The sequence below is a fragment of the Candidatus Kapaibacterium thiocyanatum genome, assembly GCA_001899175.1.
In the GTDB taxonomy this organism is placed as follows: Bacteria; Bacteroidota; Ignavibacteria; order Kapaibacteriales; family Kapaibacteriaceae; genus Kapaibacterium; species Kapaibacterium thiocyanatum.
Genome location: MKVH01000014.1, coordinates 1 through 57,671, shown reverse-complemented (window position 1 = coordinate 57,671; position 57,671 = coordinate 1). Strand labels below are relative to the sequence as shown.

34 protein-coding genes and 1 pseudogene (1 of these 35 running past the window's edge) are annotated in these 57,671 nt (G+C 57.9%); 13 read left to right on the top strand and 22 right to left on the bottom strand.

Annotation, left to right across the window (positions count from 1 at the left end; all coding sequences use genetic code 11):
• Positions 1–918 carry the 5' portion of an oxidoreductase gene (locus tag BGO89_03570; protein ID OJX58852.1) on the bottom strand. The gene continues 54 nt to the left of window position 1, outside the view, so only the first 918 of its 972 coding nucleotides appear in the window; the start codon lies at positions 916–918; its stop codon lies beyond the left edge, outside the window.
• A gap of 102 nt (positions 919–1,020) precedes the next feature.
• On the opposite strand from BGO89_03570, the gene BGO89_03565 reads away from it, so the two are divergent.
• From BGO89_03565 to BGO89_03555, 3 genes are read left to right on the top strand one after another with little or no spacing between them, the layout of a single operon-like run.
• On the top strand, positions 1,021–1,422 hold the full coding sequence (locus tag BGO89_03565) for a hypothetical protein (protein OJX58851.1): 402 nt from the start codon (positions 1,021–1,023) through the stop codon (positions 1,420–1,422).
• A 56-nt stretch (positions 1,423–1,478) separates the two neighbouring features.
• Positions 1,479–4,031 carry a leucine--tRNA ligase gene (locus tag BGO89_03560; GenBank protein ID OJX58850.1) on the top strand — a complete coding sequence of 851 codons (2,553 nt, stop codon included), beginning with the start codon at positions 1,479–1,481 and terminating at the stop codon, positions 4,029–4,031.
• Positions 4,031–5,221 (top strand): hypothetical protein, encoded by a 1,191-nt coding sequence (locus BGO89_03555; protein OJX58849.1) that lies wholly within the window; start codon positions 4,031–4,033, stop codon positions 5,219–5,221. Before BGO89_03560 ends, BGO89_03555 begins: the two co-directional genes overlap by 1 nt.
• On the opposite strand, the gene BGO89_03550 is transcribed toward BGO89_03555, so the two are convergent.
• The gene (locus BGO89_03550; GenBank protein OJX58848.1) at positions 5,161–6,393 is read right to left on the bottom strand and encodes a hypothetical protein; all 1,233 of its coding nucleotides are present in this window, start codon (positions 6,391–6,393) and stop codon (positions 5,161–5,163) included. The two genes, BGO89_03555 and BGO89_03550, sit on opposite strands and share 61 nt — an antisense overlap.
• 241 nt (positions 6,394–6,634) lie before the next feature.
• On the opposite strand from BGO89_03550, the gene BGO89_03545 reads away from it, so the two are divergent.
• From BGO89_03545 to BGO89_03510, 8 genes are all read left to right on the top strand, one after another.
• Positions 6,635–7,948 (top strand): hypothetical protein, encoded by a 1,314-nt coding sequence (locus BGO89_03545; GenBank protein OJX58847.1) that lies wholly within the window; start codon positions 6,635–6,637, stop codon positions 7,946–7,948.
• 134 nt (positions 7,949–8,082) lie between these two features.
• On the top strand, positions 8,083–8,658 hold the full coding sequence (locus tag BGO89_03540; protein ID OJX58846.1) for a hypothetical protein: 576 nt from the start codon (positions 8,083–8,085) through the stop codon (positions 8,656–8,658).
• 2 nt (positions 8,659–8,660) lie between these two features.
• Positions 8,661–9,581 carry a methionyl-tRNA formyltransferase gene (locus tag BGO89_03535; protein OJX58845.1) on the top strand — a complete coding sequence of 307 codons (921 nt, stop codon included), beginning with the start codon at positions 8,661–8,663 and terminating at the stop codon, positions 9,579–9,581.
• The gene (locus BGO89_03530) at positions 9,578–10,357 is read left to right on the top strand and encodes a hypothetical protein (GenBank protein OJX58844.1); all 780 of its coding nucleotides are present in this window, start codon (positions 9,578–9,580) and stop codon (positions 10,355–10,357) included. The genes BGO89_03535 and BGO89_03530 overlap by 4 nt, the downstream gene beginning before the upstream one ends.
• Entirely contained in the window at positions 10,350–10,622 is a 273-nt protein-coding gene (locus BGO89_03525; GenBank protein OJX58843.1) for a hypothetical protein, read from the top strand. Before BGO89_03530 ends, BGO89_03525 begins: the two co-directional genes overlap by 8 nt.
• 54 nt (positions 10,623–10,676) lie before the next feature.
• On the top strand, positions 10,677–11,378 hold the full coding sequence (locus BGO89_03520) for an isoprenoid biosynthesis protein ElbB (GenBank protein ID OJX58842.1): 702 nt from the start codon (positions 10,677–10,679) through the stop codon (positions 11,376–11,378).
• Positions 11,371–11,832, top strand: a complete 462-nt coding sequence (locus BGO89_03515; protein ID OJX58841.1) for a hypothetical protein — start codon at positions 11,371–11,373, stop codon at positions 11,830–11,832. The genes BGO89_03520 and BGO89_03515 overlap by 8 nt, the downstream gene beginning before the upstream one ends.
• Positions 11,829–12,824, top strand: a complete 996-nt coding sequence (locus BGO89_03510) for a dihydroorotase (protein ID OJX58840.1) — start codon at positions 11,829–11,831, stop codon at positions 12,822–12,824. Before BGO89_03515 ends, BGO89_03510 begins: the two co-directional genes overlap by 4 nt.
• 6 nt (positions 12,825–12,830) lie before the next feature.
• Here the strand turns inward: BGO89_03510 and BGO89_03505 are convergent, their stop codons facing one another.
• Genes BGO89_03505 through BGO89_03485 form a run of 5 tightly spaced genes read right to left on the bottom strand, consistent with a single transcriptional unit; the run spans position 12,831 to position 17,151 of the window.
• Positions 12,831–13,460 (bottom strand): hypothetical protein, encoded by a 630-nt coding sequence (locus tag BGO89_03505; GenBank protein OJX58839.1) that lies wholly within the window; start codon positions 13,458–13,460, stop codon positions 12,831–12,833.
• The gene (locus tag BGO89_03500; protein ID OJX58838.1) at positions 13,457–14,428 is read right to left on the bottom strand and encodes a hypothetical protein; all 972 of its coding nucleotides are present in this window, start codon (positions 14,426–14,428) and stop codon (positions 13,457–13,459) included. Before BGO89_03500 ends, BGO89_03505 begins: the two co-directional genes overlap by 4 nt.
• 24 nt (positions 14,429–14,452) lie before the next feature.
• Positions 14,453–14,887 carry a hypothetical protein gene (locus BGO89_03495; protein ID OJX58837.1) on the bottom strand — a complete coding sequence of 145 codons (435 nt, stop codon included), beginning with the start codon at positions 14,885–14,887 and terminating at the stop codon, positions 14,453–14,455.
• A gap of 9 nt (positions 14,888–14,896) precedes the next feature.
• A complete protein-coding gene (locus BGO89_03490; protein OJX58836.1) occupies positions 14,897–15,910 on the bottom strand; it encodes a hypothetical protein in 1,014 nt (337 codons plus the stop codon).
• The gene (locus BGO89_03485) at positions 15,907–17,151 is read right to left on the bottom strand and encodes a hypothetical protein (protein OJX58835.1); all 1,245 of its coding nucleotides are present in this window, start codon (positions 17,149–17,151) and stop codon (positions 15,907–15,909) included. Before BGO89_03485 ends, BGO89_03490 begins: the two co-directional genes overlap by 4 nt.
• A gap of 71 nt (positions 17,152–17,222) precedes the next feature.
• On the opposite strand from BGO89_03485, the gene BGO89_03480 reads away from it, so the two are divergent.
• Positions 17,223–18,485: a hypothetical protein gene (locus BGO89_03480; protein ID OJX58834.1), complete on the top strand. Its 1,263-nt coding sequence runs from the start codon at positions 17,223–17,225 to the stop codon at positions 18,483–18,485.
• A gap of 6 nt (positions 18,486–18,491) precedes the next feature.
• Positions 18,492–21,905: a hypothetical protein gene (locus BGO89_03475; GenBank protein ID OJX58833.1), complete on the top strand. Its 3,414-nt coding sequence runs from the start codon at positions 18,492–18,494 to the stop codon at positions 21,903–21,905.
• Here BGO89_03475 and BGO89_03470 read toward each other — a convergent pair.
• The 15 genes and pseudogenes from BGO89_03470 to BGO89_03400 form a co-directional block, all read right to left on the bottom strand.
• A complete protein-coding gene (locus tag BGO89_03470) occupies positions 21,885–23,054 on the bottom strand; it encodes a hypothetical protein (GenBank protein OJX58832.1) in 1,170 nt (389 codons plus the stop codon). The genes BGO89_03475 and BGO89_03470 overlap by 21 nt on opposite strands.
• Positions 23,051–28,084: a hypothetical protein gene (locus tag BGO89_03465; protein OJX58831.1), complete on the bottom strand. Its 5,034-nt coding sequence runs from the start codon at positions 28,082–28,084 to the stop codon at positions 23,051–23,053. The genes BGO89_03470 and BGO89_03465 overlap by 4 nt, the downstream gene beginning before the upstream one ends.
• Positions 28,085–28,186: 102 nt before the next feature.
• Positions 28,187–29,602 carry an amino acid transporter gene (locus BGO89_03460; protein OJX58830.1) on the bottom strand — a complete coding sequence of 472 codons (1,416 nt, stop codon included), beginning with the start codon at positions 29,600–29,602 and terminating at the stop codon, positions 28,187–28,189.
• Complete coding sequence (locus BGO89_03455; protein OJX58829.1) at positions 29,602–31,059, bottom strand: amino acid transporter; 1,458 nt, start codon at positions 31,057–31,059, stop codon at positions 29,602–29,604. Before BGO89_03455 ends, BGO89_03460 begins: the two co-directional genes overlap by 1 nt.
• 116 nt (positions 31,060–31,175) lie before the next feature.
• Positions 31,176–31,589, bottom strand: coding sequence for a hypothetical protein (locus tag BGO89_03450; GenBank protein ID OJX58828.1), 414 nt, complete (start codon positions 31,587–31,589; stop codon positions 31,176–31,178).
• Between the two features lie 45 nt (positions 31,590–31,634).
• Entirely contained in the window at positions 31,635–32,081 is a 447-nt protein-coding gene (locus BGO89_03445; protein ID OJX58827.1) for a hypothetical protein, read from the bottom strand.
• Complete coding sequence (locus BGO89_03440) at positions 32,081–39,706, bottom strand: hypothetical protein (GenBank protein OJX58826.1); 7,626 nt, start codon at positions 39,704–39,706, stop codon at positions 32,081–32,083. The genes BGO89_03445 and BGO89_03440 overlap by 1 nt, the downstream gene beginning before the upstream one ends.
• A gap of 112 nt (positions 39,707–39,818) precedes the next feature.
• Positions 39,819–40,703, bottom strand: coding sequence for a hypothetical protein (locus BGO89_03435; protein OJX58825.1), 885 nt, complete (start codon positions 40,701–40,703; stop codon positions 39,819–39,821).
• The gene (locus BGO89_03430) at positions 40,700–47,188 is read right to left on the bottom strand and encodes a hypothetical protein (protein OJX58824.1); all 6,489 of its coding nucleotides are present in this window, start codon (positions 47,186–47,188) and stop codon (positions 40,700–40,702) included. The genes BGO89_03435 and BGO89_03430 overlap by 4 nt, the downstream gene beginning before the upstream one ends.
• 149 nt (positions 47,189–47,337) lie before the next feature.
• Complete coding sequence (locus tag BGO89_03425; GenBank protein ID OJX58823.1) at positions 47,338–47,958, bottom strand: hypothetical protein; 621 nt, start codon at positions 47,956–47,958, stop codon at positions 47,338–47,340.
• A 139-nt stretch (positions 47,959–48,097) separates the two neighbouring features.
• Positions 48,098–50,299: a hypothetical protein gene (locus tag BGO89_03420; protein ID OJX58822.1), complete on the bottom strand. Its 2,202-nt coding sequence runs from the start codon at positions 50,297–50,299 to the stop codon at positions 48,098–48,100.
• Positions 50,300–51,751: 1,452 nt separating this feature from the next.
• Complete coding sequence (locus tag BGO89_03415) at positions 51,752–52,876, bottom strand: hypothetical protein (GenBank protein ID OJX58821.1); 1,125 nt, start codon at positions 52,874–52,876, stop codon at positions 51,752–51,754.
• 5 nt (positions 52,877–52,881) lie between these two features.
• A complete protein-coding gene (locus tag BGO89_03410) occupies positions 52,882–53,118 on the bottom strand; it encodes a hypothetical protein (GenBank protein ID OJX58820.1) in 237 nt (78 codons plus the stop codon).
• 393 nt (positions 53,119–53,511) lie between these two features.
• A complete protein-coding gene (locus tag BGO89_03405; GenBank protein OJX58819.1) occupies positions 53,512–56,283 on the bottom strand; it encodes a hypothetical protein in 2,772 nt (923 codons plus the stop codon).
• 464 nt (positions 56,284–56,747) lie between these two features.
• A pseudogene (locus tag BGO89_03400) lies at positions 56,748–57,671 on the bottom strand (hypothetical protein).

Genomic DNA, 57,671 nt, shown 5'->3' with positions numbered 1-57,671 from the left:
CAGACGCTTCAACGTCACTTCGTCGAGCACGATATCGGCGGCCCTGACGTTCGCCTCGAGCTGGGCCATCGTGCGAGGTCCGATGATGGGCGACGTGATCCCTTCACGTGAAAGGACCCAGGCCAGTGCGACGTCGGCATAGTCGAGTCCGAGTTCCCTGCACAGTGCTTCATAGGCTTCGACGCTCGGGCGCAGCTTCTCGGCCGCTGCGAGGAGGGTGGGCCGGGCACGGCGCACATGATCGTCGCTGGAGAAGATGCCACAAAGCATGCCGCCTGCCAACGGGCTCCATGGCAGGATGGCCAGACCGTAGGCGCGTGCCGCAGGAATCACTTCCAGTTCGACCGCCCTGTTGCGCAACGAATAGACGCTCTGCTCGCTCACGAGACCGAGGAAATGACGCTTCGATGCGATCTCGTTCGCCTGGGCGATATGCCATCCGGCGAAGTTGCTCGATCCGACGTAGGTGACCTTGCCTTCCTGGACGAGCTGCTCCATGGCCTGCCATATCTCTTCCCATGGCGCCATGCGATCCACGTGGTGCATTTGATAAAGATCGATGTGATCCGTCTTCATGCGCCGCAGCGACGCCTCGCATGCACGCTTGATGTGATAGGCCGACAGGCCGCGGTCATTGGGCACGTCGCTCATAAGACCGTAGACCTTCGTAGCGAGGACGATGCGATCACGACGCCCATCACCCTGGGCGAGCCAGCGGCCGATGATCTCTTCCGTTGCTCCCTTTCCCTTCTCGCCACCGTAGACGTCGGCGGTATCGAAGAAGTTGATGCCGAACTCGAGGGCCCGGTCCATGATGGTGAAGGATTCGCGCTCCGGCGTGGTCGGACCGAAGTTCATGGTGCCGAGGCAAAGTCGGCTTACGCTGAGGGCTGTACGCCCGAGACGGGTGTAGTTCATATTCGCAAGATATGACAACAGGCCGCCTGCGGAACTATGCCCCTTCGCCGTATGTTGTAACGGTATCATCGTCTATTCATCATTCATACACAGGGAGGTGTCATGTCCGAATCAAGCTCGTCGTCGCCCGGCCGGATCGTATGGCAGGATCTTACCGTTCCCCACGCCGAAGAAGTACGCGATTTCTACAAGGACGTCATCGGCTGGACGGCCAGCGACCATGACATGGAGACCTACGCCGACTACAACATGCATCGCCCCGATACGAACGAGATCGTGACCGGTGTGTGCCATGCCCGGGGGATGAATGCCGACATCCCGGCCCAATGGATCATCTACGTCACCGTGACAGACATGACCGAAAGCGTCCGCAAGGTCAATGCGCGTGGAGGGGCCGTCGTCAACGGACCTCGCCGTATCGGCGACATGCTGATCGCCGTCATCAGGGATCCCGCCGGCGCAGTTCTCGGTCTGATTCAGGAAAATGTACCCTCCGGAACATAAATTGCGGGTCCGGCGGCATCCCAACATCATTCGACACCAGCATCAAGAATCAGAGCATGTCCTTCTATCCGTTTTCCGACATCGAACGCAAGTGGCAACAGAACTGGATCGACACGAACGTCTATCGGGTATCCGACGATACGTCGCGTCCGAAGTACTACGTGCTCGACATGTTCCCCTACCCATCCGGCGCAGGCCTCCATATCGGCCATCCGGAAGGATATACGGCCACGGACATCGTGTCGCGGTTCAAGCGCATGTGCGGATACAACGTCCTGCATCCGATGGGATTCGATGCCTTCGGCCTGCCTACCGAGCGCTATTCGATGACGACGGGTATCCACCCGTCCGTCGCTACCGAACAGAACGTCGGCAACTTCAAACGCCAGTTGAATCTGGTCGGCTTCGACTACGACTGGAGCCGCGAAGTGAACACCACGCTACCGTCCTACTATCGCTGGACGCAGTGGATGTTCCTCATGATCTACAATTCATGGTACGACGAGTCAGCCGGGCGCGCACGACATATCGATGAACTGCCGATACCGGCCGACATCGTAGATCCTCTCGAGATCGAACTCTACAAGGACGGCAAGAGGCTGGCCTTCATCGCGTCGATTCCCGTGAACTGGTGCGAGGAACTCGGAACGGTACTCGCGAACGAGGAAGTCGATGAATGGAAGGAGAAGGGCTATACCGTCGAACGGCGTCCGATGCGTCAATGGATGCTGCGGATCACGGCCTACGCTGAGCGTCTGCTGCAGGACCTCGACGGGCTGGAATGGCCGTCGTCCACCATGGACATGCAGCGTAACTGGATCGGCCGCAGCGAAGGCGCCGACGTATGCTTCGGCGTCGATGGAACGGATCATACCATCACGGTCTTCACTACGCGTCCGGATACGATCTTCGGAGCCACCTACCTCGTACTGGCTCCGGAACATCCACTCATTGAATATATCGTCAGTGAGAATCGTCGCGGTGAAGTGCTCGGCTATCGCGAAGCCGCTTCGTTCAAGAGCGACCTCGAACGTACGGAACTGAACAAGAACAAGACCGGCGTCTTCACCGGTGCCTATGCCGTCAATCCGGCCAGTGGCCAGCTCATCCCAATCTGGATCGCCGACTACGTCCTGGCACATTACGGAACGGGAGCCATCATGGCCGTTCCGGGGCATGACGGGCGTGATCACGAGTTCGCACGCGCCTTCGGCCTTCAGATCGTCCAGGTTGTGACCCCTGCCGACGGCACGGTGATCGACGTTGCCGAAGCTCCGTTCTCCGATGCCGGGATCGGCGTGAATTCGATGAATACCGACGTCTCGCTGAACGGCCTCGATACGGCTGCCGCGAAGGCAGCCCTCATCGCATGGGTCGAGGCCCAAGGCATCGGCGCACGACGGATCCAGTACAAGCTTCGCGACTGGTTGTTTTCGCGTCAACGCTACTGGGGTGAGCCGATTCCCATCATGTTCTTCGAAGATGGAAGCCGCCGCGCACTCGATGCGGACGAGCTCCCGCTCATCCTGCCCGACGTGAAGAACTTCAAACCTGCTGGCACGGGCGAGTCTCCGCTGGCGACCGTACCGGAATGGATCGACTTCGTGGACGCGAAGACGGGCAAGCGTGCACGCTTCGAAACGAATACGATGCCGCAATGGGCTGGATCGTGCTGGTACTACCTCCGGTACTGCGACCCGCACAACGATGCCACCTTCTGCGCTACCGACAAGGAGCGCTACTGGATGGGCGCAACCGGCGTGGACCTCTATATCGGGGGCAGCGAACACGCAGTGCTACACCTGCTCTATGCCCGCTTCTGGCATAAGGTCCTCTTCGACTACGGCTACGTCTCGACGCCGGAGCCGTTCAAACGGGTCTTCCATCAGGGCCTCATCATGGGTGAGGACGGACGGAAGATGTCCAAGTCACTCGGCAACGTCGTCAATCCCGACGATATCGTCGCCGAATACGGAGCCGATGCACTCCGCCTCTACGAAATGTTCCTCGGACCGCTCGAAGCGTCCAAGCCGTGGAATACGAAGGGTGTGGAAGGGATTTCACGGTTCCTCAACCGCGCATGGCGACTGATCGTGACGGAGGAAGGAACCCTCCATCCGTCGGTACAGGACGTGCCGTGCAACAAACAGCAGGACTTCGTGCTGCATTCAACGATCAGGAAGACAAGGCAGGACATCGATACCCTCAGCTTCAATACCGCCATCGCCCAGTTCATGATCTTCGTGAACGAGTTCACGGCCGTGGACATACGTCCACGCATCGCCATGGAACAGTTCGTTCTCTGCCTCGCTCCCTTCGCACCGCACATCACGGAAGAACTCTGGCAGAAACTCGGTCATGCGACGTCGGTCCATCTCGCATCCTTCCCCATCGTCGACGAAGCCAAACTCGTCCAGAGTGAAGTCGAGATCGTCCTGCAGGTCAATTCGAAGGTTCGCGGCAAGGCCGTCATCGACGCCGATGCCGATGAGGCGGCAATGGAACAGGCTGCACTGGCTGACGAGAACGTGCAACGCATGATCGATGGCAAGACGATCGTGAAGCGCATCATCGTGAAGGGCAAACTCGTCAACCTCATCGTTGCCTGATGACCATGAAGAACGTCATCGTCCCGATCGTCGCCCTATGCATGCTCGCCACCATGCATGCGGCAGGTTGCACATCCTCTCCGGAACCATCGGAGCGGCCGTACTTCGTCCTCATGCAGACGGGGAAGCTCCCGGTCGTCATCAACGAGGCATCCGGACTGATCGCGTCCAGGATGCAGGACGGTGTTCTGTGGGCGCTGAACGATTCGGGCGACGAGGCGCGGATCTTCGCGATCGACGACAAGGGGAACCTGCTGTCCGAAGTGAAGATCGACAATGCCACGAATCGCGACTGGGAAGACATCGCCATAGGTCCGGGGCCGAACGAAGGACGTTCCTATCTCTATATCGGCGAAATCGGCGATAACGAGGCCAAGGCCCCGACGATCGTCGTCTATCGTCTGGAAGAACCGAAGATCGCGGCCTCGAAGATGTCGGCAACGGCCGATAAACTCGAGTTCGCCTATCCCGATGGTGCCCGCGATGCGGAGACGTTGCTGTCCGATCCCACGACGGGCGATCTCTACGTCATCAGCAAACGCGAACGCAGGAACCGTATCTATCGTGCGGCCTATCCGCAGCGGACGGGCGTGGTCGACACGCTCGAGTTCGTTGGTGAACTCCCCTTCTATCTCGCCGTCGCAGGAGATGTCTCCCCCGATGGACGGGAAGTGCTGGTCAAGAACTACATCAACGTCTTCCATTGGAAACGCGACGTCGAGCGGGGCGAATCGTTCCGGTCGATGTTCGCCCGTCAACCCGACACCCTCGAATACATGCCCGAAACGCAGGGTGAAAGCATCACCTGGTCCGCGGACGGCAGCGGATACTATACCGTCAGCGAGCAGACGGATTCCACGTGGACACCGCGCATCTACTTCTATTCACGCGTAGGCTCGAAGGCCGACGTCGAGCAACTCCGCGACGTACGGCGCCCATCGATGTCCGTGACGATGGACGCCGACACCGCGAACTACTTCCGCATCCGCTATACCATCCCCGAGCAGCAGCACATCATGCTCTACGTCACCAATCCCTTCGGATGGCGCGTGATCGAGATCGAGAACGATGCGGCGGAATCGGGTCTTGTCGAACGTACGCTCGACATGCGGAACAAGCCTGCCGGTAACTACGTGATGCGACTGTTCACCTCCACGTTCGAGGTCAGCGTACCGTTCGACGTACGCTGACTGCGTCCCCACAGCCACACGGCGACAAGGGACGACATTCCGAACACGAGCGCGGAAACGTAGAGCGCCACACTCATCGATACGTTGTCGTTCACCCATCCCACGACGGGACCGACGATCATGAAGATCACGCGCATCCCCAGCTGTCGGACGGACAGCACGGTCGCGCGTCGCTCACTCGCCACACGGACGTTGATGGCCGATGCGAAGACGGGGTTGCCGACACCACGCGCGAAGTAGAAGCCGACGACGACGGGCAGGACGATCCACGTGGACCACGTACCGAGTACCGCATAGCCGATCGCGACGGCGATGGCGAGCAGGACGACCGTCGACCGGTCACCGAAACGCTCCTGCAGCGTATGGGCGCGCAGGGCGAACACACCGACCAGTCCATTCAGCGAGGCCCAGATGACGCCGAACCAGGCCACGGGTACTCCCACGTTCAACATGTAGGGCTGGAGCAGCCAGACCATCGTCAACGTCGAGGCTCCCATGATGGACCCTGCGATGATGATCCATCGCAGCTCGGCATTCTTCACCATGGCATCGTGTACCGTGGCCAGCACGTCCCGCATGCTCGCGGCCCTTCCCTCCGTACGATGGACGATGGGTTCGACGAGCATCCAGGATGCAGGCAGAAGCACGATGGTCACGATGGCCTGTGCATGGAACGGTGTGATCAGGGAAATACCCGCCAGCAGGCCACCGAGTACACCGGCCACGGCTTCTGCGAAATTCCCCGCCGAAAGCTGGGCCCCCTCTTCACGCACGCTGCGCTCCGTCGTACCGAGTTCGAGCAACGTATCGTAGAGCAATGCCGAATCCGTTCCCGAATGGAAACTGAATCCTATGCCGAGCAGGAGCTCGGCCACGAAGAAGCCGCCGAACGACGATGCGACGGTATAGTAGGCCCACCCCGCGACCACGAAGATACTTCCGATCATGAGCGTCTTCCGTCGTCCGAGAACGTCGGAGAAATAGCCGGACGGTACTTCGACCACGACGATGATGGCGGCGAAAATGGCCTGCAGCAGCATGACGTCCTGGATCGACATCCCCGCCGACTTGTAGAAAATGACGATGATCGGAATGGTGAGTGTGAATGAACGCACGATCTGCAGGATCCGCAGCAACGTGATGTTCCTTTTCAAGCGTACCCTTCGTTCCATGATCCCTCCTGAAAAAACAACGAGGCGATTCCCCTGGTTCGGAGAATCGCCTCGGTCTGCACGTAACTAGTCTGTTCTTCTATCCGTATCCGGCAATTCTCCTATGTATCGGTTCCACGTCGAACACGACGACGCACGACACCGGGTTGACGGCGTCCAGCTTGGAGATACACGGAAGATGATGCACGGTATATTGCATGTTCTTCAGGAAGTAAAAATCATGCCAGTTCCATCCACCACTATGGAGACGTTCATGCCCCGGATGCTACGTTCGTTTATCATCGGAATTTCCTGCGTCGTCGGCGCCGGTTCGGCGTTCGCCCTGGAACCGGCATCCGGAGGGGACCCCCTGAGCAGACGTATGGATCAGCTCTGCACGTCCTTCACGCCGATGCCCGGTGGTCTCGACACCATGTTCACGAACGAATTCGTCAAGGCAGTCCCGATCCCACGACTCCTGGCCGGTATCCAGCAGCTTCAGACGATGGCAGGAACGTGCACGGGATGGGCATTGACGAAGCGCGAAGGTGAATGGGCAGCTTCGACGGCCATGCAGACGTCGGGCGGATACACTGTCCCCGTCGACATCCGTATCGAATCGCAACCGCCTCACCGCATTTCCGGCCTCATGCTGCGTCCGCCGTCGAAGAACGTCGCCACGATGGACAGCCTCCTGGCCGATCTCAAGACCTTCCCCGGTACGACGTCACTCCATGCCGTCAATCTGACGAAGGGAACGACCGTCGCCTCCTACAATCCCGATGCGGCACTGCCGATCGGCAGTACCTTCAAGCTCTACATTCTGGGCGAGCTCGTGCGGAGCATCGATGCAGGGCAGCATCGATGGGACGAAGTCATCGCTCTCGATTCGAACAGGTTCTCGTTACCGTCAGGCATCCTGCAGAAGTGGCCACATGGCTCACCCGTCACGCTCCACACGCTCGCATCGCTGATGATCAGCATTTCCGACAACACGGCAACGGATCATCTCCTTCTCCATCTCGGACGCGACAAGGTGGAAGCCATCCAGGCGGTCATGGGGCACAGGCAATCCGTACTCAACAGTCCGTTCATGACGACGCGTGACATGTTCCTCATCAAGTTCACCGAAGACGCTTCCCGTGCCCAACGATACGCTTCCCTCGATGCGAAACAACGCATGGACATGCTCGGCAAGGAAATAGCTCCCCTTCCCCTGTCCGACGTAGCCATGGCCGACAAGGTGGTGATACCGGACAAGGTCGAATGGTTCGCCACCACGCCCGATCTCACGAAGGCCATGAACTGGCTCCGCATGCAGGCCGACAAGCCGAAGCTCTCTCCCGTTCTCGGAGTCCTCGGCATCAACAAGGGAGTCACGGTTGACGAACGTCGCTGGAGCTATGCAGGCTACAAGGGCGGCTCCGAGCCCGGCGTCATCAATATGACCTACCTCCTTCGCGCGACCGACGGGGACTGGTATTCGATCTCCTGTTCGTGGATGAATACGAAGGAACCCGTGGACGACGCCAGATTCGCCGGTATCGTACAGAAGGCCCTGGAACTCCTGAAGTAGGAGATACCTTCGTACCACGGAACGGATCCATGACGCCGCCCTGTCCGAACGGATACGGCGGCGCCGTCGTGTCCACGTGCGGCCGGAGCATATTACATACCCGCCATGGCTCGCTTCGGTCATATCTTTGTCCCATGCTCTGCCTCCAATGTGAAAGCAATCCGGGATGGGTGGCCGTGGCCAATGCCCATCATGCACAGATACTGATCGACCATGCCCATTGCGAGAAGAAGGCTGCAGCCTTTGCCCTGGCCATGATCAACAGGTATCCGGACCGCATGCGTCTCGTGAAGGACATGATCGATCTCGCCAAGGAAGAGATCGAACACTTCGACCTCGTCGTTCGTGAACTCGAACAACGGAGTATCACACTGACACCCGATACGGGAAATGCCTACGCCAAGGCCTTGCACGAACACATCCGTACGGCGGAACCATACAGGCTGCTCGACTCTCTCATCGTCGGCGCCTTCATCGAAGCCCGTTCGTGCGAGCGGTTCTCCCTGCTCGCGGAGCATGCCGACACGGACGTGCTGCGAACCTTGTACAGATCGTTGCTGGCATCGGAAGCCGGACACTACAGAGCCTATACCGACATCGCCCGCGAGTACTTCCCGCATGACGTCGTCAAGCAGCGCCTGACGGAGTTCGGCGCCATCGAGGCGTCCATCGTCGGCAACCTCACGAATCAACCAACGATGCACGGCTGACCATGTCCTCGATCATCTTCATGGGAACGCCTGAATTCGCCGTACCCGCACTGCAGGCCCTGCATACCGGATTCGGTGTCCGCGCAGTCGTCACCATTCCCGACAAGGCACGAGGACGCGGACTCAACGTACAGCCGTCCGAGGTCAAGCGGGCAGCCCTGGATCTCGGCATCGACACGATTCTTCAGCCCGCGTCGCTGAAGGACCCCGCCTTCGCCGAGACACTGGCCGCCCTCGAACCCGATATCCTGTGCGTGATCGCATTCCGTATCCTTCCCCGCACCATCTATACGATGGCCCGCCTCGGCGCCTTCAACGTCCATGCCTCCCTTCTGCCCCGTTACCGTGGTGCGGCACCGATCAATCATGCCATCATCAACGGCGACCGGGAATCGGGTGTTACCAGCTTTTTACTCAACGACGTCGTGGATACCGGCAACATCCTCCTGCAGGAACGCTGCGACGTTCCCGACGGCATGACGGCAGGCGAGCTCTATGCCCGTCTGATGCCGCTGGCCGCGGACTGTGCCGTACAGACCGTGCGGATGCTCCTGGACGGCACGACGGCTCCCATCCTGCAACTGGAATCGCTGGCCTCGCCAGCGCCGAAGGTATTCCGCGAGACGAGCCGGATCGACTGGACGAAACAACGGCACGATGTGCGTAACTTCATCCATGGCCTTTCGCCCGTACCATGCGCATGGACGCACTGGAACGGCGAAGTACTCAAGATCTATCACGCCGCACCCGCAGACGAAACATGTCCGATGGGAACGTTTCGCATGACGCCGTATGGCCTGCTCGCAGGATGTGCCGATGGTGCATTGCTGTTGAGCGAGATCCAGACTCCCGGCAAGAAGCGCATGCAGACGACCGACATGCTTCGTGGCTATCGCGGCCCCGTCGAAGGAACATTTGCGTGATTCCACTCGCACGATTCGTCCGGTCCACACCATTCTTCGTCGTCGCCCACCGCGGCGCTTCCGGCATGGCACCGGAGAATACCCTCGCCGCACTACGTATGGCCGTGGAAGGTGGCGCACGTATGGTAGAACTCGATGTGCAGACGACGGCCGATCACGAACTCGTCGTATTCCACGACGCCATACTCGGCCGCACCACGAACGGTCATGGCTACGTACGCCGTACACCGCTCGCCGACCTCCGCAAGCTCGACGCAGGTTCCTGGTTCTCGCCGCTGTTCACGGGTGAACGTGTGCCCCTGCTGAGCGAAGCGTTGTCCGCACTCGAGGGGCGCGCCTATCTCAACATCGAATTGAAGCCGATGCAGGACGACGACCCATCGACCGTTCAGGATATCCACGACCTCGTCGCACTCGTCCATCGGGTCGGCATCGGACCGTTCATGGCCTTCGCCTCGTTCGATCATCGCACGTTGGCTCTCGTGAAGTCGATCGACAATACGCTCCATACCGTCGCCATCAACGTTCCCGGCGACAAGCGCATGCCCAGCGAAGTGGTACGCGCTTGCGGAGCCGATGCCTACGGCTGCTCGCTTCAGGAGCTCACCCACGCGCGCGCCAACGATGCCCGTGCTCACGGACTTCCTGTCGGCGTCTATACCGTCAACACGGAAGACGATCTCCGCAAGGCACTGTCGTACGGCATCCAGGCCGTGGTGAGCAATCATCCCGAACGTATCACGGCTGCCTACCATCGATTGACGTTCCATGGATGACGTTACGATTCTCGGTCTGATGGCCGGCAGTTGCTCCACCTTCGCACTGGCGCCACAGGCCTTCAAGGTATGGCGTACGCAGGCCGTCGATCAGCTCAGCATCGGCATGCTCGGCCTGATGCTCTGTGGCAGCCTTCTCTGGCTGCTCTACGGCATCATCCGTTCCGACGTCAGTATCATCTGGGCCAACGGCGTGGCCTTTCTCTTCATCGTCTACATGTTCACGAAGAAGACGAAGGATATGATGCGGACCGGACGACGATGAGTCCTGCCCGCCGCCAGCTCCAACAGACGACATCATCACCATCGACAGAATACCATGACCATCGGCATACTTCTCTCAGGCTGCGGCGTCTACGACGGCGCGGAAATCCAGGAATCGGTCTTCACCATGCTGGCCATCGGTCAACGTGGAGGGACATCGTTGTGCTTGGCTCCGGACGTACGACAGCATCACGTCATCGACCATCGTACCGGCAACGAAATGCCGGAGCAGCGTAATGTCCTCACGGAGGCGGCGCGCATCGCCCGCGGCGACATCCGGAACGTTGCCGATATCACGATCGACGAGATCGATGCGCTCGTCATTCCCGGTGGATTCGGCGATGCGAAGAATCTCACCTCATGGGCCTTCGATGGTCCCGATGGGACGATCCTGCCTGCCGTGAAGAACCTCATCGTCTCCATGGTCCACGCAGGAAAACCGGTCGTCGGTCTCTGCATGGGACCTACCGTCATCGCGAAAGCTCTCGAAGGATCCGGCGTCAAGCCGCATCTGACCGTCGGAACGACGGAAGAGGCTTCGCCCTACGATATCGCCGAGGTCAACGCAGGCATGGAGAAACTTGATGCACGAACGCATATGAATTCCGTCCATGAAGTCACGATCGATGCCGGCAACAACATCATCACGGCACCGTGCTACATGATGGAAGCGTCCATCGTCGACGTCCACGACAACGTCCAGCAAGCCATCGGAGCCCTCTTCGCCATGCTGACGCCGGATCCTCTTCATGTCTGAGTTGATCGCACTACCGTCCCTCATCTTCCCTCCGATCGCACCTCGCGTGCGGACCGAGGACGGTACGGTGCGCATCTTCGACGTCATCCGTAAACAGTACGTCGTGCTGACACCCGAAGAGTGGGTCAGACAGCACGTCATCAACTGGCTCATCAACGACAAATGCTATCCCATCGGGCACGGTTCCATCGAACGGACGATCGACAAGCAGGGTATGCGCTACGACATCCTGTGGGTGGATTCCGACATCAAGCCCTTCCTCCTCGTCGAATGCAAGGCACCGAGCGTCCCCGTCACCGCCGATACGCTACGCCAGTCCGCCTGGTACAACATCACGCTGAAGGCGCCGTACGTCCTTCTGACGAACGGCTTCACGGCCTACTGCGCACATGTGGATGCCGATGGCGTCGTCGACATGTGCCCCGACATTCCCGCATATCCGGAACGATCATGACCATCACCCTCCGCTCTCCGCTCGACATGCACCTGCACTTCAGGCAGGACGACATGCTCCGTCTCGTGGCTCCACTCACCGCCGGCCATTTCGCCGGTGGCGTCATCATGCCCAACCTGCTCCCGCCGGTGAACTCCGTCGAGCGCCTTCTGTGGTATACGGAGGAAGTCCGTGCAGCCGTCGCCCCGCATGCGTTCGAGCCCTACATGACGCTGTTCTTCCGCGACTATACGGAAGCCGAACTCGCTGCCGCGAAGCCGCATATCATCGGCATCAAGCTCTATCCCGCCGGTGCCACGACGAACAGCGAAGCGGGTGTCCAGGAGATCGGGAAGATGGATCACGTCTTCGCCATGATGCAGGAACAGGACATTCCCCTGCTCGTCCACGGCGAAACGCACGGCTTCGTGATGGATCGGGAACGTGAATTCTGCGACGTCTATCGTCATCTCGCGGAACGGTTCCCGCGCCTGCGGATCACGATGGAACACATCACCACCGCCGATGCCGTCACGTTGCTCGACCGGTACGAGAATCTTCATGCGACGGTAACGCTGCATCACCTCATCATCACGCTCGATGACGTCGTCGGTGGCCTCATGAATCCCCATCTGTTCTGCAAGCCTATCGCGAAGCGCCCCGAGGACCGCGACGCCTTGCTGAAAGCGGCGCTGGAGGCCCACCCGAAACTGATGTTCGGCAGCGACAGTGCGCCGCATCCTATCGACAAGAAGGAATGTCCCGGATGCGCGGCCGGCGTCTTCACCGCCCCAATCATCCTGCCCTTGCTCGGTGAGCTGTTCGAACGTCATCACGCGCTGGATCGTCTGCAGGCCTTCGTGAGCGACAATGCGAAGCGCATCTATCGTATCCAGCCTCCCGAACGCACCATACGATTGACGAACGAGGCCATGACCATTCCCGAACGTTACGGCTCCGTGGTACCGATGTGGGCCGGCAGGACGATTCCGTGGTCGGTGATACCGGAGTGATCCGTACTATCTTTCCCGTGTCGTTCGGGACAGACGTTCGATCGACAGATCGATATTGAACCAAATTCGCACTGTGTCACCATCTGCGGTTTGGCATTGACGCAGATTATACCGCTTGCCATCGACGTACCGTGTTATCTCGAATAGCGGCGTCAGGTTGAACATGGTCATATAGGCATATTCTTCGCCGGTACTGATAGCCACCATCGCCGTAGAAGCAGAGCGCCCATTCCCGGACGACATCAGGGCACTCAATACTCCATTCGCAATTCTCCTGTATGCCTTAGCCGTATCATTCCGTCCGATACGTTCCAAAAACGTAGCCATGGCAATATTTGCCTGCACGTTCAGTGGTTGTCCAGCTACGGCAGAATCCAGGAGGGTTCGTGCGCGTCGGGTGTTACCGGCTGCCAGAGCACGAACCCCATCCATGATCATATCGCTCATCGACAACTCACCGTACGGATCGTATGCCGAGGACCGGACGTAGGCCATCCGTACCTGTGTATAGTCCAGCGTCGTGTCGAAGGCCCTCATCCGCTGATGGAGGGCCTTCCAGACATCATCGGGGTCGGATACCGTCATTCCATGAAGACTGGCACCGACCAGTGAAAGGACAACCAGGTACGTCATCATGGTTGTTTCCAGATCTCCTTCATGGCGGCGAGCGACGACATAACACCGCTGGCTTCATAGGGCATGAAGACCGTCTTGTTACCGTTCATCGCCATTTCCTTCATGGCCTCGATGTAACGGATCGCGATCAGGTATTGCGTGGGATCGCCCTTGCTCTGTGCGACGGCCGAAGCGACGCTCTTGATGGCTTCGGCCTCTCCGTTGGCAACACGCATCCGCGCCTCGGCTTCGCCCTCGGCAATGAGGATCTGCGAACGTTTCTCGCCTTCTGCACGATTGATCTCCGACTCGCGCATACCTTCCGACTCGAGGACGGCGCTCTTCTTGCTGGCTTCGGCCGTGAGGATGGTGGCACGACGATCGCGTTCCGCACGCATCTGCTTCTCCATCGCTTCCTGGATGTCCCGCGGAGGGATGATGTCCTGCAACTCGACGCGATTGACCTTCACGCCCCACTTGTGCGATGCCTCGTCGAGGATGGCCCGCAGCTTGCTGTTGATGGTATCGCGTGACGTCAGCGTCTCGTCGAGCTCGAGATCCCCGATCACGTTACGCAGCGTCGTCTGCGTCAGCTTCTGGATCGCATCGGGAAGATTGGAGATTTCGTAAACGGCCTTCATCGGTTCCACGACCTGGAAGTAGAGCAAGGCATTGATCTCGATCGTCACGTTGTCGCGCGTGATCACACCCTGGCGCGGAAAGTCGTAGACGGTTTCGCGCAGATCGATCTTCGGCGTACGCATGGCGATGTACAGGCTCTTGCCGGACGGATCGGTGCGTACGAAGCGCCAGTCGATCGGACGCGGCTTGTCGATCAACGGGATGATGATATTGATGCCGCTTTCCAGCGTCCTGTGATAGCGGCCGAGACGTTCGATGATGATCGTCTCCGCCTGCTGAACGACACGGATACCCTTCATGAGAAGGACGAGGACGAACAGGACCAATGCACCGAGTACATATTCCATGACGAGACCTTGCTGAATGAATGACTATTGTTCGCTGACGATGACGGTCGTACTGTCTACCCGCACGATACGCACCACGGCCCCGGCATGGATAGCGCCACCGTTCAGCGACATGGCACGCCAGTCGTCGCCGTCGATGAGCACGCGCCCGGTATCGGGTGCCGATGGAATGTCTTCCGATACTTTCGCCATGCGACCGATCAACGCATCCGTTCCCGTACGCGCACGCCTTCCTTCACGGAAGATGGTCTTCTGCAGGAAGGGCCGGATGGTCACGAAGGACAGCAGGCAGACGATACAGAAAGTCATGACCTGGGCGATCTCTCCCCCGCCGGCCCATGCCACAACACCTGCGGCGAGAGCGGCTACGCCGAAATTTGCCAGAACGAAGCCTGGTGTGATAACTTCGAGAATGAACAGAACGATGGCAGCGACGAGCCAGAGTTGTACCGGCGTCATGTAGTTCTCCTATCGATACGCCTGATAGGCGTCGTAATTCAATCCCTGACGGCGCAGGAACTCGGCATGCAGGCGCTTGTAGTTCTGTACGCCCGGTGCGATATTCACCGCGTCGATATACGCACGATGTGCGTCGTACATCAATCCCTGATCTTCATAGGCAGCGGCGAGAATCAGCCGTGCGATAGCCGACTGATCGTCGTCCATGTCGTCCTTCGCCCCATGGACCACGGCTTCGGCCTCCGCACGCTCCGCCGGCGTCAGACGATAGAGAGCGTACTCGTCCGAGCGGACGCCGCCCCCACCTTCGACGTGCCAGAAGTAGACCTGGCCAGGCGTCAGCGGCAGTTGCGCCGTCGTGACCATCATCGACGTATCCGATACGTCACGGCCGAATATCTCCCTGTTCTCACGGTCCAGAACGACGACCTTGTATCTCGACGTGTTCGGCAGCCTGTGCCATACGAACGTCACGCTATCGCCGATCAGTCGTGTATGCCGGGGCATGATGGCGACGAGTTCCTTCCCCCTGGCCATACCGTTGTATGCGACCACCGCCAGTTGTCGTGCCTCGCCCATACCACCTACTGCGGCATCGATGGTATCGACGACGCTCACGTCATCGCCATCCGCACGCTCGACGGCACCGACCGTCTTCATGCGCCCCTTGTGATCGTCCTTGAATGCGATGGGCTCGTCGACCTCGGTCAGTTCGTTGTAGACATAGGCGGCGAACTTGCCGCTGACGCTGGAGCTCTTCCTGGTGGCCGCCTTGTCGAGATCGGCGATCTTGTATGCGCCTTCCTTGCTCAGCTCGAGTGTGCGGCCGTTGTTGTGGGCGAGACTGACGTAGCCGCCCTTCGTTACCGTGACGCGTTCCTTGAGACCAAGCTTCATACCTAGACGGACCGATCCCGCATTGCAGGTCACCTTGCCCCGCACCGCAAGAACCTTGAATCTGTCCTGCGCGGACGTCACCGTCACGGCTGCACACAGGAACATCGTCAGGAGTATCGCTCTCATTGTTCTGCCCTTTTCTTTCGGAAGGTACGAAGGATGATTTTCTTCAACGAGTCCTGATAGAGATCATGGACCGTCCCGACGAGGAAGACGCCCAGGAGCGCCGGTGTCGGATTGATCTTGACGTGGTAATCATCGAACAGAACGATGGTTCCATAGAAGATCGCGAGGGACTCCACGAGCTGGATGGCCAGGGCAAGTGTATCGTACCAGGCTTCGTACCGGGTGTAAATGTACGTAAACGTCAAAACGTTCAGGACGAGTACGCACATACCGAGTAAAAGATTCTGGGCGAATGTCGCCGTCGCGATGTATTCACCCGACAGGATCATGGACAGGACATTGGCATGGATCACGACACCGTACATGTCCGGCAGACTGCGTCCCACGTATTGTTCGTTCATGGGCGTGAAGAACTTGTCCTCCACGCTCTTCTCGCCGATGTAGTCTCCGAGGAAGCCCATCAGGACGACCTTGCCCTTGACCACGGAGAGGTCGGCCCCCGGATCGAGCGATTGCTCGACGTCGATGTGGTAGAAGCTCCCGAGGTTGCCACGGAAGTTGATGGTCTCCGTCGTCTGCTCGCGTGCCAGAGCGGTACGCGCCTTGTCCGGGGCGACGATCGTGGCCAGGGCGATGGGGAATGACGGTTCCGTCCGGCCATCGACCTTCTCCTCGAACGATACCTCGCGGCACGTCTTCACGTCCTTCTCCTCTTCGGTGACGAGGTTGGCAAATCCGGTATAGGCACTATGACCGAACTCCGGGCGGCTGCGCACGAGGTCGTGGAACGAGGTTCCGTCGTCGTCGGCTTCGAGCCTGGACACCATCACGAGATTCGGTGTCGCGGCCAGCGCCCGTGCGAGAGCAGAATCCAGCTCGACGTCCTTCTGTGCGAGAAAGAAGGCATCGAGACCTACGGCTGCCGGCTCGAAACGGCTGATGTTCCGGAGCTGTTCGGCGATCTGTGCCCTGTCTCCGTTACCGATGTTGACCAGAACGATCGACGTGTCGACGTCGACATGATCGTCGCCACGGAGCTGGGACAGCACGATGTCCGTGAGATCAACGTCTCCGAGGGCCTGGGAAAGCGGGCTGAGAAAGTCGAAGTTCTGCGGCACGACATAGAGCAGCAGCGCCGCGATACACGTGGCGATGGTGATCATCAGATTGTCGAACGACAGCAACAGGCGGATGAGAGCTCGCATGTTCCCCTTGTGATACTCGGATACGAAAATGGCCATATCCCGGATCACGGCCAACGGTCACTGCCTACCCGGTGCTATATTTGGGCTCTCCTTCCAATGATGACGGTATGGATACGACCTCACGCTCGGTATATTCTCCCCTCACGACCCGCCTGTCCAACGGAATTCCGGTCATCGTCGATCGCGTACCGTCCGTGGATTCGTGTGCCGTCGGCATCTGGGTACGGGCCGGTACACGGGACGAACCCCGCTCCCAGGCAGGCGTGGCCCATTTCGTCGAACATACCTCGTTCCGACGCACACCCGGACGTACGACGCAGCGCATCGCCAGGGACTTCGAGAACGTCGGAGCCTATGCCAACGCATATACGACGAAGGAAGAGACCTGCTACTACGTCAGAACCCTGCGCGAACACCTCCCCGCCGTATTCCGTACGTTGGCCGACGTCGTCCTGAATCCGGTCTTCGATCCGAAGGATGTGGAGAAGGAACGTACGATCATCACCGAAGAGATCCGTTCATACGAGGACGAAGCCGAAGAATTCATCTTCGATACCGGTGAAGGACAGATGTTCGGCAGGCACCCGCTGGGAGTTCCCATCGTGGGCACGGTGGACAGCGTGGCGAATATCACGGCCGACGATGTCCGGAACTTCCATGCCCGCCACTATCATGCGGGGTCGCTGATCGTCACGGTATCGGGCAACGTCGACCCCGAAGACTTCATCGCACTGGCCGAACGCACGTTGACGAATGTGCGCCCGCGAGGCCGTGCCTTGTCGCGTAAGGCCCCTCCTTCTCTCTCCACCTCGTCGTTGACCATGGAGCGTCCGGTCCAGCAGGCCCACATCCTCTGGCAGGTGCGCGTACCCGGTCACCGCGATTCCGAACGGTTCGCCCTGATGCTGCTGAACACGGCACTGGGAGACGGAATGTCCTCGCGACTGAACGTACGTCTGCGCGAGCGGAAGGGACTGGCCTACAACGTCTATTCGCAGTTGCAACTGTTCGTCGACTGCGGAATCTTCGCCATCTACGCCGGTGTGGAAGAGCAGCGCCGTGATCGCGCACTGGCCGTCATCGACGAAGAACTGGCGCTGGTCGCACGCGAGGGTCTGCGTCCCGCCGAACTGCGCAGGGCAAAGGAACAGATGCGTGCAGGCAAGATCATGTCGCTCGAATCACTGACGGCACGGATGACGATGCTCGGCAAGGGAATGTTCGAAGACGGCGTTCCCGAAGATCCCTATGTGACGATCGACAGGATCAACGCCGTGACCATCGACGACGTCAATGCGGCAGCCCGGCGCTGGTGCCGTCCGGATCGATGGAGTCGCTGCCTGATACTGCCCTCACCATCCGATGACTGACCGATCATGATGTTCACTCCCGAACAGCAGGAAGCGTTGTCGACGAACCGCCATCTGGCGGTCCTCGCCAATGCCGGTTCGGGCAAGACCAGAGTGCTGACGGAACGTTTCGTCAATATTCTCCTGGCCGGCGAAGCGCAACTCGACGAGATCGTGGCTATCACCTTCACGATCAAGGCCGCCGCGGAAATGCGCAGTCGCATCCGCGAACGGCTCGACGATCTGCAGGACGATCCGACGATCGGTATCCAGGCCCGCGAATGGGCACAGCATATGGGCACGGCTCGTATCAGTACCTTCCACAGTTTCTGTGGCGGCCTGATCACGCAGTATGCCGACGAGCTCGGACTCGAATCCGACATGCGCGAACTCGGACCGCGTGAAACGTACTCCCTGCAACGGGATGCCGTAATGCAGACCGTCCGGATGTGGCTGCAGTCCGGTGACGATCGACGCGAGCGCCTGCTGCGTCTCTTCGATGAAATCGATCCTCCGAACGTCGAGCAGCTCGTCATGACCTTCGGAACATCGTCCGAACGGGCCAGCCGCATTGACGAATGGCGGCGCCGGTTTTCCGACGAGGCGGATCTGCTGCAACATCGGCTGCAGACGTGGCCCTACGTAGCCCGCTCATCGGTGATATCGCTGCTCCTGACCGTTCGTACGAATCTCGTCGCATTGCTCGGCAACGGTATCGTGGAAGCCGCAACGACGATCGGAACCATCGACGGCATCGTCGACAGACTCAGATACGGTGCGCACGACGACTCGCTTCTCATCATCGGAGAAGCCATCCATCTCATCGGCACCATCTATACAAAGGGTGGCACCGGACACAAGAAGTCCGCGCAGGCAGCCTTTCCGGAAGTACGGGATATCACACCGATCTCGAAGTCGACGTGGGAACGTATCGCATCGTTCGCCACGGCCGATATCGATACTGATGCGGAACTGTTGCAGATCGACTGCATGAATACCGTCCTCGATCTCGCCGCCGATGCGGCCAGGCACTACAGAGCCGCCAAGATCGAACGGAACGGTATGGATTTCGACGACATGATGCTCATGGCACGGGACCTCCTGCGCAACGAACGCATCGCCGCGGATGTCCGCAGAGGTATCCGCTTCCTGATGGTCGATGAATTCCAGGACACGAATCCCCTACAGTACGAGATCGTCGACCTGCTCCGCGCTCCGAATCTTTATATCGTCGGTGATGATAAACAAAGTATATATGGGTTCCGCGAAGCCGATGTGCGCCTGTTCCGCAAGGCGGCTGACGATATCGGGCATACGGTGAAGATGACGTCGTCGTTCCGGATGGCTCCCGGACTGGCGACGGCGGTGAATACGCTCTGCGCGGACATCTTCCGTCAGGCCAGCGACTACGACGTAGCCTACACCGACCTCGCCTGCGGCCGTATCGCGCCCGACGGTCTCGGCTCCATGACGATCATCGCCACACAGCTTTCCGGTGAAGCCGACGAGCGGGACGTGGACGACTCCGCGCTGTCGGCCGAACTGCGCAACTGCGCCCGTGGCGTCGCAGACATCCTGAACGGCACGATACCGCTCCATGTGGAAGATGCGTCGGGCCTGCGGCGAGTCGGCCCCGGTGACATCGCCATCCTCGTACGCCGTACGACGGCCATTCCGGTCATGATCGACGCCTTGCGTACGCTGGGCATTCCATACCAGGCACACGGTGGGCGGGCATTCTTCTCGCGGCCCGAAATCGCGGACCTCCGCAACCTGCTGCTCTGGTGCAGCGATACGGCCGACGATCTGGCACTGTTCTGCGTCCTGCGCTCTCCGATGATGATGGTCGACGACATCGACCTGGTCCGTATCGCCGGCTCCCCGGTCTCGGCATGGGATGCCCTCTCCGGCATGGTCAGGAACGGTAGTGCAGGCGAATCCCTTCAGGCGGCATGGAAGGTACTGGATGAAGCGCGGACGACGATCGGCCTCATTCCGCCGACGCAAGTGCTCCGCCGTGCGCTGTCGTCGTCACGATGGTATCCTTCCATAGCGGGTGATCGACGCAGGGATCAGATCGTCGCGAACGTCGACAAGGCTCTCGACATTCTCGACGATACGAGTACATCTGCCGGTGCGACGCTACGCGATCTCGTGGATGCGTTGACACCTCCGTCCGAACGGGATACGGAGGCGGAACGTACCTTCATGGCGGATCCCGACGCCGTGCAGGTCATGACCATCCATGCATCGAAGGGTCTGGAATTCCCCGTCGTCATCGTCGCCGATACCAATGCAGGCGTACCACCGCCGGGCTGGATATGGTCGGACGAGATGGGACTCACCCTGTCGTTGACCGACAGGATCTACCGGAGCGATGGTCGCGCCGTCGAGCGCCCGACATCCTTCATGCACGACATCAATCGTCAGGCGACGATCCTGCGTGATGGTGCGGAAGAACGGAGACTTCTCTATGTCGCAATGACCCGTGCCAGGGATCATCTGCTCGTCAGTATGCCGTTCGGGATCACCTCCAGGGGATTCCTCTCGGCACCGAAGGGACTGAACGCCCTCCTGCAGCCCGTACTCGATGCGCGTTCTCCCATCGCGGATCGCCCGGACGCATGGGCCTTTTCCAATGGCCTCATCATTCATGGACGATACGGGAGATACGACGCCGCCGGCTATGTGCCTCCGGACACCACAAAACGCGACGTCCTCGACCTCTCCGCACCGCTCGCGATCGACTATCGCCCCGACATCCTCACGGCGACGGATCTCCTCGATCCACTGGCCATGCTCGATGAACCGAGTGCATCGACGATCGAGACCGGTATCGATTCGAGCACCGGACCGGCCTATGGAACGCTCATGCACTTCCTGTTGCAACACATGCTACCGGCAGTGACCATGAACGAGGCGGAACAACGTGCACGACTGGAAACGCTGCTCGACACGCGGATCATCACACCCGACGTACGGACATTCGCCATCGGCGAAGTGCTGGCCGTGTTGCATGCCACACCTGTCGCGGGCATGGTCTTCGACCACGCAATCGTGGAAGAGCCTCTCATCGCGGCCTTCGGTGATACGATCCTGCAAGGCGTCATCGACGTTCGTATGACGGTCGACGACGATATCGTGGAAGTGTGGGACTGGAAGACCTCCCATGTAGCGTCTGCGGCCGACGTCGGCCAACGGGCCGCACCGTACCTGCCGCAGATGATGGCCTATGCATGGATGTGCCTGCGCACGATGCCTGCGATACGACGTGTACGGACGCGCCTGCTGTTCACCAAGGCGGCTGGACTGGGCGACTGGTGGACGCATACCGATGAATGGCATCGCGCGAACATCGTCGTGCTCGAACGCTCGCTCGACGAAGCGATCGGCCGTACCGTCGAACGACGGTTGCGCAGGTCAGGCCTCCGCGATCGCTGATCCCGCGGCCGATGCCGATGCCCAGGCCCACTGGAAGTTGTATCCCCCAAGCCACCCGGTGACGTCGACGACTTCACCGATCATGTAGAGCCCCTGCACGGACCGTACCTCCATCGTCTTCGACGACAGCGCACGCGTATCGATACCACCACGCGTGACTTCGGCCTTCGCATATCCCTCCGTACCATTCGGAATCACCGACCATGTCTTCAGGTCCTGGACGGCAGCTTCGAGAACGCGACGTTGCGTCCGATTCACATGCATCCCATATCGCTCGTCGTTCCACTGCTGGACGAATCGCCTGGGCAGGACGGTCGAGAGTACGGTACCGAGTGTCCGGAGCTCACGCAGTTGATCGGGTATGAGATCGTTCCATCCATGATCCGGAAGAAGATCGATGGACAATCCCTCACCGGGCTTCCAGTATGACGATGCCTGCAGGATGGCAGGCCCGCTGAGTCCACGGTGCGTGAAGAGAATGTTCTCCCTGAATGGCACGTTCCCGGCATTGGCCACGGCATCGATGCTGATGCCGCTCAACGATCCGAATCGTGCGGCATAGGCATCGTCGAACGTCAGCGGAACGAGGGCCGGACCCGGAGTCACCAGGGCGATACCGAAATGCCGCGCGATGCGATAGCCTAGATCGGACGCGCCAAGCGAGGGAATGGACAGTCCTCCGGTCGCGACGACGACGTGCGAAGCGTGGATATCACCACCGTCCGTTTCGATGATGAAGTCGTCGGCGCGCCTCACACCCTTGACCCGGACACGCATACGGAGCTCGACGTCGCTGCGTCGGCATTCATCCACGAGCATGTCGATAATCCGTTGCGACGACTCGTCGCAGAACAGTTGCCCGAGTTTCTTCTCATGCCATGCGATGCCATGACGCTCGACGAGATCGAGAAAGTCCTGTGGCGTATATCGCGTGAGTGCCGAGCGTGCGAAATCGGGATTGTCGGAGATGAAGTTCCGATGGGTCGTGCCGACGTTCGTGAAATTGCAACGACCACCACCACTGATGCGGATCTTCTTTCCTGGACGATCGTTGTGTTCCAGAACCAGAACGCGCTTGCCCCTGGAAGCGGCCACTGCGGCGCAGAACAATCCGGCGGCGCCAGCGCCGAGCACGACGACATCCATCATTTGACGACGACGAGTGGAACGGTCTTCGTGAAGATGCCTGCGCTCAGACGTATCTGATAGACGCCAGACGGGAGATCGGATGTCGTGAATGCCACGGCATATTCTCCGCCACGCAACGTCATCGACCCATCCATCAGTTCTCGTACGGGTTGTCCGCTCGCATTGTAGATCACGGCCGTGACAGGAACCGTTTCCTGCATGCGGAACTGAAGCGTCGCCTCCGATACGGCAGGATTGGGCACGATACGCATGGCCGGGGCACCGACCGTCGTGTACTCCAGTACCGTGATGTTGCACGAACCGGTCGTCACGAACGGCGTGATCATCGTCTTCGGTACCACGTCGAGGAATTGCAGAGAATCCGAGACGAAGCCCGTACCGACCGCAGCCATCGTCGACCGTATCGAATCGGGAACGGTGACGAGGAAGCGCAATCGCAGCAGTTGGCCTGCACGCACCGTATCGGCGGAACGGACATCGATGAGGATAGCTCCGGGCATCGGCGACGTAACGGTCGTATTCGGCTCCGCGAACGAGTCCGCATCGAGATACTTCAGCGCTCGTCCATTATAGCTCAGGTCGATGCCGAAGTTCAGGCCATTGAGCCAGTACGTCGTTCCCTGATAGGTGGCGCTGATGTCCTTCTCGACCATGACCGGGATATGGATCGTATCGCCGATCGCACCTCCAAGGCTGTCCGGTATCCAGAACGTTGTCATCGCTGCGAACGACAGGTCGAACTCGGGGGCATAGCCATACCCACCGACCATCGTCGTATCGCGTGTCTCGCACGGATAGGCGCTGACGGCGATGACGTTCGTATCGATCGGGCGCTCCTCACGCGGACAGAACCTCAGCGTAAGAACCGCACTGTCGCCCGGCAGGACGCTGTCGCCGAGTGCGGGCACGCTGCCCACGACGGTGACACCGGCAGGAAGGTCGAGCAGTGCGTCGACCGTATTCGTGACGTCGCCGACGTTATGGACGATCAGTTGGCGATCCACGCAGTCGAGAATACGCACGCTGTCGAATGCAACGGCAAGCCGCGTTTCGATCTCCGAGCGCCGTGCGATGATCGTCCCCCTGTCGCCCGTCGCGATGAGGCGATACAGGATCACGTCCTCGGTATCGAAATTGACGCTGTCCACCGTGATAGGACTGTTCGCAGCATTGTTGTTCAGCGTCACGAATCGCGCATAGAGGAACGGCGTGAGAGAGTCGACGCCACAGAAGTTCTTGCACGTCACCGCTCTTCCGCCGAAGGGTGATGGTACATGCGTGAGGGTCGGCGTATAGGCGATCCCGCCGGAAATCGACGTACACGACCGTGCGAGTACCGGCGACTGGAAGTCGACGAGTCGTAGTTGCGTCGTATCGAAGTCGACGCGCAACGAAATGTCGACCACACTGGCATCGATGACGATCGACGAATAGACCGGTACGACGAGCGTATCGCAGGAATACATATTGAAAGTATCGGGCTCGACACGTCGTGGATCGAACGTGAAGGCAAGGCCCTTCGTCTGTGCATAGCCGCTGCCGCGCACCAGGACCGTCGTATCAGTTCCCTTGCATGGCTTGCTGTAGTGCAACACCATGCGGGCTTCGTACAGTCGCGGCGCACGAGGACGTTGACGGACGTCGATCTGGAGGTTCTCCCCGGGTCGTATTGTCACCGGCATCGCCCCTGCGGCGGGACTCGTGATGAAGAAGACGCGGTCATCGGGAACGAACGTTATCGAATCGATCACCACCGTATCCTGTGTCGGGTTGACGGTGAAGTCCGGAATGCCTACCGTAACCGTCAACGGCGTCGTGCTCAGGACGTCGACAGGACCAGGTGCGAACTGGACGAGCGTCGGCACGGGTGCGAAGGTCAGTGAGCGTTTCCCTGCGAGGAAGGTCTCCGTCGTCCTGGACCAGCCCGGACCATGTGCGGCGACATGAGCGATGGCCTGGCATGTCGTGGCCGTATCGACGGCCGGTGACCGTGGACAGAACGTAAGATAGACCGTGTCCCTCGTATTGGGCGGAATCTCGTACGGGAAGGTTCCGTTCGGCGAGAACTTCGAGCGCCATGCATAGAACTGAGGTGTAAAGGACGCCGTCCCTCCGTTGTCGATCCATAGCGAGTCGACGATCATCGGATGGACGAGCGATGCGTTCAGTAGCGGCATGATGCGCTCCGAACACTCGCATGGCCGTACGTATCCGAAGTTGATGAGACTGATGGCGTTCTCGAGTTCGAGGATGACGCCTCGCCCCTGCAGGTTGCCCGCACCCTCGATCGTACATGGCGTAGTCGAATGCGCCGTGAGATCGGTGTTGTAGTTCTGTGCTGCCGTCGGTGCGAATTCGACCACGACGGCGATGGAATCGCGCGGATCGAGCTCGACTGGAACGGGCCTGCTCGTACTGACGATCGTGAAGCCGGGACCGAGGGTCAGGCTGTCGACCTTCACCTTGAGTGCGGATGTGTTCTCCACGATCAGCGTGAGTTGCCGGCGATCCCCTACCTCTACCGTACCGAATGCCGTGAACTGGGTCACGAACAGCTTCGGTGTCGCCGACGTAGCGATCAACTGTACCTGCCAGTCTGCGCCGACGCTCTTGTACCGGATGTAGGCACGGTCCGCCCGATCCTGCGTAACGTCGTTCGGCGTATACCGGAAGATGAACGGCAATGAATCTCCAGCGGCGATCGTGTACGTCGTCCATGGCAATGGTGGGCTGATCACCGTGATTCGCCCCCCGCTCTGATCGGCGAAGACCACGTCGGTCATCGTCTGTGCCTGATTCGTGATGTTGACGACATGGACGGTATCGTCGCGCGAATCGCAGGCCACCACGTTCTCCGTTTCCATGACGATGGGAGAGAACCGGTAGGTACGGAGAATGCCCTTGCCCCTGAGGTCGATGCAGTCGACGGTATAGCATCGCGTTTCGAACAGGCACAGGCGATCGAGATACTCGAGCGAGTCGGTCGGTCGGAAAGTGACCGGAATGGTCACGGAATCTCCAGGCGGAATACGGCGTCCGGTTCCTGCCAGGAGCGTGAAGGCTTCGCCCCGTTCGACGTAGAGCGAGACGTTCAGCGTATCGAACTGACTCGTATTCTTCGCGACGACGTTGACGGTCGTCTGTTGTCCGACGATGACGGATCCTGCATCGACGACGCCGTTGACCTGCCACGAGACCTTGTTGTCGAGCCCGCGGCCCGTCACGTAGATGACCCGCTCGATGGTACAGCCCTGTATCCTGGTACGGATGATGACGCTGTCGAACTTGATACCGGGCGAGCGCGGACGGAATCTGATGGCGATCGGGTCATACCCCGTAGCCGGCATCAGCGGGAACGGGAATCTGATCCTGTAATGCGTGAAGTCCTGCGGAACGATGATCGTGTCGATCGTCAGCGTACCGAGCGTCAGGTTCTGCCACGTATAGTATTGAGGGCTGCTGGCGAGATCCGGACACGTCGGGGAAAACCGCATGGTATCGATGCGCTTCGAACCGTCGGTGCTGCGGATCGAGATCACCTCCTGCGTCCTGCCGCTCAGCGCGATACGCGCAGGTGTCCGTTGACATCTGTCGTCGGAGAAGATCTGCAGGGTATCGAGGTAGTCGTTCGTCGTGTCGCGCACGAAGGAACGGACGACGAGCGTCGTGCACTGCCCGGGTGCGAGCTGCATCGGGAACGTCGCATTGATGATGCGATACCCCAGCGGCTCGTTGTTCAGGACGTTCGTGAGAGTGATCGTACGGGGCTGACCGACCTTGTCCGACGTATTGCAGATCGTGATCGAGGAGTCGATCGACGTCGTTTCCTTGCAACCGACGAACAACGTGTCGAACACGATACTGCTTCGCGAGACGCTTATTTCGGTGTTGCGGGTCAGCTTCATCGCTACGCGCATCACCTGTCCGCAACGGTTTCCGGGACGTATCTCGAAGTTGTTCTCGAAGTATCCGACGTTCGTGCCCGTATAGACGACGGTCACGACGACGGGCTGACCGGGCAGTAGCTGGATGTTGCGTGGCGTGACGGTGAACAGCGCCGATTCGGGCCCTGCCACGACGGCCGTGGCCGAACTACCGCAGATGGACGTATCGGTGACGGTGAAGGTCCACGTCCGCGTGGAATCGCAATTGATATCTTCGGTGATGGTCGACGGACTTACCGTCACGGTACGTGGAGGCGTTCGGTTCGACCGTTCGTTCTTCGCGCCGGAACGCAGGAGTCCGACGTGCTGTTTCCCCGTGGCATCGCAGAGCTGAAGGATGTTATCCACCGGTTCGTTGCAGCGGTAGTAGACCTGAAGCCCGGCCTCGTTGCCGTTGAGGGAGCGGTCCTTCTGACACAGCACCTCGCTCGCTGCGAGGGCACGGTTCCAGATGCGGATCTCGTCCACCAGCCCCTTCATCGTCCTGTTCAGGTTTTCGTTATCGGCCAGACCGTTGCAACTGCCGATATGCGTCGTCAGGTCCTGACGTTCGAGGGGTTTGAGATACGTCGCGGGATACTGCGGGTTCGAGGTCGGGCCGGCTGCGACTGCACCGTCGATGTAGAGCGTTGCCGTGGCTGCACCGCCATCGAATACCGCCGCTACGTGGGCCCAACGTCCGTACAGTCCCGAGGCCGACGCTCTGGCGATCGTGTTATCCGCCTGATCGAGCGTCGTGGCGTCGGCATTGACTTCGAAGGTCAGTCTGTCGGCCTCGTCGATATAGAAGACCCACTGATCGTTGTAATCCTTGTTCGGCCCCCACAATCCACCCAGGAATTGTCGTTTACCTGCCTGACGCTCGAGGTTGATCCACATTTCCACCGTCAGCGCCTGCTGGCGGGGTTGCGTAGGATATCCGGATATCTCGATGAAGTGCGCTGTACGGCCAGACGACACCGTCAACGACACGGCATTACCGACGCATTCCTTGCGGGTATCGCATTGTGCGGGATATTGTGCCGCGGCACGTATGGCGAAGAGCGACCATACGAGAACGAGAAGAACGCGGATGGAAGCGTTCATAAGCATCCGTTGGGTCATGACGATGCAAGAATCGCTGGTTCGACGGGAACGTTACAGCGGGAGACGGCGAAGATACGAAGAACCTTCAGGGCCGCTGGCCTGTCACGCCGTCCGCCCCTTCCCCTTCGTCCAGATGAAGTAGACGGGTAGACCCAGGGCCACGAGACCGACACCGGGCCACGTATACCCCGGTTTGTAGATCAGCAGACATACGCAGATGGCCGACGCCAGGACGACGTAGAGTGCCGGCAGGACGGGATAGCCGATGGCCTTGTACGGACGTTCGGCATCCGGGCGAAGGCGCCGCAAACGGAAGATGCTGACGATGGTCAGGATGTAGAACAGGAGGACGGCCATCACGACGTAGTCGAGCAGATTGCCGTACTGACCGCTCAGGCACAGGACACCCGCCCACAGGCACTGGATCCACAGAGCTGTCGCAGGTACGTCGTTCCCGTTCAGGGTACGGGCCTTCGCGAAGAACAGGCCATCCACGGCCATCGCATAGTATGCCCGGGCGCCGGACAGGATCAGACCGTTGTTGCAGCCGAACGTCGACACCATGATCAGGATGGCCATGATGAAGGCGCCGTTCGTTCCGAACATGACTTCGGCAGCAGCCGTTCCCACGCGGTCGTTGACGGCGTACTGGATTCCGCGCGACATCACGTCAGCGCCCTCGGGCGAGCCGAGAATGGGCAGCAGACTCAGATAGGCGACGTTCACGAGCAGATAGAGCCCCGTCACGATCAGCACGCCCCAGAACAGCGACAGCGGTATCGTGCGCTTAGGGTTCTGTACTTCGGAGGCCACGAAGGTGATGTTGTTCCATGCGTCGCTGGAGAAGATCGTCCCCACCATCGCTACCGCGATCACGGCCAGGATACTGGACGGACCATCTGCGCCGAGGACCGGAGCGTTCCAGAATGCGGACATGTTGGACGTCCATGCTTCGCTTCCGACCCCAATGGCGATACCGACGACGGCCAGGCCGATGACGGCGACGAGCTTCGTCGAGGTGAAGATGTTCTGCACGATCTTGCCCAGCTTCACACCGCGGGCATTCAGGGCCGTGAGCACGATGATGGATGCAATGGCTACGATCTGTGCCGCACTCACGGATACCGGCCCGAGATGGAAGAGGATTTGGCTCTCGGCCAGGCCCGGTATCAGGACGGCCGTGAACTTGGCGAAGGCCATCGCCACGGCAGCGATCGTACCGGTCTGGATCACCGTGAACAACGTCCATCCGTAGAGGAAACCTGCGAGAGGCCCGAAGGCCTCTCGCAGGTACACGTACTGTCCACCGGCCTCGGGCATCATACCGGCAAGCTCTCCATAGGAGAGCGCGGCGATGAGGGTCAGGAAGCCCGTGAGCACCCATACACCCAGCAGCAGACCTGGCGTCTGCACCATACCGGCGATACCTGCGCTGACGATGAAGATGCCCGAACCGATCATTGAACCGGCAACGAGCATCGTGGCATCGAGCGGACCGAGGGAGCGGCGGAACGACATCAGGACTTCCTGGCCGCTTGACGAACCTTGGAATTCTTGACGCTGTATCCGTAGTAGACGACGAGACCGATGGCGAGCCAGATGATCAGACGGGCCCAGTGCTCGAGGTCGAGCGACAGCATAAGCGCCGTACATGCCACGATACCGAGAATCGGCACCAGGGGTACCAGCGGCGTCTTGAACGGACGCGGGCGATCGGGATCGGACTTGCGCAGGATGATGACACCCGCGCAGACCATCACGAAGGCGAAGAGCGTACCGATCGACGTCATCTCGCCCACAAGCGTGATCGGCGCCAGACCTGCGAAAACGGCGACGAGAACGGCGAAGAGCAGGTTGCTCTTCCACGGCGTCTTGTACTTGGGATGGCTTTCGGAGAAGAGCTTGGGCAGCAGGCCATCCTTGCTCATCGTGAAGAAGACACGAGATTGACCGAGCAGCATCACCAGGATCACCGACGAATAACCGGCGATGATGGCCAGATTGATGGCCGGCTTCAGCCAGGCGATGTTCATGTGATCGATGGCCACGGCCACGGGAGCCGCTGCACCCTTGAACTCCGTATAGTTCGCCACGCCCGTCATCACGAAGGAGAACAGCACGTAGAGGACCGTACAGACGGCCAGCGAACCGAGAATACCGATGGGCATGTCCTTCTGTGGATTCTTCGCTTCCTGCGCCGCAGTCGATACCGCGTCGAAGCCGATGAAGGCGAAGAAGACCAGTGCCGCACCGCGGAAGATGCCGCTCCATCCGAAGGAACCGAAGGTACCCGTATTGGCAGGAATGAACGGATCGAGATTATCGTAGTTGATGTACATGAAGCCGAGGCCGATGAAGACGATGACGACGGCGACCTTGAGGAAGACGATGATGGCGTTGGCCCGCGCCGACTCCTGGATTCCCACGATCAGCAGGAAAGAGGCGGCGAAGACGATCACCATCGCAGGGATGTTGATGATACCGCTGACCTCCGTTCCGTCGGCCATCTTCACGACCTGCCATGGCGAAGCCATCATCCAGTGCGGCAAGTGGACCTTGAAGTATTCGAGGAACTTCACCAGATAGGCGCTCCACGATATGGCCACGGTAGCGGCACCCACGGCATACTCGAGGACAAGGTCCCATCCGATGATCCATGCGAAGAGCTCGCCGAGCGTCGCATAGGAATACGTATAGGCACTGCCCGCGACGGGAATCATCGAGGCGAATTCGGCGTAGCACAGTCCGGCGAAGGCACACCCAACGGCGGCGATGACGAAGGAAATCGATACGGCGGGACCGGCATGATCGGCAGCGGCGATCCCCGTCAACGAAAAGAGCCCCGCACCGATGATGGCGCCGATGCCAAGGGCGACGAGATTCCACGCCGACAGTGTCCTTTTCAGGTCATGGTTGTGAGCCGCATCGCTCTGCAGCTCGTTGATGTCCTTCTTGAAGGTAAGGTTGAATCCCATGCCTATTCCGTATGATTAGAACCCTCGTTACGATCGGGCAAAGATAGCACGAACCGGCAAAGACGATGGGTTATTGTTGGGCCTTTCCGGGATCGCATCCGCCCCCTACCCCGCCCCTAGGCACGTTTCGACCGCATCCCCTTCACATGGGCCAACGCCTTGTCCCTGGCCAGCTTCCCGTACTCGGCCGAATCGACGGCATAGAGGGCCACCCTTCCTTCGGAATCGCTGTGAACGCCCCAGCCGTAGCGCTTCGTCAGGGGCGAACAACGCAGGCAGGCCTGCCCTTTCGCGAAGAATTTCGTCCGTTCGGCGGCCATCTCCTTCTCCGTGACGTCATTCTTCAGGGCATGGACCTGGAAGATCACGTCGTCGGACGTGTATCTGTAGGGATGGCTATGGATCATGTCGAAATGGATCGTAGCCACCGTCCTGGCATCGCCCTTCTGCGGCGGCACCTCACCCGACGTGGCAGGACAATCCTCGGCGACTTCTATGAAGGTATCGGTGTAGTTGGTGGTGTGGAGCATGGTTGTGTATTGTCCGACCCACGATACGAATTGATCTGAATGAACCTAGTCAATGAGGTCCACTCTGAACGATCGTCTCAACGGTCCCATCAGGAATGCCTCGGCAGCCTTCTTGCCTTCTTCAACCTCTTTCGCGGCACAGTCGCCCGAATGGCAATTGACGCCATCCTTACGCCGCACGTCGACGATGCTGACCAGACATCCTCGTGCACCGTCACGCTCAAGAGGTGTGCTGACACGCAACGTTACTCCCTTGATGGAATAACCAGGAGTCAGGATAGTGACCCTCAGATATGGTTTGAGACCGTAGTCCTCATTGTCGACAAGACTGACTCCACTTGCGCTATCTGCAGCGATATCATGCAGCGTGTCATATATTTCATCGGTCGTTCCCGGTACCCAATACTGACCGACATGTCCGTGCGTACCGCCACACGCGGAAACGAGCAGACCGATCAGTACAACGATCCCATAGCACCATCTTGTCGACATCATGGACCTCTCTTGATTCTATCTTCTGCTTCCTGCAATCCTTCGTACACGTTGTTCTTCAGTTTCTCCCACATTCTCTCAAAAAACTTGGGAACTTCTGTACGGGTGCTTTTCTGCGCAACCAAAAGCATGAAGGCGTCGGATACCAGTTGAGCACGAAGATTCGTCTCCGGGCTGACGGCGTTGCCAGTATACGGATCCATCTCACGCTTGATGTACATTACTTGGGTTAATCTCGAGTTCTCAATGAGCTTGTTGTCCGCCGGAATGGTCGAAGGCTGATTGAATGCACCATCGGCACCTACGGCACCTACGTCATCGTACATCAGGTCATGGATCAATGCCCCTGCATCTTCCATATCCTGTGGTTCACGCCTGTAGTCCGGATCCTTCCCATTGGCCTGCATCGGATTCCATGGGCCAATATAGATGGAACCGAACAAGTTCCCTGCGTAGAACTCCATGATCTCATTGTCACCGGGCACATACTTTCCTTGATAGTTCCGCCGGACCCTCACGCGTTTATCGTCGGAATCGAAGTACTGGTACTGAATCGTCTTGGGCGATCTGAACTTCTGCATGAAGGATCGCGTATCCACGACAGTAATCAATTGAAGGATGGCGCGTTGCTGATCGTATCGATACTTGTAGATGAGTTCCTCCAAGCCATCCAGATCGAGAGCGAGAATAGGTTTATTCCCGGCGAACTGGTATGGTGTATACCAGGGGAAGTCCTTCGTCAAAGGGTCGACACTCAGGAAACGTCCAATACGGGGATCATAGATACGCGCACCATAATCCTGCTCGTTACCTTCACCCTTCACGTCATTGTCGTTCTCCTTTCCATTGTATCCATATCGGTAGCCAGCGATCTGGTCATTGCGGTCTTCACGCTGCATACCGAACGGGAAGTAGTCGGTCTGCATCGTCACGTCATTCCGCCAGTCGGCACCAGGCTTGATAAGACGGTCACTGACAGCGGCATGCACGTTACCAAGGTGATCCACCAACTCGTAGTCTTTCTTGCCGAGATACCGTTCGTAAACGGCAGGTGGCGTCAATCCGGTCGTCGACTGATTTACACCGGGTCTGAGAACGCCAAGTCGCAATGAACCATAGATCGGAGCTTCCTTGAGTACGGTAGCCCCGGTGCCGACCTTCTCATATGTGGAGACGATCACATTACCGGACGCATCACGACCGTAATATGTCGTCACGACACTGTTATCCGAGAGCTTCGTACGCTTCTGTCGGATACGGTTTCCTGTGGCATTGTAGAGGTACTCGATACGATATGTAGCGTTCGTGATCTTCCTGATCTTTCCATACGGCGTCCATTCGATACCGTTCGTACCGATACCGGCACCAACATCCTTCGTGAGATTGCCAATGTTGTCGTAACCATAGTTGCCGGTTGTCTGAGTATTATCGAGATCGTTCGTATACGACGAAGCCCCGGCCGAGATGGCGTCCACTACCCGATCGAGTCGGTTCTGATTGGCGTTCTGGAGCGTATACGTCAGATCGTCGACATCTCCACCGGCTGCATCCAGTCGTTTCAGCTTCGAGATGTTGCCGTTGGGATCGTATTCATACGAAGAGCCGAAAGCCCCTAGACCGGCAGGTTTGGCATCCCACGATGTCGGTGTCGTGGCACGAAATACCCCCGTATCTGCGCGTAAGCGATTCAAGCGGTCATATCCATAGAGCTCCGCCAGTCCGCGCGTCGGCACACCGCTAATGTCACGCGCACTGTGCATCCATCCAGCAATGTTACCGTCATAGAGTCCTGTAACGGCATGCGACCAGCTATTACCACTTACGTATGGCGACGGTCCACCAGGATCGGTACGAACGAAGTCATCGTCGTAATAGCCAAGTGTCATCCCGAAGGCATCCTTGGGGAAATCGCTGCCGCCTCCACCGTCGTTTCCGGGATCGTTCGCCGATTCCAGTGATGGATGATTGAGTCCTTTGAGCCAACCGTGAATCGTATAGGCATAGTCGATTCCCGATACCTTTTCCTGACCGATTTCCATTCTGCGCAAGGGACCATGGGGCAGATACGTGTATGAAGCATCCTTCTCCCATATCACACTGTCGCGGCTGGTCCGTACTTCCGTGAGGCGCATCTCGGCATCATACGCGTACTTAGTGAAGTACTGGTCGGCATAGCCACGCTGATAGTTCATCTGTACGACCTTGCCGGTGATGAGATCGTATTCATATTCGACACGGATCGGTGACGTCATACCAGGCAGAACATGAACGACCCATTCTACATTCCCATGAGGATCGTATGAATAGTAGGTGGTCGCCCTGTCGTCCGCTGTTCCTCCACTGCCATCTTCGTCCGTATATGTCGAACTGATCCGATTCTGCACGAATCTCTGGACCAGTGATGCATACGGCGTCGGTAAGGTGGCAACTGTCGAATATATAGTACCCGTATGGAACATTCCGGACAGTGGCGTCACGGCATCGGCGAGCGTCTGACCTGTGGTCGGGAGCGAAGCCGTCACCTCACCAGTAAGTACGACCCTATTGAGATCGTCGTAATCCGTAACCGTATACTTCGTACTCGCCTGGCTCGCGTTCTGTGAAACCCTCAGGCGTTTGGCCGCATCGTACCAGAACTCCGTAATCCCCCCGTCCGGTGTTGACTGCTTGACAATCTGACCGAGAGAGTTATAGGAATACTTGGACAGCATGGTATGCGATGGGCGATTGAAGCGCGTAGCGTTGACGCCGGTGAGAGGCACGAAGCCCTTCGGCGGAACGGTCTTGATAAGGTTACCAGCGCGATCGTAGTAATACAAGGTGTAGTAGTAATACCCTTCCGTATGCTTCACGAGAACCGTGTCGCGTACGGCCTTCGGATTCCAGCACGCACCATTGTACGAGATCTCGGCTTCCTTAAGTGTCCTCTGCAGGCAGCCACCGTAGAACTCCTGGTTGAAGTACTCGATGAGCCTGTCGATGGCCATACGCGCGCAGCTCTTCGACTTCATCTGGAACTTCGGCTCGATCGTATCGGCCGCCACCCATTTGAAACATACATCCGCACATTGCATCTCCGCACACGTACGGCAGATGTCGATGTCGTTGCAACTATCCGGAGGAACAAGATTGCACTGTGGCTTCAGACATGGTATGACCGTGACCTCCTGCGGTGCTCCGGGCGTGAGGTCCACGTACTGGAACTCGCCGTTCATCACGCGGAAGTATCCGTAGATATCCGTGAACTTCGTATTGAAGCCGATCGCCCCCGCACCACGGATACCGAGATCGAGAAGTTCCGGTTCACCGGTTTGTCCCAATGCCGTCAGGAAGTACGGCGCCACCATGCCCCTGCGGACCTCGAGCGTCCACACCGGTACTCCTGTCACTGGCTGCTGCATCACCTTGAAACCGTAGCCGAAGGACTGTCCACAGATGTCGATGATGGCATCACCGTAGACTCGCGACTCCGTCGCCGTCGGGAAGTATTTGAACGCCGTACGCGACATGCTGTAGAACCTCAGCAGACCTGGCATCACGGCCATGTTCATTCGCAAGCCGTTGATACACGGCAGAGGCATGGCACACATCGTCCAGTTGCCGTACATACCAGGATTGGGAAGGATACCGGCAGGATTGTCGGTGATGTTGAGGCCATTCGGCGGGCAAGCCGTGACGGGACGCAACGGATCGTTGAAATCCGTGGCGGCCATGACGTTCGTATGCGTCCAGACCGTGTAGTAGTTGACCGGATCGATGGCGGCGTTGGTCGTCGCCGTCGCCCCGGGAGTGATGAAGTAGTTCGTGAGTTGAGTGTTGTCGATGACCTTGCCCCACCCGCTGTTCAGGAAGTTATTCAGCACGGTCACGAGGATATGCGTGTCCCTGTCATATGGTTCTTCAACGGAATCCCAGTTGTAGACGAGCCTGCATTCGCTTCCCTGCTTGCGCATGACGAAGCGCGACGATACGCTCTTCCGTACGACGACCGGGAACCTGGTGACGTCTCCGAGGCAGCTCGCGAGACCGGAGAAGTCCGGCTCCGAAAGGATCGCCTTGAGATCCATCGTCGCATGCTCCGTCGTCATCGTGGCACGGAAAGCCTTGAGACGCTCGTTCAGAAGATCCATCATGAATTCGAGGACATGGATGTATTTCTGTACACGTCGGTAGTCAGTCGGGCATTCCCCTTCCTGCGGAATCGAGAGGCGGAAGGACTGCGACGTCTTGGCCTCGTGATGGAGTTTCAGCTTCGCCGCATCCGGCCACGTCATCGCATTCGTCACGGGGTCGAAGGTGACGGGCGAAAGCGAACAGTCTTCCTTGCACTGATCGACGAGCGTTCGCGCTGCACAGTAGAGCTGGAGGCGTGTGACGTTCGGATTCGGCGTCGGGGTCGTATACGGGGAAACACCTTCCACATAGTACCCGGCCCTGAGATACATGGCCACCAACGAATCGCGGAACAGACCATATTTCGCTTCGCACGAATTCGTGCACTCGGCTTCCATCTTCAGGATCTTTTCCGTCAGGCAGACCGCGGTGGTACAACTTGCGGGTATGCTGATCGACGGACTCTGCTCGGATGCGTACTGATTGGCCTTGGCCTGCATCACCGCTCCATAACGGGCGGCTTTCAGACATGCATGGAGCTGGGCGAAGTTCTCGTGAACGTCGTCGATGGATTGCTGCGTGAGCGCACAGTTCCACATCGTATCGGCCGGATTGTAGCCCATCTCCGTCAGGCACTTCGTTTCGGCAGTGTTCGTCGCATCGTACGGAATCACCTTCCAGGCCTTGGTCACCCAGGGATCGGTACCTGTGACCCTATCTGCAATCGGCACGTAACCGCAATACTTCGGACCGAGGCAGTCCATGAAGTAATCGAGGAGACTGAAGCCGACACGGGGACGATACCGTGTATCACCGGCCACGGTGACCTTTTCCATCGCCACGGTCTTCAGCACGTCAAGACGCATGAGATTGCTCCAGCATGCCCACACCTCTTCGCACGAGTAGCCATTGGCTTTCAGATTGGTCATCAGGGTGTTCAGTTTCCCCGCAGCTTCAATATGAGATGCGAACAGTGCTGTACCATCCGGAAGGAAGAAGTACGCGTAGGGAGAGGCCATCTGCGCAACCGTGAACGTGGCTCCGGTGCTCGTACGCATGGAATCCGACCATAGCTGGGTACTGCATTGGGCGACCAGATACGCTTCGTAGTCGATGCCTTCTTCACAACCGGTCGAGCAGGCCGCCTCCGGCATCCCTACCGTGCAGCAATCGTCGAGTGAGACGCTGCTGCCATGCGTAGTCTTGTACTCATTGTACTTCTTCAGCATCTGTACGAGGAAGGCTTCGTTCGTCAGGTGGTCGCCGTTGTAGTACTGCTCGAGATATCCGGGGCTCGTACTACCGTTGAACATCGTTCGCATGACATCGAGGGCTTTCGTATTGAAGGCCGTCGTAAGATCCTTTTTGTACTCCTCGACGGCAGGGCCGTTGACGGTAGCCTTGGGAGTGAGAATCCGCTCGACCTTGTAGGTACCCTTCGACAGCGACGTGGAGGTCCAGTTCTGCTGGAGCTTCGGATCGCTCGTACTGCTTCCGGGACAGGAAGCCTGACTGATCGTACCCGAATAACTATGGACGACGCTATTGTCGGACTTGCGTCGTACCTTCAGTTCGACGGTATAGTCACACGTCCTGCAGATTTCCTGGCATTCGTCGGAATACCTGTTGGCCTGCAATCCATAGTAGAAGTACGTCGTGGCATCCTTCAGGAGCGTGAACTCCTGCTGGAGGAGAAGCGTCGTGGGATCCTTGGCGATGCCACCGCCCTTGATCGAATCGATCATTTCGACGTTGTTGACATTACCCTTGTCGTTGAGATCGAGTACGTTGAGTGTCGAACCATCGTCTACAAGGCAGGTGGCGATAGACTTTCCATCCTTCAACTTGTAGGTGAGTGAGGTGACGCCATTCTGATCAGTCGACACGATTTTGACGACGGCGGTGTCGGACGGCGCTTCATCGCCGAAGATCGTAACGAGTTCGGCATCGGCCACCGCAGCGCTGAAGGTCCTGGTCGTATGCCCGCTACCGATTCTGTGATCCGGACCAGGTCCACTCTGTTCGGTGACCTGTGCCAATGGATCGGCCTCGTACACCGTTCGTGAGAACGGAAAATTACCCGGTGATGGAATATCTACGTCCGCACTGCCTGACCAATAGTCGCGCACCTGGCCACTCATACCATTCGGTGACGTGGCAGTATTCGTGCTGTCGAAGTCGAGTGCTCTGTACAACTGGCTCGTGGATACGTTTTTGGCGAAGGCCGATACGTAGGCGAGAGGAGCTGGTGTCGATGACTTCATAGCTCCCATCGTACTTAGCGCAGGGCGGTTGAAATGATCCAGTATCGTTTGCTGCACAAGCACTCCGCCCGTCGACGCACTTGAGCGTTGCGTCTGTATCGGTTGCAGGAGTTCCGTAGCATAGGTCATCGACTCCGCGATACCTGGCTTGCCATCCTTCGCTTCGAAGTACTGTCTCGAGAAATACCAGTTCTTGTCCGCATCGAACTGGTTGTAGTAGAAGGCGGAATTGGGTGCTCCGGTCGAGGCCGTAGCCACGTTCGCCGACGTGGTCGCCCCGTTGAGATTGAGCGTCGTCGTCGCTGCCGCCGTCCATGCTCCCCAGTTCCGGCTGTCACCGAGATAGTTCGGATAGAGATTACCGATGGGCCGCACACGCCAGAGATAGTAGCCGGTTCCTTCGGCAAGTGTCAGCGTGAGCGACGTCGCATGTCCGTAGATGGGAATGGTCAAGGCACGCGACCAGTCGACGGCCGTACTGCACTTGACCGGATCGGTGCTGTAGGAAGCGGACTGGTTGTACAGACGCAGGATCTGTACGACGTACATCGGGAACTTGTCCGCACAGGTACCCATCGTCCACGACAGGGTCACGGGATTCCCACTCACGGATGGCGCCTGGGGCACGAGCAATGCCGTCGACGAGGTTCCCCCCTTGGTGGGATCGTCCGTCAGCTCTTCGATCAAGGTCACTTCGAGCTTGACGAGACTTCTCAGCCCCATGGGAATGTTCGCAAGATCGATCGGAGCGGCCACCTTGATACCATACTGATCGCGACCCGGCCTTCCACTGGGATAGGAGTACGGACAACGTTTCGGGTGATCGCTGGTGACGTCGAATTCGACGACGGCCTCGTTCTGGAACGTCGTATTGTCGATGTTGATGCTGAGCGTCTTCTGCGTAAGGATCGTGGTAGCCACACCGGTATAGACGTAGACGGGATCGAGCGTCACGCTGCATGCCACGTTCTGTCCATAGATACGGAACAGGTTAGCATCGCCGTTCGCATGCAATCGGACCCTGATCTTCGCCTTGCGGACACAATGATAGCCGCACAAGGCGTTTTCGATGGTAGAGTAGATGTCCGTCGCCATGACGCTGTTCTCTTCCAGCGTCGACACCCCCATACTGAGCTGCGTCGTGCGTTCCCGGATCTCGGCACGCTGGATGTTCTCCTGGTCCTTCTGCGCCATGACGGGCATGACGGAAAGCAGACACAGCAACAGTAGTACGGTGGAACGACGCATGGACGTTGCTCTATGAATTGAGTAGATCATCATGATTACGATCAACGGTCTTACTTTTCCTGGAACACGACTACACCTTCACGATGGAACGCCGGAGACGTTCCGGCCCGCCTTACTCACCCGAGAACAATCGCTCCAGAAAGCGCTCATAGACCTCATTATGGCGTCCGATGATATCCTCGCTGCAGCCGAACACGCACGGGAGCGAGGGGTACTGCGGTCCGAGCATCTTGTCGCCACCCTTCCCTTCCGGTACTGCATTGCCGTCCCTGTTCATCAGCGAGTTGTTATCGCTGACGCAGAAGGCGCAGTACTGACGCTTGAACTGATTGTCCCATTCCTTCATGACGTCCTCACGCTCGGTACCAGGGACGATCTCCCCGTCACGTATTCCATGGTGATCGGCATGATCTTCGGGACGTGCCCGGATGAAGAAGAGATTGTCGCACCAGTCGCGCGTCACCCACATCACGTTCGAGCAGCATTCTTCCTTCGCACAGGGTACGACACTTCCTGCCGGAATGCCACTGTCCTCCGACAGGCAAGGAGGAACGGAGCCCACCTTGCGCCAGCAGCGCGGCCTCATCACACGCCAGCATTGGCTGCCACGCGTACCCGATGGCGGCCCGAGACCCAGCATGTCGTCCCTGATCATTGTTCCGACGGCAAGAGCCTGCATCTCCTCGGCCGTCAGCCATGTACATGTACCGGCATTGTTGTCGACCCGTTCGATCTTGATCTCCTTGCAATCGTCACCGATGCACTTGCGCACCTTGACGTGAACGGTGAAGGAGCATTCGCCGACGAGGACCACGACCGTCTGCGGAACGACGGCCTCCCACGGCATATCGGCTCCCGGCGGTTTGCATGCATTGCATGGTGTCTGCAGCGTCTGCGCCGATACACCTGAATGAAGGATGAGCGAGAACATCACCAGCATGAACACTGCGGCGGCAGGGCGTGTCATCCTGGAGCATACTGCGGATATCGTCTTCATCGGGAATCCTTCATGTTCTTGTTCATCTTCGTCTCCACACCGCGGCGCAGGGAGTCCAGATCCGGTACGTTGACGGAATCGTTGTCGAACAGTCTGATGGTGCGACGCGTCGGCGAAGCCTTCAGGTCGATGATGGATCCTTTCGCACCGACGCCCATCGGCTGCGATGGACCTATCCCACCGAACGCTCCCGCCGGTCCGCTGAACGTACGGCGTCCCGTCGACTGTGCCACGATGCTTCCCGGCAAAGCCGCACCATCGGCCATGGGCCTGTTCATCCGCGGCGTGTTGTACTGCCGTTCCTCGATGGTTACCAGGCCGCGTTCCGTCTCACGACTCTTGTAGGAAAGCTTACCTTCGGAGGTGTATTGATATACCATCGCGAAGTGACGATCGTCGAACTGTGCCGCGAGCCGCAGTCCCGGATCGTAGACATAGCAAGTAGCCTCCGACGTCGTCGGCTGGATGCGAATATCGTCGACGGCGACCGTACCGGTTGCAGCGCGCATGGTCACGGTAAACGTGGAGGGCATCGCCCCAACCGTCGCGTCCGACGCAACGATCTGGAAGAGCACCCACTCGCCTGCGCGGGCCATCTGGACAGGTGTCTGCGTCGTGCCGTTGATGGTCACCGTCACCGGACTCGCAGCATTCGATGCGACCCAATACTGCATCGTCAATCCACGATGACCGGTTCTGCTACCCTTCGTCAGCGTCGTCAACGTCACCGGTGTCGTCGTGAACGATCGTGCACGTGTTCCGGTATGAGCTGTGGATGCGACGTTCGAGGTCAGACTTTCGAAGCTTTCGAAGTAGATGGTTCCCATTTCGGCATTCTTCGCGATCATCGACGGCAGCATCGAGGGTGTCGTGAACGACGCCGTCGACGGAATGTCAAGAGCGTCCTGTTCGGACACGGCATTCCCCTGATCGTCATATCCTGTGATCGTGGAAGTCAACAGCCACGGTGCGGTTCTTGCGGCTGGCGGACTGCCGTAGCTGAAGCCGGTGAAGCTCGACGCATAGCCGTTCTCGTAGTTGCCCCGCATGGATGGTGATGCATCGAAGACGCCGAGGACGCTGGATTTCCAGCTATAGTTGGACCTGGGCCTCCACCGTCCAAGCTTGCCGAGTTCATAGTCCGTGTATGTGCCCGGTCCCGGATTGGGAATCGTACTCGGCCAGTTGTCGCTATATGTGGTAGCCGATGCCCTGATGACGTTGGCGAGCGGGTCGAGCGTTTGCGTAGCCTTCACCTGATGACTGAACTGCTGGATCGATCCTGCCTGGGCATCGAGCAGTTGTTTTCTGCCGGACTGTACGACGGTCAGATAGTACATACCCGGCGCCGTACCCCATGCCGTAGAGAACGATGTCTCATGGAGGGTAAGCGTAGGATTGATGGCCGTGACATGGAACAACCGTGCCCGGTCCGTCGGCACGATACCTCCGACCCGCACCAGATCTCCGGGCGTGAGATAGTTCTTGTCCGAAGCGTTGGTAAGCGTAAGGGTATAGATGTTGCCACTGACCGATACCGGCGCACCGGTACACGGCATCGTCAGCATGTCGTTGAACGACTTGCTACCGAGTTCAGGATAGACGAACGACGCCGGAACGGTATAGACCTGTTGGGCCTTGTCGTTGTACGACGAAGTCGTGGTCTGGTAGTTCTTGTACGTCTCGTCGAACGACCGCACGATGCACGGCTTGCCGCTCTGCGGGTCGAAGACCAGATTCTCCTCGACGTGCACCATGCCGTTCTTCGTGGTCACGGTACGCTTGGGAAGCACGTTACTGGTAACCACCTTGGTGAGAACTCTCAGATCGAGATGGGAAGCCCCGATCTGTGCCTTCGGCATACCGACGTGACCGAAGAGTACCGGTGGGAACATGAACATGATGCCCACATCGAAGGGTACCTGTGCCGTAGCCCGATTGTTGTCGATCGATCTCGTTTCGAGCACGGCATCCATGTCCACACCAAGGCGAACTCCCGCTTCGACCGTACCATCGTATCCCTCTCCACGGCGCAGCACGGATACTCCCTCTCCCGGTGCATAGTATTCGAACTGCGTCGACTCGACGATGCTCCAGGTCGTGGGATCGTCGTACTTGCCGGCGTACTTCGTCATGCTCTTCGGCGTACCATGCATCGCATTGAGCTTCACGGTATAGCCCTGGGCCACGGAACGGGTACCCAGCGACACATCTACCGGACTGCTCGACGGGATGATCGGTGGCATGTCGGCACCGAGCTGATACAGTTCGGTGGACTCGACGATGACCGGATAGTCCCTTGCCGTATTGAATTCGGAGACCACAAAGCCGGGCGCCGTCGGCAGTGTATGGAAGATCGGACGCGTCACGACACGGCTGTACATCAGTTGCGGCGACGGATAGGCATTCGCACAGAGCGGGCCTTCCATCTGCTCCATATCGTCGCCCGATCCGAGCTTGTCGAGGAAGTTCTTGTCGTCGCGCCCAACCAGATAGGTCGTCAACGACGATTCATCCCTGATCTCTCCCGGCTCCGTCGTAACGACGCCGCTGGACACGGTACGTCCATCCACGGTCGTCTCGTACAGATACTCGCTGCCGTACATGGCTGCAGCTCCCGTCTCGATACCCGGATCGTACATGACGATGCGCTTCACGCGTACACCGGCACCACGTTTGGAACCGCACGGAACGCGGATGAAGGAGAACTTGTTGATGGGATACAAGGGTTCGTTCTGGAACATCGCCTCGATCGCCTGGATGTCTCCGTTGATTCCCGACGCACTCGAAATGAGGGCCTTCAGGATCGACTCTTCCTTCGACCCTATTTCGGAAGGCATCAACCAGTCCTTGTCGGGAAGCGTCATCTGTTTGGTCATGTTCCGGTACTGGAACCGCCGGGCGTACTGATTCTTGCTGACGACGTTGGATACGTAGCCGATACGGCGCGTCAGAGCGAACTCCTTCGCGAGATCGCTGGGTGTATAGTCGTCGTTGAACTTGACGCCTACACGATTGTCGACACCGGTCGGCCACGTCACGACGTCGGACTCGGAGACATCGCTATGCCCCGTGATGTAATCCACGCCATAGAACGGAAACCCACTTGCCGATGGTGATATCCCGGAGGGCTGGACCTTGGCGAGGAACTTGTAGTAGATGCGTTGCCTGTACTGGCGGATATAGGCCCGGAGCCTGTCCGCGACCTCGGCGGGTGTCATGTAAAGGCCACTGACGTCCGAATCGAGCTTCAGTTCGTAGACGTAGTCGCCACCGACGTTCTCGACACCCTTCACCTGGACGAAGGCCATGGCCGGCTGATCCTGGACGAAGGCATAGCTGTTGGCTTCGTATTGTACGTGTATCTCCGCACCCGAGGGGAGGCGTACGACCTTGAGCTGCCACGCGGCAGGATCGAAGTTGGATCCTGCCTGCTGTCGCTGGTTCAGATGCGACTGGAAATTCTGCGTCGCTCCATAGCCATCGCCCCTGTACGATCCCCAGGGATCCACGTAAATGGGATCGTATCCCGGATTCTGGATGTTCTTCGTATTCCTGAGATAGTCGAGACTGCCGGTATCGGAATGACTGAAGCGTCTGCCATATTCACGCGTGGAATCGAGCAGGATATTCCCTTCGAGTTCCTTCGGATACGGATTCTTCTTGTTGTCCCTGTAGAGATACTCGAACTCGTATGGCGCGATATCGGCACGTTTCGCCGTGCCGTAGTCCATCCATACCCGTTTCAGCGTCAACTTGCCGAAGCGCTTGCCGTTCATCCGTGTTGCGGTATGGGCAGGGTGAACCCGATCGCTCGTGAACATGACGGATGAATTGAGCCTGCCCGGCACGGCATAGATCGTGTCGTGCATATTCACGTCCATCACTTCCACGTCCTGCATGAGCACCGGATCCCAGATCGTCGTCTGTACCCAGCTACCGGCACGGGATTCCTGCAGTTCATAGGTGTACTCGAGGTTCACCGTCTGCAGCAATTCATATCCCGTCGTCGGTTTCTTCGCGACCAGGATGATCTTCTCGAGATATTCGCTCTTGTTCTCGCGCGCGAGACCTTGCTCGACCGGATCGCCATCGGCGCCCCACGGATCGCTGTTCCAGCGGCGTCCTCCGAGTTTCTTGCCGTACAATCCCACGTGTTCAGGACCTTGATAGACGGCAGGAAGCAGAGCACTGTCCTTCCACTCCGCGGATACTTTCTCATCCTCGTCGTATCGGCCCGTCGCATTGTAGGCTTCCCATGCATCGAGACGCTTGGCGTTCGATCCCTGCAACGACAGCGTCTGCCCACCGACGGTCACCGTCTTGTTCGTCTTGTTCGTCACGAAGTAGGCGACGTGCGTTTTCGTCTCGATCTTCTCCAGGTAGTGGAGTTCGCGATAGCCCGACGATACGGTCGCACGGTCATCACTGCCCGACGTATGACTGCCGGCGTGATAGTAGAATCCCGAATACGGCATGCGCCACCGGAACCAGTCCTGCTTCCTGCTGGTCTGGCCGCCGGCAGCCTTGCGATAGGTGAACGACGTCCATCCACCTAGATCGTCCATCGTAAGCCCGTCGTTCTTCAGGTCGATGTAGTCCGGTGTACGCACCTCCGTCAGAAGATGGCTACCCGGATATGGTGCCGCACGATAGGTCCCCGTTACCTGGACCTTCGGATCAGTCGTCGACAGATCCTTGTTCTGGGCGAGCTTGTTCCAGTGTCGGTAGCTGTCCGCGACCCGGCGTCCCATGAATTGCAGACTACGTTCATCGCAAGAGTAGACGGGAAGCCCATAGACGTAGGTCATACCGGACGATGTCGTCATCGCGACTTCACCGATACGGTTATGGATGTTCGATCCGCTACGCATCAGACCCGACGTCTTGCTGACGCTCGTGGAATGCACGGACATCGTTCCCTTGGTGAAGCCACCCGTGCCGGTCGCCGATCCGCTTCCCGTAGCACGGAGGAATCCCGTCATCTCCTGATTCGTCCGGAACTGGACTGCCGTGGACGAACGGGGTCGTTCCAGACCCGATGCGGCGTTGTTGATTCGACTATAGGCACTGGCGACGTAGGCACCACCGCCGAACGAGTATTCCGGAGCGTCGGAAGGGTAGTAGAGGATGCGATCGGCAGGATCGTTGGTCATCCGCGCGAATACGCCGTTCTTGACCCGGTCGGCATAGCCTTCGTTCAAGAATGCTGCAGCCAGCGCCGTATTGAGATTACCCTGGACCGTCGTCTCGTCGTATCCGAAGGAAACCGCCGAACCGAGAGACAACTTGTCCAACGAAAGGCTGCCTTCCACATCGCCCTTCAACTGGGTACGCGAACTGGTCACCTTCCTCGGCCGGTATGCGCCGGGCTTCTGCTGCCAGAAGCGGAAGGCACCCGAAATCCCTTGTCCCGATGCGGAGAACATGTCCGCCCCGGAATACGCAGGTGAGATGTATCTGTCGCGTGTATCGAACGACGATTCGACCTGCGTGGAATAGTCCTGCATGTCCGCGTCGAAGATGCCGGACTTCTGATACATGTAACCATAGGCAGTGACCCTGGAATGATCCGGAGCCGTTCCCGTATTGTCACCGAACCTTTTCACGCTGTACGATCCGCGAACACCACCATGGCCACCGATGATGATGGGAATACCGGGAATGGCCAGCGTCGAACCGAAGTTCAGGTGGTAGTCCTCGCCCGAATACTTCAGCGTCGACACGGGCATGGACGATGAATTCATCATGTTGACGACGTAGTTCGCCGCCGTCGAGAACACCGTCGCCTGCTTCTGGATGTTCTGCAAACGTTGCTTGTTCATGGCGTTCATGATCAGCTTCTTCATTCCGGTCGCCGCAGCGATTTCCTTCTTGATCTGTGCCTGTCCCTTCTCGGCGAGCCATTCCGTCGCAGCCATCGAGAAGAGATTGGCCCAGTTCGGGCGGATACCATAGCGCATACGACCGTTGTCGCGGCGAAGATCGAGCGAGAGCATGTTGCCGACGTTCAATGACATACCGCTTACCAGGCTGTAGCCGGCACGCGTGTTGTACGTCACGGCACGGTCGAAGCTGAAGATGTCGATACTCGCCGCCTGTGGCTTGATCGAATTCCCTACTGCATAGGTCTCGTCCATCGGCTGGCTGTGATATTCGATGATATTTTCACCGTTTATATCATCCGGAAGACCCCGTACGCTGCGATTGATCGATCCCGCATTCAGCGTCCAGCCATAACCCACCCACGACGCATCCTCTTCCACACCCGTATTCGAGTGATAGGAAAGAGTGAGTGGATAGGTACTTCCGTTAGGCCCCGGAACCTGGACGATCGGTATCGAATAGCTGAAGCCACCGGTCGCTTCGTTCACGAGTCCCGTCGTACCGACCGGTTCGAAACCGGAAAACTCCGGCTGTGACGGACCGGACGTCAACGCTCTGGCCACCGTGGGTGCCAGAGCCTCCAGTACGAATACCAGCATGACTGTCCATGCCGTGCACCGGCCATACCAACCGTTTGTTTGAAGCATTGTATCGATCGACTACTGTGAATGGCTTCCTGTTGACTACTTCAGCGTACCGACCACACGATTCATTCCGCCCCGGATCGATCCGGGATTCTCTCACGACATCATTTCACGGAATCGTCCCCTTTCGGCGTTACCGATCCCTTACCGTTCTTGAAGAACCTCTTGTCGAGTTCGGCCAGAACGTCCTGCGTGAGATCGATGGCCTTGTCTCCGTAGATCACGGGCGAGTCGGCACCCTCGGCAAGAACGACGGCGATTCCCCGATCCGCTGCGACGGCTGCGGCTGCCGTACGGATCTGCGTCACGATGCCGTCCGTCAGCGTCATCTGCTCCTGCTCGGCCTTCGACTGTACCGCTTCCGTATACGAGGACAGCCGCTGTTGCTGGGCTTCGGCCTCACGCTTCAGACTGTCCTTCAGATGAACGGATGCGTTCGCCGGTAATGTCTCGTAGGTATGGACGATGCGCATCAATTCGCTTCGCAGCGTATCCACGTTCCGTTGCCATGCATCGCTCGTCGTCTGGAACGACTTCCGGGCCTCGTGCGCTCCCTGATAGCGATTGATGATCGTCTCCGTGTTGATGATCGCCACGGTAGCGGATGCGCTACCGCGGACATAGGTCATCACGGCCAGGACGACAGCGCACAGCGCCAATACGAATCCGATCCGCACGATCCATCCGTTCGGCGATGTTACGCTCGCCGCTTGTTCGTTCTTCATTACCCTCTACCCTCGCCTGACGATTATTGATCGCATCGTCGCGCCCTCATCGACGCGACGATGCTCATGCACTGCATTCACCACACGATTCACCCGTTCGAATGCCATCCGGCATCCGGTAATCCGGCATTTCCGTTGTCTACTTGATCGTTGTCGTCGTCAGCGTCTGCACCACACCACCGAGTGTACACACCACGACGTACATGCCGCTCGAGACAGGCGTTCCCTGCCCATCCACATACGTCCACACGGTTCGATACGCTTCCTCGGAAACGATTTCATCGCAAAGTGTCGCGACGGTACCGCCATCGACGGCCATCACCTGCAGCTTCAGCGGCGATGGATCGTTCGACGTTCTCTTCACCATGATCTCAAGACCCTGTGCCCTTCGCACGGATGACAGCGTGAAGGTCGTCGTGGCACCGCTCTCCGACGAACCCGTCAGCGTCGTACGTCCTGACGCCGCCGATACACCATGACGCGAGGTCCTCGCATCCGGATACGGCCAGCGGATCTCGACGGAATCGATCGTCGCATCGCCCATTCCTATGTGGACGAGCGGCGGCTCCTGGATGTTCAAGCCCCGTCCACTTACGCTCGTACGACGGATCGTTCTGCCATCGGACAGATGCACCACGACGTCGGCGCCGATGGTATTCCCCATGCGTTGCGAACGGATATCAAGCGTCGCTCCGTTGTTGTTCGTGCTCTTGTTGCGGTATACTTCCGTTCGGCCGCGACGCTGGACGACGATATCCAGGCGTCCGTCGCCGTCGAGATCCGCAAGCGCGGCATCATCGACGTCGTCGAGGCTGTCAAGTCCGGTACGATCCGTACCGTCGACGTACGTACCATCGCCGTTACCGAAGAGAACGCGCACCATTCGACACTGTCCACGCTGACCGAGCACCAGATCGATGAATCCGTCATTGTCCAGATCGCCGCTCGCACAGCCGGACAGCGACTGTTCGAACAGTGCGTCACGGATCATCGAGGGCTGCGTCGATCCGCGTTCGTCGGTCATTGTCATCGTCGCGAGCGGATGCTCCCGATCGGTGAATGCGTTCGCGTAACCGAACGTCGTGGGCAGCACTACAGAGCGGTGATCACCACCACGCTCCCCGATCCGCCCTTCGTGGGACGATACCACTGTCAATCCTGCAAGCCCGCCATCGATAGCCTGTCGTGGCAGACGGACACGCAATGCTTTGTCGTCATCGTAATGGCTGCCCGTCGTGAACGTACGCAATGAGCCGTCCGACGTGCGGAGAAGGATGTCCATCGCTCCGTCGTCCTTCATTCCCGCCAGGCACATCGTCACCCCGCCATCGGGTAGTCCCTTGCTCCATGAGATGATATCGAACGCACCGATGCGTCCTGTCTTCCCGCCCGCGAGTACTCCGACGGCGGTCTTGCCTGCGGCATCAGTACCTCCGACGACGAGATCGGTCCATCCGTCACCGTCGACATCGGCACGAAGCGTCGTCGTGACGTTCGACAGTTGCAGGGCCTTCGTCGAGCCCAGACGCCCGAAGCTGCGACCGTTACGCAGGGTCCAGACATCGATGAACTGCTTTCCACCACCGGGCAGGATGACGACGTCCATGCGGCCGTCACCATCCGCATCGTGGAAGACGACGGGACCGCGACCGGTCGTCGTATCGGATTGAAGTTCGAACGGAAGCAAGGTGCCGCCCTCGTTGAGGTGCAGCATTCCGCCTGCGGCGATGTCGATATCGCCGTCACCGTCGACATCCCCGCACGAGATGTACTTCGTCATCGTCGATGCGAGACCATAGCCGTCGTCGACCGTCGTGTCTCGCAGGAACATCGGTGTATATGCGTCGGGAAGATCGCACAGGAGCATATAGCGGAACGCATACGGTCCCGTCTCCCAGCGTCCGTCTTCATGACCGAGAATCTGATCGAAGCGATCGATCCCGCTCGTCTCCGTACAGTAGGGAGTACGCTTCACCTGATCGGTGAGCGGACGGATCTCGTCCGCGAGATTCTCGACGCTGATGAAGATCTGTCCTTCGTTCACCGTAACCGGCGACGGGAAGGTCACACGCACGGTCTGGCGTCCGCGTTCCGTTTTCGCGAACGCATAGGGAGCGACGAGTGATTTCCGGAAGTACGGAACGGTATAACCGCCTTCATGTCCGTAGACATGGAGCGTCCCCGCCTTCTCCGCGATCGACCCGTCGAGATCGACGAGTACGCCATGGATCAGCGTGCCTGATGGCAGGCGGTATCGCTGGATATGACGGTGGATACTGCTCGATGTATAGTAGCCGGCAACGGACGCATCGTCATAGATACGGATGGTATCCGCGGCCATCGTGGGCCGAGCAGATAGGCTTTCCGGCAACGCTTCCGTCGACTGCGAATGCAGCAGTACGGATCCCTGGAACAATAGACATATCAGTGGTACGAGCGCACGCCTCCCACTGCCATGTCCGGTAAAAGCTCGTGACATCATGCTCCTCTTCCTCGGCTTCGATAGGTTGACCCTCACCAACACCCCAGCCTTCCATCGCACTACCCCGATGCACCACAGCCGGAAGAAGGCGCAACATACCCTCTACGATCGTTGTTCAGAACATTGTCTATTGAACACAATCCGATGCCATCTTGTTGCGACATCCTTCGAGTTACGTTCGACGGATTAGGCTACATAATTGTGAATGGGCTCGAAGGTTACATGAAGCGCGAACTTTTTTTTTCGAAGGAGGTACATTCCATCATTGATCATTATCAACTGAGAGCGCATAAATCCCATACCGTCATGGTGCTAGCACGACATCGACCATGGTACGACGTCATCATATCGGAATACGACAATGCGTTCATCGATCGTTCACGATGGAACATCTGTGAGGCATGACGGAACTTACGGAGTACGTCGTGGAGCATCATCACCGTGCTGGACTGACGATACGATACCGAAACGTATTCCCTTCGTATAGCGCATACCGATACTCCGAAACGGTACTCGCAGCCTCCACCACTGGGGCTCACGACGGATGACCGGCCTGGAGCATCATCGACGTACTGGAACACGAGGGTTGGATGCAGCGTGATGAGATGACCAAGAATGGGTCTTGATCCAGTATACCGTTGTCATGTTCCAACACCATGGCAATGACAGGATACCAGTGTTCATGCGGGTTGCATGAGATCGTTGGGCAGTATCAATATTCTGGAACGCTACCAACACCAGAGACCTCCTCTCGACCGAGCTCCATGCGTTTCAAGGCAGTCATACTCCAGCGAAACTCATCCACATATTGGAACACGAGGTTCAGATGAGGCACGATGTAGGACCTCAGAGCGCCCCTGGTAAGTAATGTCAGGACTACCTATGCCTTGGTCCGGGGATCCATGAGCAGGTCGCGTAGCCAGCATTCATGCGGTTTTCTGGAGGCCATGGCCCAGTATCAACATATTGGAACACTACCGTTCCGCGGCACCCGCAGCGGCCGTGCCGTTGACGATCAGCGTGATCGCCGTCGCCATTCGAGAATTAGTACAATAACAAAAAAGGGAACAACACCAATTGAATACATAGCTGTTAATACAAGAACAGAAGACGGTGCCGAACTTATTTCGAGATAATCTTCCATTGAGATGAAGTATGTCAGCAAGAAGTATACTAACTGAATCGGAATCACCTCAAGCAGAACTTGCCCAAGGCCAAGCATTGATCTCAGCCTTGCACGTCTTATGAATAACCACCCCAACAGTAATACGGCAGGGATTAGGTATCCGAATGTGTAATCGTGTGACATCACTAGTCTGGCTTTCGTTCTGACACTGACCAATTAGGTGCTGTCTGACTTGATGATCCGTTAGTTTGTCCAGCTGGCAAATTATCCGAGGGTTTCACAGGGCTCGGTTGATCACTCCATTGCACCACCTTGCCTGACGTGTGATCACGGAATCGCTCTAATACATTGCGCCACGATTCTCGTTGCTTCTCACGAGATGTCCCTTCCGGAGCCAAAGTCATATCCACGTCGGAGATACTATTGATCGTAAACTGGATCTTATTATCTCCAAGATCATACAATCTGAAGGTGATTCTTCCAGCCTCAACATGTCCTTCCAATGTCACAAAGGTAAAGGACAAGTAGTTCATCTGTTCATGAATATCGACAACCTTGACCCAGGAATCGTTCTGGGGGCCATTGATATTGATATGAACGAACTTACCTGCTGCCAGATTTCCAGCAGGATTACCTTCACCGTCAACTGGCTTGTTGAAGTCGGCCTTATCATTGGACAACATATAATCGGCCGATTGTATGAAGTCCTTCTTAAGATTCTGGAATGACTTCTTCGAATCAGCAACGGTAATGCTATAGTGTTGACGCTGCGCGGTCTGGACATTCGGCAACTGAATCCTGAGATCGCCCGGCTTTTTGAACATGGACATGAAGTTGTCATATTCCTTCCCGTCCAAATCTACCCCATCGATCGGCCTGTTCGAAGCGAACTGATACGGCGTCAGCATCGGGAAGCCTGCCGTGAGCGGGTCCACACTCAGGAACCTTGCGATGCGCGGATCATAGATCCGGAAGCCATAGTCCTGCTGGTTCCCCTCACCCTTCACATCGTTGTCGTTCTCCTTGCCGTTGTACCCATACCGGTACCCCGCCACGTTGTCGTTGCGGTCCTCGCGCTGCATCCCGAATGGGAAGTAGTCCGTCTGCGTCTTCACATCATTCAGCCAGTCGGAGCCGGGTTTGACGAGCCTGTCACTGACCGAGACACGCACGTTACCCAGGTGATCCGTCAGCTCGTATTCCTTGCGGCCAAGGCTTCTCGTGTACACCGCCGGAGGTGTGATCGCCGTAGTCGACTGTGCCGCGTTCGGACGCAGGATGCCGAGCCTCGTTGACCCGTAGAGCGGCACTTCCTTCAGGACCGTACTGCCCGTTCCGATCTTCTCGTACGTCCCAATGACGTTCTTCCCCGACGCGTCTCTGCCGAGTACGTGGTTACGTACGTGTTGTCCGACAGCTTCGTACGCTTCTGACGCACACGGTTGCCCATCGCGTCGTACAGGTATTCGATACGATACGTCGCATTCGTGATCTGCCTGATCTTTCCGTACGGCGTCCATACGATGCCGTTCGCGGCGATACCTGCCGCCACATCCTTGGTGAGATTGCCGATCGCGTCGTAGGCGTCAGTTCTCTAACATAGAAACAGAAACAATATCGAGGAGGAACCATGGATCAATGTCCATATCGCTACCATCAAATACGATATGCATACGTTTGCCGTTCCTGAATACAATCTCCAGCGTTGTCGTTTGCCGAGAATTCTCGCTAGTGCTATCTGAATCCACTGCTCGTACAATGACAGGCTGTGATTTCATGTATACCCTTCCTGCTATTCGAAACACGGTTGGGCCCATTAATACTGCAACCCGGTCGCCACAACTTTCTGCACTCCACGATCTATAAGCCTGCTCAGCTCGTCTGTTCCTACGACAGGTTGCTCGTAGTCGTGCAAAGCGATACAACAAGGTTCTCATCACTAGCCCTATTTAGGTTGCAGAAAAGGGGGAGATACCGACGTTGCATCCCGTACAGGAACCCAAGCATTTTCCTTCTGCCCGACAAAACTATTTGACTCCGTTTCAGGAAACAACTCTCGAGCAAACCGTTCGCCGAGCATGCCACCAAGGAATCCACCTACCAAAGCACCGCCAAAGCCGCCGACAACCATGCCTTTAGGACCACCAACGGTACCTACTGTGGCTCCAACTTCTGCTCCAATCTCCGCACCCGCCATCGCACCACCCCATCCCGCTGCTTCATATGCAACCTGTACTGGCTTGTCATCAGCGTTGGCGATATTGACAGCGCTATTAACTGCTCCTAGTATCATCAATCCCTTACCAATTCTTCCAGTCGCCGCCATTGCACCATCGACCATGGAGTTTGTCTTAGCCGGATTACTGGTTTTGCGCCCCAATGATTCCCTAGGTTTAATCACCTCTGCAGTTTTCGCATATTCAACAGGAGTTACAGACCTAGTATCAACAACAAGTTGGTCCCGAAGCGCAATATTTGCAGGCGTACGTTCACGTAGTTTTGCAGCTGCTTCAATGTAGTTTAATCGAACTGCAAGAGCGCTACTAGCTCGAAGCCCTTGTACAGAAGCACTCATTATTGTGGCATTAGCGACATCTTCAGCAGATACTACTCTCTCCCGTTGACGTGCTTGTGGAGATAGAGGTCCCGTAAATGGCGCTCTTGCCCCATTCATATAGTACCATTCCTCCAACCCATCAAGATCAACAGCTTGGATAGGCGTGTTACCCGCAAATTGATACGGCGTATACCACGGATAGTCCGCCGTCAGGGGATCGACACTCAGGAACCTCGCCACCCTCGGATCATAGATCCGGAAGCCATAGTCCTGCTGGTTCCCCTCACCCTTCACGTCGTTGTCGTTCTCCTTGCCGTTGTAGCCATACCGGTACCCCGCCACGTTGTCGTTGCGGTCCTCGCGCTGCATACCGTACGGGAAGTAGTCCGTCTGCATCTTCACATCATTCAGCCAGTCGGAGCCGGGTTTGACGAGCCTGTCACTGACCGAGACACGCACGTTACCCAGGTGATCTGTGATCTCATACTCCTTCTTGCCGAGTGTGCGGGTATAGACGGCCGGAGGTGTGATCGCCGTCGTGCTTTGCGTAGCGTTCGGTCTCAGGATGCCGAGTCTCGATGACCCGTAGAGCGGTACTTCCTTCAGGACCGTACTGCCCGTTCCGATCTTCTCGTACGTCCCAATGACGTTCTTGCCGGAAGCGTCTCTTCCGTAGTACGTGGTTACGTACGTGTTGTCCGACAGCTTCGTACGCTTCTGACGCACACGGTTGCCCATCGCGTCATACAGGTATTCGATACGGTACGTCGCATTCGTGATCTGCCTGATCTTCCCGTATGGCGTCCATTGGATACCGCCGGTCGAAATACCTGCCGCCACATCCTTCGTCAGATTCCCGATGGCGTCGTAGGCGTAGTTGCCGTTCGCCTGTGTTTCGTCGAGGTCGTTCGTGTACGAGGACGCCGCTGCCGTCGTACCGTCCACGACCTTGTCCAGAAGGTTGTTCGTGCTCGCCGCCATCGTATACGTCAGGTTATCGACGCTCTGTGCTGCTGCATCGAGTCGTACCACCGTCTTCAGGTTCCCGTTCGGATCGTACGTGTATGCCGAACCCAATGCTCCCAGACCCGCAGGCTTGCTGTCCCACGACGTGCCGCCGGTCGCGCGGTTCACGCCCGTGTCCGCTACGATCCGGTTCAGATAGTCGTAGCCATACAGCTCCGCCAATGCCCTGGTCGGTGTACCGTTGATGTCACGGGCGCTGTGAATCCAGCCCGCGATGTTGCCGTTGTACAGACTCGTCGGTGTGTACGACCAGCCGTTGCCCTGCTCGTACGGCGAACCGCTCTTCACGAAGTCGTTCGCATAGTACCACAGCGTCATCCCGAAGGCGTCCTTCGGATAGTCGCTGCCACTGCCTCCGTCGTTGCCGAGGTCGTTGGAGTTATCGAGGGAAGGATGGTTGATACCCTTCAGCCAGCCGTGGATCGTGTATGCATGATCCACACCCGAGACCTTCTCCTGTCCGAGCTCCAGACGCTTCAAGGGACCATGGGCATAGTACGCGTAGCCCGCATCCTTCTCCCAGATCACGCTGTCCGTACTCGTCTTCACGTCCGTCACCCGCAGGTCCGCATCGTAGGCGTACTTCACGAAGTATCGGTCCTGATACCCGCGCTGATAGTTCATCTGCACCACCTTCCCGGTGATGAGGTCGTACTCGTACTCCACCTTCACCGGCGACGTCATGCCGGGAAGGGCGCTCACCACCCATTCCACGTTCCCGTGCGAGTCGTACGAATAGTACGTCGTCACCCGGTCGTCCGTCGTGCCGGCATTGCCGTCCTCGTCCGTCACCGCAGTGCTCACGCGGTTCAGCAGGTAGCGTTGCGTGAGGGAAGCATACGGCGACGGCAGCGTCGCGGCCGTGGAATACGTCGTCTCGACATGATACGCGCCGGAGGCGGACGACGTCAGGTCGGCCAGCGTCTGGCCCGACGAGCCCGACGTCACTTCGCACGTGCGGACGATCCGGCCGAGATCGTCATAGTCCGTCACCACGAACTTCCCGCTCTGGTTTGCCTTCTGCGTCACACGGAGCTGGCCCGCGGTGTTGTACCAGAACTGCGTCACCCCGCCGTCCGGCGTCTGCTCCTTGACGAGCTGCCCCACCGAGTTCCACGCATACTTCGTCACCATCGTGTGGGCAGGACGGTTCGTACGCACGGCATTGACACCGACGAGCGGCACGAAGCCCTTCGAACTCCGCCTACTTGGCACGGTAAAGTGTAGAACATTTCTCCATTCCATATCCCTCAGGATATGCCAATCTCAGTTGAGATGTTCTCCTCACAGTATCGTATCCGACGTAGAATTCATAACCTAAGGTATCACCAATTTGTACTTCACACATGGCATGATCACCGTCATCATAAGCTTTCCATGTTCCTGAACAAGAATCACGCCCACGTCCTAGCACTGCACGTTGATCGCGAGATAATCTAAGCCAATCCACTCTATGCAATACTAGCGAGTCGCAGCGAGTTGCTGGTATATACAATCCAGCAACTTCATCCGATACATCCCGAATACAGGAACAGAGTACAACAAGGCAAACAACCGTAGCGCATTGCACTACCCATCTCGTAGTAGATAACATGATGTCATTTCTCCTTAAGGGCAGGATCGTACTTCTTCAGCAACCCATTGACCTGACTCATCGTAAATGTCATGTTAAAGTACTGACTAACATTTGAGTAGTCTGCATGAAGATTATCACCTTGACGAGGAACAGACATTAATGGCGAAAATCCACCTTCCTTAGCTAAGTCTCCAGACGACAGACTTGTCACATTGAAAATCTCGACACGAACTTGATCTGCATTGACCGTTGTGATCCGCAATCGGGCAGAGCCTATGAAATGCTCGAGGCTGTACAGACCAGAACGAACATCAACGTTAATCTCTCCCCTGAAATCCATCACCCAGGGATACTCACTATTCTTCCTACCGTTCCGATTCCACTTGGCAAGTCCTTCTCCAACCATGATCGATCCTCTCAAATAGCTAGCCGCTTTCCCATTCTCCGGAAATGCGTAACTCTCAGATCCATGGCCCCAGATAAAGTTTCCAAGCAGTCCATTCACAAGCTCTTTCTCAGAGTTAAATGTGGATTCATCAACTACCGTAACGCTTCCTCCCGTTACATAGCGCCCCTGTCCTTCGGTGCGATCATTTCCAAAGAATACATCAGGACTAGCAGGTGTCATCTCAGCACCAGTAATCGGTTTACTGTTGAAGAACGCCTTATCTCCACCCGTCCCTTGATAGGCCCCATCGATTGCGAACGTTCGCCACCTGTTACCTGAATTGATGTTCGGATTATCCGGTGATACGGGTTCCAATCCGTCAAGGTCGATAGCCTGAATCGGTGTGTTCCCGGCGAACTGATACGGCGTATACCACGGATAGTTCTTCGTCAAGGGGTCCACACTCAGGAACCTTGCCACGCGCGGATCATAGATCCGGAAGCCATAGTCCTGCTGGTTCCCTTCTCCCTTCACATCGTTGTCGTTCTCCTTGCCGTT

What these genes read in the sequence shown, in the direction of transcription:
- BGO89_03565 (OJX58851.1), top strand. Translation starts at nt 1,021, where the DNA reads ATGTCCGAATCAAGCTCGTCGTCGCCCGGCCGGATCGTATGGCAGGAT.
- BGO89_03560 (OJX58850.1), top strand. Translation starts at nt 1,479, where the DNA reads ATGTCCTTCTATCCGTTTTCCGACATCGAACGCAAGTGGCAACAGAAC.
- BGO89_03555 (OJX58849.1), top strand. Translation starts at nt 4,031, where the DNA reads ATGACCATGAAGAACGTCATCGTCCCGATCGTCGCCCTATGCATGCTC.
- BGO89_03550 (OJX58848.1), bottom strand. Translation starts at nt 6,393, where the DNA reads ATGGAACGAAGGGTACGCTTGAAAAGGAACATCACGTTGCTGCGGATC.
- BGO89_03545 (OJX58847.1), top strand. Translation starts at nt 6,635, where the DNA reads ATGGAGACGTTCATGCCCCGGATGCTACGTTCGTTTATCATCGGAATT.
- BGO89_03540 (OJX58846.1), top strand. Translation starts at nt 8,083, where the DNA reads ATGCTCTGCCTCCAATGTGAAAGCAATCCGGGATGGGTGGCCGTGGCC.
- BGO89_03535 (OJX58845.1), top strand. Translation starts at nt 8,661, where the DNA reads ATGTCCTCGATCATCTTCATGGGAACGCCTGAATTCGCCGTACCCGCA.
- BGO89_03525 (OJX58843.1), top strand. Translation starts at nt 10,350, where the DNA reads ATGGATGACGTTACGATTCTCGGTCTGATGGCCGGCAGTTGCTCCACC.
- BGO89_03520 (OJX58842.1), top strand. Translation starts at nt 10,677, where the DNA reads ATGACCATCGGCATACTTCTCTCAGGCTGCGGCGTCTACGACGGCGCG.
- BGO89_03515 (OJX58841.1), top strand. Translation starts at nt 11,371, where the DNA reads ATGTCTGAGTTGATCGCACTACCGTCCCTCATCTTCCCTCCGATCGCA.
- BGO89_03510 (OJX58840.1), top strand. Translation starts at nt 11,829, where the DNA reads ATGACCATCACCCTCCGCTCTCCGCTCGACATGCACCTGCACTTCAGG.
- BGO89_03505 (OJX58839.1), bottom strand. Translation starts at nt 13,460, where the DNA reads ATGATGACGTACCTGGTTGTCCTTTCACTGGTCGGTGCCAGTCTTCAT.
- BGO89_03500 (OJX58838.1), bottom strand. Translation starts at nt 14,428, where the DNA reads ATGGAATATGTACTCGGTGCATTGGTCCTGTTCGTCCTCGTCCTTCTC.
- BGO89_03495 (OJX58837.1), bottom strand. Translation starts at nt 14,887, where the DNA reads ATGACGCCGGTACAACTCTGGCTCGTCGCTGCCATCGTTCTGTTCATT.
- BGO89_03490 (OJX58836.1), bottom strand. Translation starts at nt 15,910, where the DNA reads ATGAGAGCGATACTCCTGACGATGTTCCTGTGTGCAGCCGTGACGGTG.
- BGO89_03485 (OJX58835.1), bottom strand. Translation starts at nt 17,151, where the DNA reads ATGGCCATTTTCGTATCCGAGTATCACAAGGGGAACATGCGAGCTCTC.
- BGO89_03480 (OJX58834.1), top strand. Translation starts at nt 17,223, where the DNA reads ATGGATACGACCTCACGCTCGGTATATTCTCCCCTCACGACCCGCCTG.
- BGO89_03475 (OJX58833.1), top strand. Translation starts at nt 18,492, where the DNA reads ATGATGTTCACTCCCGAACAGCAGGAAGCGTTGTCGACGAACCGCCAT.
- BGO89_03470 (OJX58832.1), bottom strand. Translation starts at nt 23,054, where the DNA reads ATGATGGATGTCGTCGTGCTCGGCGCTGGCGCCGCCGGATTGTTCTGC.
- BGO89_03465 (OJX58831.1), bottom strand. Translation starts at nt 28,084, where the DNA reads ATGAACGCTTCCATCCGCGTTCTTCTCGTTCTCGTATGGTCGCTCTTC.
- BGO89_03460 (OJX58830.1), bottom strand. Translation starts at nt 29,602, where the DNA reads ATGTCGTTCCGCCGCTCCCTCGGTCCGCTCGATGCCACGATGCTCGTT.
- BGO89_03455 (OJX58829.1), bottom strand. Translation starts at nt 31,059, where the DNA reads ATGGGATTCAACCTTACCTTCAAGAAGGACATCAACGAGCTGCAGAGC.
- BGO89_03450 (OJX58828.1), bottom strand. Translation starts at nt 31,589, where the DNA reads ATGCTCCACACCACCAACTACACCGATACCTTCATAGAAGTCGCCGAG.
- BGO89_03445 (OJX58827.1), bottom strand. Translation starts at nt 32,081, where the DNA reads ATGTCGACAAGATGGTGCTATGGGATCGTTGTACTGATCGGTCTGCTC.
- BGO89_03440 (OJX58826.1), bottom strand. Translation starts at nt 39,706, where the DNA reads ATGCGTCGTTCCACCGTACTACTGTTGCTGTGTCTGCTTTCCGTCATG.
- BGO89_03435 (OJX58825.1), bottom strand. Translation starts at nt 40,703, where the DNA reads ATGAAGACGATATCCGCAGTATGCTCCAGGATGACACGCCCTGCCGCC.
- BGO89_03430 (OJX58824.1), bottom strand. Translation starts at nt 47,188, where the DNA reads ATGCTGGTATTCGTACTGGAGGCTCTGGCACCCACGGTGGCCAGAGCG.
- BGO89_03425 (OJX58823.1), bottom strand. Translation starts at nt 47,958, where the DNA reads ATGAAGAACGAACAAGCGGCGAGCGTAACATCGCCGAACGGATGGATC.
- BGO89_03420 (OJX58822.1), bottom strand. Translation starts at nt 50,299, where the DNA reads ATGGCCGCGGATACCATCCGTATCTATGACGATGCGTCCGTTGCCGGC.
- BGO89_03405 (OJX58819.1), bottom strand. Translation starts at nt 56,283, where the DNA reads ATGGTGACGAAGTATGCGTGGAACTCGGTGGGGCAGCTCGTCAAGGAG.